Consider the following 57,671-nt stretch of genomic DNA (forward strand, 5'->3'; position numbering starts at 1 on the left):
GAGTAGATGGCGAAGGCGATGCCCCCGATGGCTACGATGCCTGCAGCCAGGCCGTCCAGGCCGTCCACAAAGTTGACCGCATTGATGGAGGCCACGATCAGGAAGGCTGTGATGGCCATGGACAGGCTGGGCGAGGCCGCCACCAGGGATCCCAGAGGCAGGGAGATGATCTGGATGCCACCCCAGGAGACGAAGACCGAAATCAGCAGCTGGCCGGCCAGCTTGAGCATCCAATCCAGGTCCCAAAGGTCGTCGGCTATGCCCAGCAGGCAGATGGCCACGGCCCCGGCCAGAATGACCCAGGCCTGATGTCCGGACTGGAAGAGGCCCGTGATGAAGGGAATGCGGGAGGCGAAGCACATGGCCACGGCAAAGCCTATCAGCATGCCCAAGCCGCCCATACGAGGAGTGGGCACCTTGTGCACGTCGCGAGCGCGGACCACGCCTACGGCACCGACCCGGATGGCGAGATGACGAACCATGGGCATGACCAGCCAGGTGGCTCCGCCAGCGATGGCAGCAATGAACAGGTATACCCTCACTGACCCTCCCCTCTGCTGGTCTGGCCGGACAGTATTGCACGGACCCGAGTCTCGCCTATGACGCCCTGCCGCAGCACGTGTATTCCGTCAGGATCATTCTTGTCGGCTTCCACCACCGTGCTGGCCACTGAGCCAGGGGTCGGCCCCCCGTCCAGGTAGAGATCGACGCTGTCACCCAGCTCGGATTCGGCCTGCTGGACGGTCTCCACGCTGGGATTGCCGGATCGGTTGGCGCTGGAAGCAGCCAGGGGGCCGGTCACCAGCAGGAGAGCCCGGCAAATGGACGAGTCAGGCACTCTGACGGCCTGGGTGGGACCCTCGGGCTCCCTTCGAGGGGTGCGCAGAGGGCAGGAACTCCCTACAAGGGCAATAGGCGAAAAGGGGCCCGGCAACAGGGCATCGGACAGGCGATCCAGAGGCGCAGGCAGGCTAAGATCCAGCCGGTCCATGGCCTGGACCCCATCCAACAGCACCTGGATGGACTTGGTCCTGGGACGGTGCTTGGCCTGGAAGAGCCTATCGATGGCCGCGTCATTGCATGGATCGCAGACGATGCCATAGACCGTGTCGGTAGGAATGACCGCCAGCCCCCCGGCGGCCACCACCTGGGCCAGTAACTGCGGCGACCGACTGTCATAGGTCATCACCCGGCTCATACCCTGCATCACGACCTTTCGGCTCGACATGTTCATGTGACCAGCTACCAATCTATCCCAGGACCCCGGCAGCCCGCCAGGACCTGAAGAACCGCGGATCTGCGTCCCGTCACCCTGGCCGTCGGGCTGTCAGGTAGCGGTCGCGGCCAGCCAGATCCCGGTGTGTGTGCGCATCCAGGTACCCTCGCTTCTGTGCAGCTGCAACCATGGCCGCCCCCTGGGAGGCGTCATGCTCCATGACCAGCAGACCGCCGGGTGCCAGCAAAACCATGGCCCTGTCCAGAATGCGGCAGGGCACAAGGCACCCGTCGGGTGAACCGCCATAGAGGGCCAGGTCCGGATCCCAGTCACGCACCTCGGGCTGGCTAGGAATCGCATCCATGGGGACGTAGGGAGGGTTGCTGATGACCAAATCCACATGGGCATCCAGATCAGACAGGGCGGCGGAATCCGTGGCATCAGCCAAGAGCAGCTGATAGTCGGATCCAGCCTCCCGAATGGCAGCCTCCTGAGCGGCGGCATTCAACGCACCCCACCGATATGCCTCCTTGTCCACCTCCACGGCCCGAACCCGCGCACCTGGAACCTCTGTGGCCAAGGACAGGCCGATGGCTCCACTGCCGGAACACAGATCCACCGCCAGTGGATGATCCATTCCAGTCAAGGCATCGATACCTGCCTGAACCACCGTTTCGGTCTCAGGACGGGGGATAAAGACCCCCGGACCCAGGCGGAGATCCAAATAACGAAAGCAGGCGTGGCCAAGAATGTACTGCAAGGGTTCGCGTCCGACCCGCCTTTGCAGATAGGACTGATAACGGTCCAGGGACGCCGACTGGGAGTCATCGGCCTGTCTGCGACCAACACCGTTCGTCAGCAGTTCCTCAGCAGTCCGATCCAAGAGCAGCGCCTGATCCAGCTGGTGCAGATCGCACCCAAGGGCATCGGCCAGCAGCAGCCTGGCATCATTGAGCGGAGTGGGCAGGCCAGCCTGGGCCAGCATGTGATGGCCCCTATCGACCAGCTCAGCCAGACTGGTCCCGCGCTCCTGCTGATTCACCCCTGCGAAGCCATTCTGCGGGCCTCATCAGCCTGAATGTCGGAGTCGATGACGGCCTGCAGATCGCCGTCCAGCACCTGTTCCAGGTTGTAGGCCTTGTAGCCGGTACGGTGATCCACGATCCGGCTCTCTGGGAAGTTGTAGGTCCTGATACGCTCGGACCGATCCAGGGAACGGACCTGGGAATGGCGCATGTCTGCGGCCTGGGCGGCCTCCTCCTCGTGCTTCATGGCCAGCAGACGGGACTTGAGCACCCGCAGGGCGGCCTGGCGATTCTGTATCTGGGATTTCTCATCCTGCATGGAGACTACGATGCCGGTGGGAATGTGGGTCATCCGCACAGCAGAGTAGGTGGTGTTGACGGACTGTCCTCCCGGACCGGAGCTCATGAAGATGTCTACCTTGAGGTCCTTGGGATCGATCTCGATCTCGTCGTCGTCCTCGTCAGCCTCTGGAAAGACGATGACCCCCGCAGCGGAGGTCTGAATACGGCCCTGGGACTCGGTGACGGGGATGCGCTGGACCCGATGCACGCCGCCCTCGTACTTGAGCGAAGCCCAGACGCCGTCGGCCGGAGCCACCTGGCCGCGAGCGCGAATGGCCAGCTGGGCATCCTTGACCCCGCCCAGCTGGGTACGGTTCTCGCTCATGATCTCGGTGGTCCAGCCGCGTTTTTCGGCATAACGCACATACATGCGCATCAGATCGCCAGCGAAGAGGGCCGCCTCCTCGCCGCCGCTGCCGGCCTTGATTTCCATGATCGTATCGCGGCCGTCATCGGGATCACGCGGAATAAGCGCGGTGCGCAGGGCCTGTTCCAGGTCCGGTATTCGGTCAGCCATGGCCTTGGCCTCTTGCGCGAAGTCAGGATCCTCCCGTGCCATCTGTTCGGCGGCCTGGCTGTCTTCCAAGGCGCTTTGATAGGCCTTGTAGGCTTCAACGATGGGTGCGAGCTCAGCATGCCTGCGGCCCAACTTGCGGATCTGCGCCGGATCTGAAGCCGTTTCGGGCTGACTCATCTGCTTTTCCAGGCGACCGTACTCCTCAACGGCAGCCACCGCCGCCGGAAACTGCTCCTCGCTCATCTACACCCTTCCCGTCCGCTCATCCGCATGGTTCAAGTCATAAAAAACGCCAGTCCCCACCGGGCATAGCAGAGCGACCCGGAAGGGACTGGCGTTGGAAGTGCTACTTGGTCCTCTTGCCGTAACGGGCTTCGAACCGAGCCACGCGACCACCGGTGTCCAGAATCTTCTGCTTGCCGGTGTAGAAGGGGTGGCAGTGCGAGCAGACATCAACCGTCATATGATCGCCGGGAGCGGTCGAACGGGTGATGAAGGTATTGCCGCACGAGCACGTGACCTCAACGGGATGATAATCGGGATGAATTCCCTGCTTCATGGTTACTCCTAGATTCAAGGGCCCCGGGTCGACCGCCCCTGTGGCGGACGTGAACCGGCAACCGCGTAATAGTCTAGCGCAACCCGGGGAGAATACGACTCCCTTGCGCCACACGCCGAATCAGCCAACCGGTGTGGCGGACCGCTCGCCCTTTAGAATCAAACAGTCGGACCGACCGGCCCGGCGAGGCGACAAAGGAGGGCAGCAATGCAGCAGGAAGTGGCGTTCGTTACAGGGGCGGCTCAGGGAATCGGCGAGGCCATTGCCCGCCGTCTGGCCAAGGACGGGTTCGCCGTGGCCGTGGCGGACATGAACACCGACAAGGCCCAGGCAGTGGCCGACTCCATCAATCAATCTGAGGGACGGGCCATGGCTGTCACCCTGGACGTGACCGATCGTGTCCAGGTGCGCTCGGCGGTAGAGAAGACGGCCACCAAACTGGGCGACTTCAATGTAATCGTCAACAACGCTGGCTTGGGACCGACCACCCCCATCGATTCCATCACCCCGGAGCTGTTCGACAAGGTCTACCACGTCAACGTGGCAGGAACCATCTGGGGCATGCAGGCCGCCGTCCAGGCCTTCCGTGATCGAGGCCACGGGGGCAAGATCATCAACGCCACCAGCCAGGCAGGGGTGGTGGGCAATCCCAATTTGATGCTCTATTCGTCCACCAAGTTCGCCATCCGGGGCCTGACCCAGGTGGCTGCACGCGATCTGGCCAAGGAGGGCATCACCGCCAACGCATACGCCCCCGGCATCGTCAAGACGCCCATGATGATGGACATCGCACATCAGGTCGGGGCCAACGCCGGCAAGGATGACGAGTGGGGCATGTCCACCTTCTCGGACGGCATCGCCCTGGGGCGGCTTTCCGAGCCCGAGGATGTGGCCAATGCCGTAGCCTTCCTGGCTGGGCACGACTCTGACTACATCACCGGCCAGACCCTGATTGTGGACGGCGGCATGCAGTTCCAGTGAGTCTTTAGCAAGGATTCGCTCGCATATGATGGACCCTCGCCGATCGGCTCTGTCCGACAGCGAGGGTCCACGATCGTTCAGGGATCGTTCAGGCGTTGAAGACGTACTTGTCCAGACGGTCCATGGCCTCCTGGACACGGCTCAAAGGCAGAGCCAGGTTCATGCGGATGGCGCAGGGAGCCTTGAACTGCCGCCCGTCCTGGACGGCCACACCCACATCCCAGGCACGCTTCAGCAGCTGGTCCAGGCCCAGATCATGGTCCTTGCACCATTGCGTGCAATCAAGGAAGAGCATGTAGGTGCCCTGGGGCTTGGAAAGCTCGACTCCCTCGAAATGCTGCCGGATGTAATCGTAGGCGTAGTCCACATTCCCGGTCAAAACCTGCCGGAGTTCATCCACCCACTCCTGGCCCTGGGGCTTGTAGGCCCCGATCAGGGCATGCATGGACAGCACGTTCATGTCGTTGTAGTGGGCCTTGGACCCCTTGGCCACAATCCTGTCGCGCAGATACTTGTTGTAGATGATGTGGTAGGAGCCGACCAGCCCGGCCAGGTTGAAGGTCTTGCTGGGTGCATAGAAGGCAGCCGTCCTGTTGCGGGCATCCTCGCTGACCGATTGGGTGGGGATGTGCCTGTGGCCCGACAGGATCAAGTCTGACCAGATCTCGTCGGAGATGACCACGCAGTCGTTCTCCTTATATACTTCCATGGCCTTCTCGATCTCCCACTTCTCCCAGACACGGCCGCAGGGGTTGTGCGGGCTGCAGAAGACCGCCACATGGATGTTGTTCTCCTTGAGCTTGCGATCCATGTCCTCGAAGTCCATGCGCCAAACGCCCTGCTCGTCCTTCTTCAAGGGGCTGTGCACGATGTGGTAGCCGTTGTTCTCGATGCAGGACGTGAAGCCGACATAGGTCGGGCTGTGGAGCAATACCGCATCGCCGGGCGCCGCAAAGGCGGTCAAAGTCGAGACGACACCGCCCAGGACCCCGTTCTCATAGCCGATATCCTCGGCCGTCAGGCCTTCCACACCATTGCGGTTGCGCTGCCAGTTGATGATGGCGTCGTAGTACTCGTCAGTGGGATTGAAATAGCCGAAAGCCGGGTGCTTGGCACGCTCGATGATGGCCTCGGGTATGGTCGGCACCGTGGGGAAGTTCATATCGGCAACCCACATGGGGATGACATCGAAGCCCTCCTTTGGAGGATCGGGGGCGAATCCAGGCTCGGCACCCAGGCCGTCAACCGCAATGGCGTCCTTGCCGTGCCTGTCCATGATACTGGTGAAATCGTATGTCATTAGTCAACCTCTCATCCCGTGCAGATGTGCTCGCAGCGACCTTCCGCCAGTCTACAGCCGCGGACTCCGTCCGAGTGTCTGCGTCTAATACCAGAGCAGCGATGGTACTATCTGGCTTTAGTCAGTGGATGGGGGTGACCAAATGAGTGCATCAAAGCCCGTTTCATCTTCTCTGCAGCTTTTCGTCCCGCTGGTGGACTTCCTGGGTAAGATCCTCGGCCCCAAGACGGAAGTTGTGCTTCAGAACGTCAGGGATTTCTCGCATTCGGTGGTTGCCATCGCCAACGGCAACTTGAGCGGACGCACCATAGGCAGTCCCGCCACCGACCTGGTCCTGCACATCTGGCGGAACCACGAATACGACCAGCACAACTATTTGACCCATTACGCTGGCTACACCATCCATGGGCATCCCGTGGTCTCGTCCACCCTGTTCGTGCGGAATTCCAGAGGACGGGTGATCGGCTTTCTCTGCATCAATTTCGACAGCTCCGCCTTCCGACAGGCCAGCAAAGAGCTCAGAAGAGCAAGCGCTTATCTGGACGCTCTGGGACTGGCCGATCCTGCTGCGGTACTGAACGACGATAGAGCCGCATCAGAAGAATCGGATGCTGAGACCGGGACCGGCCAATCGACCCGTGAAGTGCTCTCAGTCAACACAGACGAAGTAGTTACGCATAATATTGCCGAATTCGCCGCAGAGCTTGGTATTCCTCCGGCAAGAATGAACCGGCAGGAGCGACTGCAGCTGATCACGCGCCTGGATGGGTCAGGGGTCTTCCTGGTCAAGGGCTCGGTGGACGCAGTTGCCCGGGCTCTAGGGATCTCCTCACCCAGCGTCTACCGCTATTTACACACGATACGCAATGCGGCTGCGGACCCAGATCAGAGCACCCCGGCTCGCCCTGCTCAGCTTTGACACACCCCCTCCAAGGTGTATGATTAGTACAAGATATACGGGGGACGTATACACGATGGACCTACAGGGGCTGAACTATTTTCAGTTCCAGAGGAGATGTACATGCGTATAGTTTCCCGGCATAAGCCGACGGCTCCTACTCGAGCCCGTCCCGTATTCTTTTCCCTGATAAATTCTCATACTTAGCGGTTCTACGGAAGCGCTTCCGGATTATTGTGCCGTGCGCAGATCTGATGGCTGTCTACGTAAGCACGTTTGGGGCACCGAGAAGTGGATATACACCGAGGGTGCTCTATGATCCGACATAAAAAACGCGCCTAGCTCTTTTCCCCCGGCTTACATGTGAAGCCATACATATTTGCATCGGTGAATCATGGATGCTAGAGCTAGGCGGCGAGAGGACGGCCCCGACATTAGCCGGGGCTGGTCCTTCTACTAAGACTATCAAGAAAGTTCGGGGGACAAAACCTTAGTCATTCCACTGGCAGTCATCGAAGACGCGAACCAGTACTGGGCTGAGAAACCTGAACCTCTTAATTCGATCCATCAATAAAGCCCCCGAAACCTTCTAAAGGTTCCGGGGGCTTGTCTGTGTGGGGCCTCAGGGGCTTGAACCCTGGACCGAACGATTATGAGTCGTTTGCTCTAACCGACTGAGCTAAGGCCCCGCGCCGATTGTACCGGCCAGAGTCATGGTATCAAAACGACTCGTCATCAAGCAGATCCGGATTGTCGGACCTACTTGGTGACCTGGTTGTAGACAGGCAGGCCCATGTATCCGAAAGGAGCCTGGCGAACCTGCTTGCCGGCCACCGCCGATACCTTCCTGTACCAGAGCGGCAGCACCGGAAGATCCTTGAAGAGGACGGCCTCGGCCTGGCGATAGTCCTGCATGGCTTCGTCCTGATCGGTCTTGGAGGCGGCACGGGAAAGAATGGCATCGTATTCGGCGCTCTTGTAGTCCCCGTTGTTCAGACCCTTGCCATCAGCCTGGCTGGAGGCATATCCCTGAACCAAGTAGCCTTCGGGGTGGGGATAGTCCGAGGTGATGCCCGAATTGAAAATACTGTTGACCTGACGGTTATGAACTGCAGTATTGAATTCCTTGCCAGTCGGGAAGATATTCGGTGCCGTCTTGATTCCCAGAACCTGGGCATACTCATGCAGAACCGCATCAACCCAGTCCTTGTCTGCCCCGTCGGCACTGTACGCAATGCGAAGCGTGCCTTCCCAGGGAGATATGGCATCAGCCTGCTTCCACAGTTTACGGGCCTGGTCCGGATCGTGCTTCAGTACCTCTTTGCCTGTGATGTCGGAAGCATTCCCCTTGATGGTGGGTGCCAGGAAATCAGTGGTCGGCGTAACCGAACCAGCGAAGACCTTGTCGGCTATTTTCGCGCGATCCAGGGCATACGACAGGGCCGCCCGGCGAAGGGCGCCCTCCTGCCCCTGGAAATGCTGCAGGCCTTGCGGGATGGTCAGGGACCGGAAGGCCGGCCCTGGCTTGATCAAGGGCTGCAGGCCCGAATCGGTATGGAAGGTTTTCAGGCGGGAGACCGGAACCGTATCGAGCACATCCAGGTGACCGGCTTGGATATCGGCATAGGCGGCATCGAGGCTCTGGTAGTCCCTGAACTCCAGGCTTCCGTTCCGAGCCTTGCGCGGTCCCTTGTATGAGGGATCCTTCTCCAGCTTGATGCCCTGATTAGGCACCCATGATTTGAAGCGGTAGGGCCCGTTCCCGATCGGTTTCTTGCCGAAGGCCTTGATGTCCTTGTAGGCGGCTGCCGGCAGTGGCAGGAAGGCCACATCTCCCACCTTGTAGGGGAAGGAGGAATCCGGCTTGTCCATGGTCACCTCCAGGGTCAGGTCGTCGACCACCCGGAGACCGGACAGAGGAGCCTTGGGGTCGCCATGCTCATCCTGCACCTGCTCGTACCCGGCGATGGTCGAAAAAGCCGAGGCGCCCAGCTGCCCATTGGCTGCATTCGCCGCGAAGGACCAGGAATCCGCATAGGTCTTGGCTGTGATCTGTTCCCCGTCGCTGAAGGTGAGTCCTGGTTTGAGGACAATCGTGTACTGGCTTGCATCCTGATTGGGAGTAATCGATTTGGCCTCGACCAGGGTCATCCCGCCTTTGGCATCGAAGGTGACCAACCCGTCGAAGAGCTGGGTCATCACCTTCCAGCCCGCGGTGTCGTTGGTGCTGGAGGGAATCAGCGGAGCCGTAGGTTCGGCATTGTTGACGCTGATGGCGGCCTGAGGGTCAATCCTGTCTTCTTGGGAGGCCTGGGAGGGGCCGCAGGCGCCCGCTGCCAGGATGAGCGGAAGCACCGCTGCTGCAAGGTAGGAACGAAGTTTGGTCATAGTAGGACCCTTCCTGCCCGGTATGGGCTGTCACAGCTGCACGGGAAACACTGAGTCAATAAACATATGGTCAATACGGTCGGGTGGGCGAGGATGCCGATATTCAGACCTGCCTGACATCCTGCCCGGATGCCAGCCGATCCAGAGCACCGGTGCTGCCGATGGCCCGGAAGAGGAACCAGCTGACCAGTCCAGCCAGGACCACTCCACTGATCAGCTCGCAGATGGTGCCGATGATCCCCCTCGGGCTGAGGAGGGAGACCCCCTGATAATAGAAGGCCAGGAGAAAAGCGTTATAGACCAAGGCTATCAGGACACCCCCCAGAACGGTCGTTCCCAGGGTCCAGCGGCGGTAGCGGAATATTCCGAAGGCCAGTTCCGCGCACAGGGCCTCGATGATGGCCTCCACCAAAATCATCGGCACGTTATAGGCGTTGCCAGGCAGAATCTCGACCAGGACACTGATGATGCCAACGTAGACGGCTGCGCCTGGCTTGCGCAGTATCAGCAGGGAAAGGGTGCAGGGAAAGTAGAAGACCCCATGCAAAAGGGCCGCCATCCCCGGAAGCAGGGCCGTCATCAGCGGGAATATCCACGAGGCGAGCAGGCTGGCCAACCAGTAAATCAACCCCGACACCGCGCCCAGGCCTGCGCCGACCGCTATGTCAAGCGGCCTCCAACGCAACCGATGAGCTGTGGAAATCCGACCCTGCTGCTGTTTCTCCGTCATTGATACTCCCTTGCAACCGTCATAGAGCGGACGGCCCGTTCCTCATGCGCACAGCGATAGGAGGGAACCCGCCCAAGCCGGCAAAGATCCGTCCGGCGTTCCTTGACCTGCGCATGCCGGGCGGGAACGTCGACTCAAGGCTACCCCGACCACGGCGGCAGAACCAGGGTCTGGTCATAGGTCTTGTTTATAGGCGGCCATCCGCCTGACTGACCTTGCTTATCAGCCCGGCGCATAAGTCAGAAGTTCCCACTACCATGAATGCAGTTTCCACTGTCTTTTCTATGGTTCTGTGAGGTAGCTTCTTGGCCGAATTCATTTATCAGATGATCAAGGCGCGCAAGTCCTTCGGCGACCGCGTCATCCTGGACGATGTGACCCTGAGTTTCCTGCCCGGCGCCAAGATCGGCGTGGTGGGCCCCAACGGCATGGGCAAGTCCACCCTGCTGCGGATCATGGCTGGCCTGGACACGGTCAGCAACGGCGAGGCTCAGCTCACCCCCGGCTACACGGTAGGCATCCTCCAGCAGGAGCCGCCCCTGGACGAAGACAAGACCGTCGGCGAGAACATTCGCATGGCCTTCGGCGACATCATGAGCAAGGTGGACCGCTTCAACCAGATCGGCGAGCAGATGGCCGATCCCAATGCCGATTACGACGCCCTCATGACCGAGATGGGCCAGCTCCAGGAGCAAATTGATGCCGCCAACGGCTGGGATCTGGATTCCCAGCTGGATCAGGCCATGGATGCCCTGCAGTGCCCCGACCCGGACACCCCGGTCTCGGTCATCTCTGGAGGGGAGCGCCGCCGGGTGGCTCTATGCCGGCTGCTGCTGGAAGCCCCCGACCTGCTCCTGCTGGACGAGCCCACCAACCACTTGGATGCCGAGTCCATCCTCTGGCTGGAGCAGTACCTGCACACCTATAAGGGCGCTGTCCTGGCCGTGACCCACGACCGGTACTTCCTGGACAACGTGGCCGAATGGATCTGCGAGGTGGACCGCGGCCACCTCTACCCCTACCAGGGCAACTACTCCACCTACTTGGAGACCAAGGCCAAGCGTCTGGAGGTCCAGGGGCAGAAGGACGCCAAACTGGCCAAGCGTCTCAACAACGAACTGGAATGGGTCCGCTCCTCCCCCAAGGCCCGCCAGGCCAAGAACAAGGCCCGTCTGGAGCGCTATGAGCAGATGGAGAACGAGGCCCGGAACAACAAGAAGCTGGACTTCTCCGAGATTCAGATTCCGCCGGGTCCCCGTCTGGGCTCCAAGGTGCTGGAGGCCGAGCACATCCACAAGGCCTTCGGCGACCGCGTCCTGATCGACGATCTGAGCTTCACCCTGCCTCGAAACGGGATTGTGGGCGTCATCGGGCCCAATGGCGTGGGCAAGTCGACGCTCTTCAAGACCATTGTGGGCTTGGAGCCTCTGACATCGGGCTCCTTGGAGGTCGGCGACACGGTCAAGATCTCCTATGTGGATCAGAACCGCGAGGGCATCGACCCCAACAAGAACCTCTGGGAGGTGGTCTCCGGCGGGCTGGACTTCATCGAGGTCGGCGGCGTCGAGGTGCCCACCCGCGCCTATGTGGCCTCATTCGGCTTCAAGGGTTCGGATCAGCAGAAGCCGGCCGGCGTCCTATCCGGTGGCGAGCGCAACAGACTGAACCTGGCACTCACCCTCAAGCAGGGCGGCAACCTCCTCCTGCTGGACGAGCCGACCAACGACTTGGATGTGGAAACCCTGGAGAGCCTGGAGAACGCCCTGTTGGTCTTCCCCGGCTGCGCTGTGGTCATCTCCCACGACCGCTGGTTCCTGGACCGGATCGCCACTCATATTCTGGCCTGGGAGGGCACGGACGAGAATCCGGCCTCCTGGTACTGGTTCGAGGGCAACTTCCAGGCCTACCAGGAGAACAAGGTCAAGCGTCTGGGCGAGGAGGCCTCCAGGCCCCACCGCATCCACCGCAAGCTGACCCGCTGAACGAAGCACATCACGAGGGATTGAGGGCCCAGGAGAAGCATGAGCACCGAGGATGAAGCACTGGCCCAGGCCATCGCCGGGTTGAATTTGCAAAAACAGCAGCCTGCCGATGGCCGTTCCCGTTTTCTAGGCAAATCGCTGGACTTCCCCACAGGCCGCCTTTACGGGGGCCAGCTGCTGGGTCAGGCTATCATGGCCGGCGGGCGGACCGTGCCGAAAGGTCGATTGCCCCACTCGATGCACGCCTATTATCTGCGCACTGGACTCCTGGATCAGGACGTTCAAGCTGAAGTCGAGACCATTCGAGATGGGCACTCCTTCTCCTCCAGACGTGTTGATCTGCACCAGGGGGAACGGACCATCCTGAACGCCCTGCTCTCCTACCAGCAGGTCGGCCAGGAGGGCATCCGCTATGCCGACCCCATGCCGACGGGGCTGCCCGATCCGGAGGATCTGCCTGGCTCCCGAGAGCTGATGGAACCCTATGCCGACCAGTCCCCCTTCGCTGACTACTATGCCCATCAGAGCCCCTTCGACATGCGCCACGTCGGCGGCACGGTCCTGCTGGATGATGCAGATGAGGCAGACAAAAGGGATTCCGAGGATGACAGCAGGAGCCGCCAGGCCGTTTGGAGCCGCACCCAGGGAGGTGCCGACCTGGATCCGCTGATGCGCCGGGCCCTGCTGGCCATGGAATGCGATCAGATCATGATGGAGCCCGCCCTGCGCCGTGCCGGGCTGAGCATGACCACCCCGGGTATCTCCTTCGCCTCCATCGACCATGCCATGTGGTGGTATCAGGATCTGGATCCTTGCGATTGGCACTGCTTTATTCAGGAGTCCCCAGTGGCCGACCACGGCCGCAGCCTGTGCATGGCCAAGGTTTACAACCGTCAGGGTGATTTGGCAGCCTACATGGTTCAGGAGGCCATGATCAGGGTGCCTAAAAACTGAGCGGCCACAAGGTCATCGCGTATTTTTCCAAGGCGAAGAGTCAACAGCCTGGTCTGCAGCAGGTCGGCCATCTTCGGAAATGCCTTAGGCTACGGCCTTGAACCCTGTTCAGCCCGGCCTTTTACTTGAATTGGCCTTTATCTTCGCCCTGTCAGCGGTATCGGTCGCATCGGCCATGGGTCTACGCGAGGACTTGCGCCGATCGGGGTTCTCAGGCCCGTCATCCGGGGGCAACTGGCAGAGCCACTCCCCCACAGCTCCGGCCACCACATCGATCAGACAGACCAGGGAGGCGACCAGGCACTCCTGCATGACCCGTGTGTAATAGGGCGCGCCTGCATGCCCCATGCTGATCAGTGCCTGACTGCCATACCAGCCCAACAGGGCGGCACAGGCAACGCCCAAGGCCTTGCTCATGATCAGCACGTTGACCGCGAAGCGCAAATCCATCTCCTTGCGGTCTCCCTTGGCGTAGCGATGCACCTGGAAGGCCATGATCAGGATGGCCGCCCCCAGCAGGAAGAGCAAAACGCTGACCAGCCAGGGAACCCCCATGAGGTCCGTCCTGGTGGACATGCCCAGTTCCGAGATGCCGGCGCCTCCCATCAGCCCCAAGACCAGGGCGACCAGGTAGTGCACGAGCGGTGTGCGGCGGGCCCTCATGACAACCCGTCCAGAATCCAGTCCTCCGAGACCAGGCTGATGCGATCCCGGTCAGGAGCGCGGTTGGCCAGGCTTGCCAGACAGGATCCGTCAGCTCCAGGCAGACTGTGTTCAGGCTCCAAGTAAGCCCAGGGAATCAAAATGCGCGATGGAGCATGGGCAGCCAGCAGAGGCGGACGGTCCTGAGAGGACAGAACCGAACCATCCAAGCTCTCCACCTCGACCACGTCTGCATCCAATCCGCCCATCTGTCTGATAGGGGCGGCCACCATGTCCAGGGCCGACCGCAGTTCCTCCAGATTCAGCGGTGTCTGCAGAATAACCACGGCCGATAGACGCTGATCCCCCTGGTCGTCCCGATAGGCATATAGGGGCGAGATGCCGACCAACTGGCTGCCGGGGATCCCGTCCAAGGCTGCGAGAGCACGAAGCATGGTCAGCCGGTCGGTTCCCGATGCTCCCTCCAGCGCAATCACATCACGCATCAGAAGGCCCTTTGGCTTGGCCCCCTCAACAGTCGGCTGACTAGACGCTTCGTTATCATTCTCCAAATCTGAGGACAGGCCGTTCTGCGTGGAGGAGGTTACGGGGTGACGCAGCCGGGCCTGTGCCGCATGGCCAGAATCGGCCTGACCAGACAGCAGGAAGGAGGGATGCCCTAGAGCAGCATTCCCGCCGCCCCTGACTCGTCCAGATTCCATGCTGGCCGGGTTGCCTTCCACCTGATCGTCGGCCGCACGCTCCAGGGTGACGCCCACCTGGAAACCGACCCCTGTTCCCTGGTCAGCACCCAGACGGGTGACCGTGACCCGGGTGCGGCGGATCTGATGGGAGAGCAGGATGGCATCAGCCACCTTGGCGGTCAGGGACTCCAGAATCTCATCAGCCGGCTCGTTTTGGACCAGGTTGACGATCCGCCGGACAATCTGCACATAGTCCACGGTCTGAGTGCCGTCGTTGAGCCTGCCTGCCTCACTCAAATCCAGGTAGAGGACGGCATCGACCTGGTAGCCGAGCCCAGGCTTCTGCTGGCCATGCAGGGGTGCGACCTTGATGGAACTCAGACGGATGGAATCCATGATGTACGCTCCTCCCTCGCCTTGGAAGATTCACTGGCACCGGCCCCGGGACCATATGCAGGGCACCGAGCCGATTCAGAATTCAGTGCTGGTCCTCTGCGGACGGTCCGTTTACGCTGCGCCTGAGCTCCTCAGGAATCTCCACCGGAGGCTGCTCGGAGTCCGGCCGATCCGGCGCAGACAGCCAGAGCTGACGTTCGGGAGCCTTGCGCAGACCAGCGAAGACCGCAGCCAGCTCGTCCTTGTTCAGAGTCTCTTTGACCAGGAGCTGTCGAACGAGCTCATCCAGCACGTCACGGTTTTCAGTGATGATCCGCCAAGCCTCTTCGTGAGCCGTCTCGATGAGATTGTGGACCTCCTCATCGATGGCCTCGGCCGTCTTCTCTGAGTAGTTGTGGGGCTTCAGGGCATCGAGTCCGGCGTCCTGGTCATTTTCGTCAGCCCACTTGATGGCGCCCAACTTGGATGAGAACCCATACTGCAGGACCATCTGGCGGGCGATGCTGGTGGCCTTCTCGATGTCGTTGGAGGCGCCAGTGGTCGGGTCATGGAAGACCACCTCCTCCGCCACGCGGCCGCCCATGGCATAGGCCATCTGGTCCAGCAGCTCGTTGCGGGACTGCGAGTAGCGGTCCGTGGTGGGCATGACCGCGGTGTAGCCCAGGGCCCGCCCGCGAGGCAGAATGGTCACCTTGGTGACCGGGTCGGTGTGGTGCAGGGCCGCAGCAACCATGGCATGGCCGCCCTCATGGTAGGCGGTGTTGCGCATCTCGGCCAGAGCCATGCCCTTGGTCCGCCGCCGAGGTCCGCTCAGCACGCGGTCGATGGCCTCGTCGATGGCCCGGTTGTCGATCAGCTGGGCATCGGAACGTGCGGTCAGCAGAGCAGCCTCGTTGAGCACGTTGGCCAAGTCGGCGCCGGTGAAGCCAGGCGTCCGCACGGCCACAGTGTGCAGATCCACGTCAGGCACGAAGGGCTTGCCCTTGGCATGGACCTTGAGGATGGCCTCACGGCCCTCCAGATCAGGAGCTTCCACGGCTACCTGGCGGTCGAACCGGCCGGGCCTGAGCAGGGCCGGATCCAGAATGTCGGGACGGTTGGTGGCTGCGATGATAATCAGGTTGGTGTCGTTGTCGAAGCCGTCCATCTCCACCAGCAGCTGGTTCAGGGTCTGCTCGCGCTCGTCATGGCCACCGCTCATGCCGGAGCCGCGCTTGCCGCCCACAGCATCGATCTCATCAATGAAGATGATGGCCGGCGCGTTCTTCTTGGCCTCATCGAACAGGTCGCGCACTCGGGAGGCGCCCAGACCGACGAACATCTCGACGAAGTCAGAGCCTGCCATGGAGTAGAAGGGCACGCTGGCCTCGCCGGCGATGGCCCTGGCCAGCAGGGTCTTGCCGGTTCCAGGGGGACCATAGAGCAGGACGCCACGGGGTATGCGAGCGCCCAGGGCCTTGTACTTGGAGGGATCCTTGAGGAACTCCTTGATCTCCTCCACCTCCTGGACTGCGGCCTCCTCGCCGGCCACGTCCGAGAACTTGGTCTTGGGGGTCTGCCCGTCGCTGAGCTTGGCGGAGTTCTTCTTGCCCCCCATGCCGAACATGCCGCCGCCGGCCGCCGAGGACATGCGCGAGAGCAGGAACCAAAAGACTCCCAAAATGATCAGCATGGGCAGGATGGAGGATATCAGGTAGCTCATCATGCTGGTCTGCGGCACCACCGAGTTGTACCCCTCGGAGGGCTTGGCCTTCTCTACGGCCTTGACCACCTGCTGCCCCTGGGCCTCCACGTAGTAGAACTGTACGTCCTTGCCGAAGTTCTTGGAGGTGCGGTTGCCGCGGAAGCCGGGCACATCCTTAACGAAGTCACTATTGAGCTTGAGCTCGACGACCTGCATTTTCTCGGTGATCTCGGCCTTCTTGACCATGCTGCTGCGGTCGTTGAGCAGCTCCAGGCCGTCCTGGGTATCGATGGTCTGAGCGCCGTTCTGGCTGCTGAAGAAGCCGAAAATGGCCAGGATGATGACCACGGCCAGAATCCCCCAGAGCCAAGGGGAACGCCAGAATGAGCGGTTGCCCCCATTGGGGCCAGAACCGTTGTTGCCCAGGTTGAAGTTGAAGGGGTTGTTGCCCTTGTCTCCGTTGTCCTTGCCCCCATTGGGCGGACCCTGCTGCGGTCCCTGCGAGTAGCTCATGACTGCTCCCCCTGATCCTGATGATCCTGTTTCTGGGTCGGGTCCATGTATTCCTCGGACCTGAGTACGGCTATCGAGTCGAGATTACGGTACTGCTCGTCGTAATCCAGCCCAAAGCCCACAACGAATTCGTCGGGTATGGCGAACCCTGGATATTTGACATCCACCTCCACCTCGTGCCGCGAGGTCTTGTCCAGCAGAGTGAAGATCTCCACCGATGCAGCCCCTCGCTCCTTGAGATGCTCGACCAACCAGTGCAAGGTGTAGCCGGAATCGATAATATCCTCAACGATCAGAATATGCCGACCGCGCACATCGCAGTCCAGATCCATCCTGATGTCCAGGTCTCCCTCAGAAACGCTGGTCTTGCCTGCCGGATAGCTGGAGATGCTCATGAACTCGATCTGAACCGGAATGGTGACGGCCTGCGAGAGGGCGGCAAGCGTGTTGAAAGCCCCCTTGAGCACGGCCAGCATGATCGGGTTCTTGCCCCGGTAATCCCGGCTGACCTGCTTGGCCGTCCGGTTGATCAGCTCTTCTATCCGTTCCTTGGACACCAGTTCATGGTCGATATGGGATTGAATATCAGCGATGCGCATGGTCTCCATCATTGCATATGAGAATGACTTGACCCTTACGGATTGCTGTATGGGAGCTGGGAAAACGAGGGCCCTGCTGGCCGTGCCACCGGCAGACCAAATTATCCAGAGCCTGGACCTGCACGGCCGTGAACCTTATGCCCAGTTTGGTCAGTACCTGGGCCAGCAAGCGGGTGCGCAGAGCCGGATGGCAGTCGGCCAATCCGTGGGCATCCAAGCAGGCCAGCACCCCCTTGGCTATATGATCCGAATCGGGGCGGGAGACCAGCCGCTGGAACAAGCCATCCACCTGGGTGTCCAAATAATCCTGATCCAGACGGGCCATATCCGCGCCAAGGGCCAGGCGGCGGGCCATGTCCCGCCCAGCGAAGCGATTCAAGGCCGGCAGCAGGTCGTGGCGGATCCGCGAGCGCAGCGGCAGGGTCTCGGGAAGCGTGGAATCAGCCGGTCGATCATCGCCGTTAGTAGGGTCATCCCACCAGTCGATCCCCTGCTGGCGGCAAATAGCCGTGGTATCCTTCCGGTCCAGGTCCAGAAAGGGACGCAGGTAACGCATTCCCCCACGCTCCACACGCCGAGCCATGCCGGTGATGGCCTCCAGCCCCTGTGAGCGAATCAGTCCGATCAGCACCGTCTCAGCCTGATCGTCACGAGTGTGCGCCAGAAGGACGGCCTTGGCCCCCAGCTCAAGGGCCTGTTCGGAGAGCGCCTGGTAGCGGGCTGCACGTGCATCGGCCTCAGGGCCGGCCGAGGTGACCGGTACATCCACTCTGGTGACTCGGACCGGATTCAATCCCAGCTTTCGGCAGGTTCCAGCCGCGCGCTCTGCGACCTGATCCGAATCAGGCATCAGACCATGATCGATCAGCAGGGCACCGCACCGCAGCCCGGTCATGTCGGCCACCAGGTGGGCCGCACAGGCCAGGGCCAGGGAATCCCGGCCTCCAGAGCAGGCCACCAGAATCAATGGGGCATCCGGATCGGGCCGATGCACCCCGTGATGGGCGAACCGCTGATCCTGCAGGCCCAAGCCCTCCCCGTCAAGGGTCGAACGCAGGAGCCCCACCGCCTTTTTCATTGCCGCTGAATAGACCATGGTCCAGGCTTCTTCCTGCTCAAATCCGATCCAAAGATCCGACCAAGGTGTCCACAGCCTGTCGGGCAGCAGCCGCGTCCTCGGGATCGTTGACGACCACAGCAAAGACCAAAACACCGCCAGAGCGACGAATCACATTGCCCGTGAGCGAGGTCACCTGATCCAGAGTGCCGGTCTTGGCCCGAATCAGTCCATCAGCCTGGTCATCCACCTTTCGGCTGGCCGCTGTGCCGGTCAGGCCCACTACAGACAGGCCCTTGACCAGAGGAGTCAAACCCTTGTCAGCAAGAGCCAGTTGCTGGACGTCAGCCAAGGTGCCCACCCGCAGGACGGAGCCGGGGGTAAGCCCCGAGCAGTCGGCCATCTTGAGTCCCGCGGTGTCCACGCCCAGCTTGTTCAGCGTGCTGACAACGGCCTTCACAGCACCGGCTGGGCTGTTGGGCATGTTCAGGGCCAGAGCGGTCAGGCGGCCGAAAAGCTCGGCCAGACTGTTGTCGGAGTTGCGCAGCATCAGCGACATAACCTCACTGAGCCGCGCCGAGCTGATACGGGCCAGAACCCTGCCCTGGGCGTGGTCGGCCCGGTCGGGCCCCTGGGCATTGTCCACCTGGATCCCGGACTCCATCAGGCGGCTGGCGAAGACTGTTGCAGCGACTCCTGCCGGGTTTTCGACCCTGGGAAGGTAGATCTCGCCAGCATCCGGATAAGCAACAGGCTCAGTCCGGCCCTGCCTGGCCTCATCCACGGCCATGGAGACGGGCTCCTGGAAGTAGATTCCATCGGGATTGTTATCTTCGATTCCCTTCGGTGTCAGATCGTCGCCGAAAAGCGTGTCTTGGTAGGCGAGAGTCACTCGGTCTATCCCTCGCTTATGCAGGGCCTGTGCCGTCTTCTCGGCCAGAGTCCCTAGTCCGGCCCGGCCATTGACATGCAGGGGGTCGTCTTTGCCTACCCCTAGGAGCATATCGCCGTGACCGCGCAGGGTCAGCGTTGCCTGCGAGGGGGTAGAGGAATCCAGAACCGCCTCGGTATCCAGCTGTGAGGACATGTCCAGAACAGAGGCGGCTGCGGCTGCGGTCAGGGTCTTCATAGTGGAAGCTGGCTGGCGTGCCTGGTCCGCGTTTTTCTGGGCCAGCACCCGTCCGTCAGCCTGTCGCACGACCAGCGAGTAGCCATTGCCCAGGCCCGGTGTGTCGGCGAAAGCGTTGACCAGCTGCTGGACCTGGCCGGCATCCGCTGCGGACCCAGGCTTGTCGGCGGCAAGGGTCGGCGGCACGCCCATCATGACCGCAGGGGGGACCGAAGAATGACTGGTCTTGGCCAAGGTGAGCGGTCCAGGCACCAGGTCAGCCAAGTCCATGCATGCATAGCCGGCAACCAGTATGACAGCCACAAGCGTGGCCAGGGCCACCCGCCAGCGTCGCTTGATCCGACGACGGCGTGTCATGCGCAGCTGATGTCTGTCACCCAATTGCTCACTCCCGGACTTGTGCTCGCCAACCGAGTTCGGATCGGTAGGCATCATCCAACTAGCCTAGTACTGGTCCTGTCACTGCCTCAGGACTGCAGAGAAGCATAGCGATCCAGAGTCAGCAGAATGGCCGACTGTCGACGATCAAAGATCCGGGACCCTAAAGCTACACCTATGGCGAGGGTAATCAAACCGTTGGCCAGTGCTACCGGCATAGGCAGCCAGAGCGGAAGCATCCCGCCTTTGGTCATAGACAGCAGCGCCACTAATAAAGTGGGCAGCATGATCACCAGGCTAGCCAGCAACTGCAGCATTGGCAGGAAGCCTTGGGCAACAGCACGCCCCTGGGGCGAAGTGAAGGGCTGGTCCATAGAGGGGACCGGATAGATCAGCAGGGCCGAGAAAATCTGAGCAACTCCCAGACCAGACAGAAGCAATCCGACCGTCACAGCAAGCATATCCAAGGAGATGGCCAGGTCCCTTCCGCCCTTCATTGCCCCGGAGAGGATCAAAGTCACCAGCCCAAGCAGGAGCATGCAGGGCATAGCCACGATCAGATGGCTGCGGACACGGGACAGCCGGTCCTCACGACCCTTCACTCCCGCAGCTATCTCCATGCGCAGGGCGAGCCCATCGTAGGCCAAGGCGTTGCCCTCGGGAATCTCCAGTATCAGGGCGCCCAATACCGGTCCCAGCCATAGCATCATGGGCATCTGACGGAAGATTATTGCGTATAAAATCACCACGACCAGCAGAAGTGGATAGCTGACAAGCTTACGAGAGTCCTGACGAAGATAGATCAGCAATCGCGCAGCCATAGCATCCACAACGTTCTGGGACCGGCCCAGCATCCCCAGCCCCTTGGGAGCGGTCGGCCGCTCAGCACTCGCCCCAGTATGCAAACGGTCATGACGCAGGCACACCATGCCGATCATGAAGCAGAGAGCCAGGGTGGCCAGCTCCATAAACAGACGTCCGACCAGAGCCCACCATGATCCCGAAAGGAGATCCTCCGGCAGACGGACAGCGGCACCCAGTGGCGTCCAGGCCAGTATGTCGGCCACGGACTTGAGAGAATCAGTGTCGACGGCCATGCCATCCATAATCCCGCTGGTCAGCAGAGAGGGCAGCATGCACAAAACCATGATCACCACGGTGACCAGCAGGTAGAACCCGGATCGGGTGCGGTGGGAGACTACCAAGGTACCAACCAGGTCCAAAACAGCCCTAGATAGGGCCAGCATCACCATGACAGCCAGCAGTGCCGCTACCAAAGCCATGATCGAAGCTCCGACACCCATGCGGGCATAGATGGCCGTCAGAGCCAGAAAGCAGACAAGACCGGTCAATCCCGCAGGCCCGGCCAGCCCGGCCAGGTAGAGCCCCAATTGCAACTGACCGTCAGGAATCCCGTAAAGGACGAATCGCGAAGGGCCCAGGATCGACCCCTGGCCCAGAAAGGTCAGTTGAATCAGAATCACTCCCAGGGTCAGCCCGACCAGGAACAGGACCAAGATGGTTCCCATACGCTGGCGGTCGCCCGGATCGGCCTTGGGCAGCCATCCTCCCAGTACCAGCGCAGCCTGCCAGGAGGCCAGGCAGATGCCAATGGCCATGAGCAGACTGATGATGGCGCCGACCATCTGCCAGGAGGAGTGCTTGACCGTTCCCCAGGTAATGGACCAACGCATGGCGATGATGGTGGCTGCCGTTCTCATTCCGCCTCCTGGTCTTCCTCGGACCCGGAACCGTTCAGCCAAGCGATCCGGCGGGCCTGATGGCGGCCGCCGACGAGATCCAGGAAGCGATCCTCCAGATCCTCCCCTGCTGCGACCTGGGCCACCGTGCCATCAGCCCGAACCAGACCATGATTGATGATGGCTACATGCGTGCACATCCGCTCCACCAGGGCCATGACATGCGAGGAAATGACCACGGTTCCTCCAGTATCGACATACTCGACAAGGATGTCCTTGAGATTGGCGCTGGAGACCGGGTCGACCGATTCGAAGGGCTCATCCAGTACAAGGAGTCTGGGGGAATGAATCATGGCAGTAGCCAGGCAAATCTTCTTGGTTATTCCGGATGAATAATCGCAGACGCGCTTTCCTCCGGCATCGGTCAGGTCAAAAGCCTCCAGCAGGTCCCTGGCCCTGCTCAGCGCCTCCTCGCGCGGCATTCGACGCAGCATGCCCGAGTAGACCAGCAATTGCAGACCGGTCAGCCTGTCGAAGATCTGGTCGCCTTGGGGCATGACGCCTATGATCCGCTTGGCTGTATCCACGTCAGACCATACGTCCCTGCCCAGAATCATGACCTTTCCGGAGTCAGGCGCCAGGAGGCCGGTCACCATGTTCAGCGTGGTGGTCTTTCCCGCGCCGTTGGGGCCGACAATCCCATAGAAGGACCCCCTGGGAATATCCAGAGAGAGGGCATTGACAGCAGGCCGGCCCTGGTAGCACTTGACCAGGGCGCGAATAGAGACCGCTGCCTGTGGATCGGGCGGAGGAGCCACTGCCGTGTGGGCGGTCATGCTGGCTGATCGGGCTTCATCGGACATGGCCTTAAGTCTATCCCACCATTATCTCGCTCCTGGCCACCTCCATAATCTAGTTTGCATGTCGGCGGATGCCCGGTCTCAGTGCCCGGAGTGCTCGATGGGCTTCCATCCAGGATTGGCGAAGATGGCCTGGAATGAGATGGGCAGGTAGCTCAGCATGAAGATGGGGAAGCTCAGGCAGTAGGCGAAAAGCTCCTTGTTGGAAGCGCCTATCTTGTCCCGCTCGGCCAGGACCGTCAGTGCGGCCAGGCCCATCATGGCCAGGACACCCAGAACCCCGGCTGCGATGCCATTGATCAGTTCAGTCACCTGGCTGGTCCAGGTCACGAAGCCCAGAGCCGGGAAGAGCAGACCGAAGAAGCAGCGGACCAGAGCCAGGACGGTCAGCGGGCAGATGAGAATGGTCAGGTCCACGGCCGAGAAGTCGCGTTCACGGAAGGCTCTGGAGATCAGGGCGGGCCCGTAGTAGCGGAAGACCTGAAGGAAGCCCTTGCTCCAGCGCAGCCGCTGCCGCCAGCTCTGCTTGAAGGTGACCGGCTGCTCGTCATAGAGGATGGCGGTGCCGCAATAACCGATGCGCTCGCCGTGCAGAACCGAGTCCATGGTGAACTCCAGGTCCTCGGTCAGCAGGTGGAACTTCCAGCCGTTGTTGCGCTCCATAACCTCCCTGGAGAACATGAACCCGGTGCCGCCCACATGGCAGCTGGAGCCGATGACCATCCTTGAGGTGTTGAGGAACCGGGATTCACGGATGAACCATAGGGCTGAGCCGGAGGAGACCCAGTTGTCCGAAAAGTTGACCGAGTTGCGGTAGCTGGTCAGTATGCGGAAGCCGGACTGGAAGGCCTTGTTCATCTCTTCGATGTAATGGCGGTCCAGGAGGTTGTCCGCATCGAAGACGAAGTAGGCATCGTAGCGGGAGGCAAGGCCCCGCTCAAGTATCTGGTCCAGCAGAAAGGTCAGAGCGTAGCCCTTGCCCACCTGGTTCGGATCCCGCCGCTCTACCACATGACAGCCCAGGGACCTGGCCAGTCCGGCGGTGTCGTCAGTGCAGTTATCGGCCACCAGCCATATGTCGATCATGGAGGATGGATAGGTCTGTTCCTTGATGGAATTGATCAGATGACCGACCACCTGCTCCTCGTTGCGGGCCGAAATAAGGACGGCGAACCGCTTGTCGAAAGGGGCCTCGGGAAAAACCGTGGGCTTGGAGACAAAGGAGATGACGATGCAGATGGCCTGGTAGACGATGCCCACCCCGCCCAACAGCATCATCAGAACGTCCAGCACTTTGAGCAGAGCCATCAGCGCCACTCCTTGCGAGGGTTATCCTCTTCCTCGGAGGCCTCGTTGGTGGTCTCGGTGCCTTTGAGCGGCCTGTGCCTTACCGGAGCCGAGGCGGACTTGGGTATGGGAACCGTGGCTGACTCATCCAGATCCTTGGCCGTCGGGGAAGAGGTCGGGTAGAGCTCACGGGCAATCGTCATGACCGGATCGTCCACTCTGACCCTGGCGCTGGTCCCCTTGGCCGACCGGCTGCCCACATGGCTGGCCACCGGCTGAACCACGTGCTCGTTGAAGGCCTCTACACCCTCGACCACCTTGGACTTGCCGACCGGCTTGGGATCCTGCATGAGCGGGGAGTCGATCAGCTCATAGTGCTTGACTGAAGCCGAGAATATAGCCTGGAAGCTGGCCGCCAGAGGCAGGGCCAGGAAGGCACCCAGGGCGCCGAAGACCGCACCCAGGGCCAGTACGGAGAGGAAGGCGATGGCTGGGTTGAGGTCCATGGTCCGCTGGGAGATCTTGGGAGCCAGGATCATGTTTTCGATCTGCTGGTAAATGATGATGTAGACCAGCACGATCACGGCCACCAGCAGTCCGCGGCTTCCCCAGGCCACCACTACGGGAATAGCTCCGCCTATGTAGGTGCCGATGGTTGGCACGAACTGGGAAACCAGCCCGCAGAAGAGGGCCAGCGGCAGCCAGTAGGGCACCTTCAGAATGACCAGAAAGACCGACATGCAGGCCGCAGAGATGAGCGCCAGAATGGTTCTGCTGAACAGGAAGCTGGAGATCTGGTCCTGGGCGATGGTCCAGACAAAAAGGAAACGGCGCTGGCTCCTGGGGGCCAGCCACTGGCAGAGGCTGCGGCGCAGTTTGGGGCCTGCGGCGGAGATGTAGTAGATGACCAGCAGGACGGTCATGACATTAATGAAGGACCCGACCAGGCCCACGGTGGTGTTCAGGGCCTGTCCTGCGAAGTCCGTCACCCAGGAGGTCTGGATGTTCTTGACGATCTCACCGCCAAGATCCTGCATGGCCGGCAGGTGCCAGGGTGTGCGACTGGCGATGAATTCCGCCACCTGCTCATAGAGTGCCGGCGCCCCGTTGGCCATGCCGATGACCTGCTGAACCAGCAAATTGCCGAACATGCCCATAAGGACGATCACAATGATAATCAGACCTATCAACGTAACCGCAGAGGCTGCCCCCCGCCGCCAGCCATGCCTGACCAGTCTGAGCACCAGAGGCTCCATGGCAAGGGAGACAAAGATGGCGATCACCACATCCAGCACCAGGAATTCGATCTTCCACCAGGAGGCGTAAGCGAACCAGGCCAGAAAGACAGCTATCACTACATAGAGGAGGGCACGGCCGAACCATTCCGGAGGTCGGCGCGGATCCCCCTTGGGCGGGAAGACCGTCGCGAAATCGAAGCGCTGCTTTTGCTCGTTGGCCATATGTTCCATTATCCCAAGATGGCTGACATGACGGGCTATAGGGCACAGGTTGAGCCGACGGTGTATCCGGGCACACGTATCCTGAGGGGTATGTTGACCGTTTCCATAGTCATACCCGCCTGGAATGAGGAAGAACGCATTGAGGACTGCCTCCTGAACGCCACCAGGCAGAGCCTGGCACCCAAGGAGGTGCTGGTAGTCGACAACCACTCCACAGACGCAACGGCCTCCATCGTCCAGCACTTCATCGATCAGCACCCTGACCAGCATGTCAAGCTTCTCCATCAGGACAGTGAACAGGGGCTGATCCCCACCCGCAATTACGGACTTGACCGGGCAACCGGCGATGTGCTGGGCCGGATTGACGCCGACTGCATGCTCCGTCCCAATTGGGTGGAGGTGGTCTCCGGCATCTTCACCCGGGACCCCAAGGCCATGGGCGCCACTGGACCGGTGGCCTACTATGACATGCCAGGCAAGCGGATCGGGCTCAAGGGCGACAATACCATCCGCAAGGCCATCTACCGGGCCGACGACGGGCAATACCTGCTCTACGGTTCCAACATGGCCCTGCGCGCCACGGCCTGGCGGGCCATACGCAGCCACGTCTGCAGGGACAAAGAGGACATCATGCACGAGGATGTCGATATCTCCCTGCACCTGATCGATCAGGGGTTCAAGACGGTCTACTGCAAGGACATGAACGTGGGCATCAGCGCCCGCCGGATGGACACTTCCTTCACATCCTTCCGCCACTACATGCAGCGCTTCAAGAACACCTTCGACGCCCACCCGCAACACACCAGGGAACAGAAGCCCGAGCACACCCTTTACGCCATCTACCCCATTCTGCGAGCCTTCTACCCCGTCTACCAGAAGTACCTGGAATCCGCTGATATCAACCCTGCGGAACGTGTCTGGATCCGCGAACAGATGGAGCTCTTTCATCGCCGCGACCAGGAACTGGACCAGGAGGATCACTGACCGGCGGACGGCACACCAGGCTTGCCTGGTCCATAGGGGGCGGGTATCATGGCCACGTTCGCCCCCGTCGTCTAACGGTTAGGACACCAGACTTTCAATCTGACAGCGAGAGTTCGACTCTCTCCGGGGGTACAAGGCAAAGGGTTGGAAAACGGCGGTATTCCGCCGTTCAACAAATTCGCAAAAAATCAGCATAGAATCCGAACCAGGCTGTTTCGGTCTATCTTGAGCCAAGATAGTGCACACAACAGTACACACTTATAGATCACCGCCGACGAGAATCCACCAGCATGGTGAAGACACACCTATTCAAATTTCTACGGCTTTGCGTGGCGCAGTCTACGAGCATAGGAAAGCAGTCAGAATTGTTGCCACAATTAGGCCAGCCTGGATCATCCTCGCCGGCCATGAGGAACAACTGCATCCGATGGGCATTTACCGAAGCGAATCCAAAGCTGGATATAGACGCCGGAACCGGCTGTAACCGGCATCGTACACTTGACGGTTCGCACCGTCGGGAGAATAGACGCCTCCTGCAAGGTTCGCCTCCACCAACTCCTCCAAGGCTTGCAAATCAGGCTGTGAAGAAGAGCTGGTCTGCTTGCCAACAGAGACCAGTTGGGCCAGGGCCACGGCAGGCATGAGATGAGCATCATCAAGCACCTGAACGGGCGCGTCAAGGATATCCGCCAACATCTGGCACCATTGGGGTTCGCGGGTGCCGCCACCAATCAGGGTGACGCGTTCGATAGGCGTGCCCAGCAGGTCAAGCCCCTGACGAATCGAATAAGACACGCCTTCCAGCGCGGCTCTGGCAAGGTCGCAGGCCTCGGTCTCGGAAGAAATCCCGACATAGGCTCCGCGAATCGAAGGGTTCATCATAGGGAAGCGCTCCCCCACCAGATAGGGCATGCAAATCACGCCGCGTGCCCCTGCAGGGCTGGATTCCAACAAATACCCCATGCGCTGATAGAGGTCGCTGTCGCCCTTGGTCGGACTGCCCCCCGCAAAGACTCCTGTGGCCCAAGCATGCACGTTGCCGGCATTCAAGAAAGGCACTGTATTGACAATGCTGTCAGTGCCCAGATAGGCCAGATTGACCATTCCAGGGCGATCAGTCACAGCCCGGTCTGTCACCGTAGCGATCCACCCGGATGTGCCCAAGTTGATATTGAACTGACCGGGATGGAATACCCCGCCGCCCAAGGTAGATGCGCCAGCATCCCCCATTCCCGCATAGACCGTGGTTCCCGGAGCAAATCCCGTGGCAGCGGATGCACCCGGCGTGCTGATGCCGACGCTTTCCCATGGCCAATAGAGTTCCGGGAAGATTGCGGCATCCACGCCTGCTGCCTCCAGGATGTCCCTTCTCCACTTCTGCGAGTGCAGATCCATGGCGCCTGCCGTCGAGCAGGCCGTCATATCGCCGCAGTAGACACCGGTCAGCCACCAAATCAGATAATCCTTGGCATCGATGAGCACATGGCGAACCTGCGCATACCGGTCGGGCTGATGCCTCGACATCCACATCAGTTTGGCCACCGGCAGGGACCCGTCGCACGGGTTCCCCACTACGGCGCAGAAGGACTCAGCCCCATAGATTTCAGTCAGCTCCGCCGACTCTTCTTCGGCCCTGCCGTCCGCGTACAGGATCGCCGGCCCGACGGGCTGTCCCTGCGCGTCCAGAGCAATCAGGTCCTGCATCTGTCCGCTCATGATGATGCCGGTGACCTGGTCGCTCTTGAAGTGATCGATGCTCCGCCCGGCTTTGGACAAAAGGTCACGGGACACCTCGATGAAGGCCTGCAACCAATCCTCGGGATTCTGCTCGATACGCCCATCACCTGTGTCAATCGGCAGAAAGCCGCTGGACGCGCAGACCCTGGCGGAACCCTGGTCATCCACAAGAACGGCCTTGACCTGCGTGGTCCCCACGTCGAATGCGGCTGTATAGGTCATACCGGTCATCCTAGGACTTCCCAACCGCCCGGATGCCGACATGATTCCGTATGTGGACCGACGCACTTACCCCTGGGCCCCTGACCAGTCCACCACTGCTTCGACATTGTTCCCGTCCGGGTCCAAAACGAAAGCCGAATAGTAATGGGGGTGGTAATCGCGCAGTCCTGGAGCACCATTGTCACGGCCCCCGGCGGCGAGCGCCGCCCTGTAAAAGGCATCCACCGTTGCGGCATCGGCAGCCCTGAAAGCTATATGGGTCACCGGCGAAGCAGTCCCATCCTCACTCGGTGTCAGATAGAAGTCCGAGTGGGCCCCGTCGTCCTCTGGGCCTAACCCAATAGTGGGCTCATGGTGGGCCTTGGCCACGTACCCCAATGGCTCCAGGGCTTTGCTATAGAAATCGATGGAAGCCTGAATGTCCCGAACCTTCAGCGTCAGATGATCAATCATGTCCGTAATTCTAGGTGACTCATCAACCAACAATGGCAGACCGCCCAGAATGATCTTTTCCGCATGCCGCTCAGTGCTGGGGATAACCAAGCTCAATCATCAAGGCTGTGCTTCAGATGTATTGGCCGCCGGGCAGGTGCATGAAGTCCTCCACCTTGTTCCATTTGACCGGGTATCCTGCCCCGTGGGCGCAGAAGACCGAATCAGGGGTGTTCTCCAGGTCGGACTCGGGGTCATAGCCGATGGAATCCACAAGAGCATCCTGGTCCTGGCAGGGACGATACCCGTTGAAGAAACAGGTCAGATGTCCGCGGCCGTGGGTGTAGGTGCTGACTTCGATGGCATAATCACGCATCTGTGATACCGGGGCATCTCCCTCCAGTTCAACCGTGTCCCCGTCTGCCTGAGGTTCCGAGAAGCTGCCCTTCATCCGGTAGATGTCCGACATAGCCCTGCCCAGATTCTCCTGCGGAAGGGCGAGCCTGAAGTGGTACCAGGGCTCCAGCAGAATACTGCTTGCCTTCATCAGCCCCTGCCGGACGGCACGGTAGGTGGCCTGGCGGAAGTCTCCTCCCTCGGTGTGCTTGATATGCCCGCGGCCGTCCAGCAAGGTGATGCGCATGTCTGTGATGGGCGAACCTGTCAGGACGCCCAGATGCTCCTTCTCGGTCAGATGGGTCATGATGAGCCGCTGCCAATTGCCGTCCAAGCGGTCCAGGCTGCAGGTCGACGCGAAGCTGAGACCGCTGCCCGGCCCCGTAGGTTCCAGGAGCAGATGGACTTCGGCATAATGCCGGAGGGGCTCGAAATGTCCAACCCCTTCGACGGGGGCCGCGATGGTCTCCCTATAGAGGATTCCGCCCTGGCTGAAGGAGACCTGCATGCCGAACCGCCGCTCCAGCTCCTCCTGGATCACCTCTAACTGGACCTGGCCCATCAGCCGTAAGTGAATCTCTTGAAGCTGCTCCTGCCAGACCACATGCAGCAGAGGATCCTCATCCTCAAGGATGCGCAAGGCCTTCAACACCTGATGCGGATCCAGCCCCTCAGCCGTCACTGCGTAGGTCAGCACCGGCTCCAGCACAGGCTCCAGATCCTTCCGCTCGCAGCCAAGCCCCTGTCCTGGATGTGTCAGATCAAGCCCGGTTGCAGCCACGACGCTCCCGGCCTGAGCGCAATCCGTCAGCCTATAAGCCGCTCCCGAATAGAGCCGAAGCTGGTCAATCGTCTCGCTGATCTGTCTGTATCCTGTCTTCCCGGAACCTGATTGGCCTTCGGATCCATTGCACAAATCGGTAATCACGGACGACTTGACCGGCAGGTCGCCACCAGTCACCTTGAGCCAGGTCAGCCTGGCGCCTTTGTCATCATGCGATACCTTGAACACCCTTGCGCCGAACTCTCTGCCGTACCCAGGCGAAAAGGTGTACCGCTCCAGCCCTTCCATGAGGGCGTCTACCCCGTCCAGACGCAGGGCAGACCCAAGGAAGCAGGGAAAGAGACGACGCTCGGCAACCAGCCGTGCCAGGCTCTCATCAGATATGCCCTCGGTCTTGAGGTACTCATCCATGACGTCCTCATCGAGCAAGGCCACATCCTCCATATCGCCATGCTCAAGTCCACGGCTCAGATCGAAGCAGCCCGGAGACCAGCGCTGCTTGCAGCTTTGAAGAATGCGGGCAGCATCAGCTCCAGGGGCATCCAACTTGTTGACGAAAATGAAGGTGGGTACCTCGTAGCCTGCCAGAAGCCGCCAGAGCGTATCGACATACCCCTCTAATCCAGCGGTTGCATCGACGACCAGGAGGGCATAATCCAAGACTGACAGGACCCGCTCCATCTCGGCCGAGAAATCGACATGGCCGGGTGTATCGATAAGGGTCAGCTCGACATCACGATAGGCCAGCCGGGCCGGTTTGGAGAAGATGGTAATACCGCGTTGACGCTCCAAATCGTTGGTGTCCAGATAGGCGTCGCCATGATCCACCCTGCCCGGGCGGCGAATTTCCCCGCCTCGGTAGAGCATGGCTTCCGAGAGCGTGGTCTTGCCGGCATCCACATGGGCCAGCATCCCCACCACTATCCTCTTGACCACCGGGGGCCTCCCTCACTCTTCGCATCTACAAGGTTCACATCTACAAGAACCAGACGCATATCCTATCTATGCGCACTCTATGGTCTGTCTGCCGAAACCTGATAAGTCAGGTCGTGGATGACCCGGCCGGCCTCAATCCCCTTACGCTCGAAATTGGTCACGATTCTGCCCTCGAACCGCTCCGACTCCATGAACATGGCATGAGGTAGGGATTCGGCCTGATCAGCCGTCCCCTTGCCTACATGTTGGGTGGGCAGACTGACTGGCAGAGTGCCCAGGTTTCTGAACCTCGGATTCTCATCCATCACCTCATGCACATGCAGAGCGTAATCCTCGATGTCAGTTGCAATTCGCCAAAGGCCACCAGGCTCCAGACAATCCGCCAAGTCATCAGCCAGAGCCGGCTGGACCAGACGACGCTTGTGGTGCTTCATCTTGGGCCAGGGATCAGGAAAGAAGGTCCATACCTCCTTGATCAGTCCAGGATCCATTCGGGCCAGAAGGTCCGGGGCGTTGACCTGGGCAAGCCGCAGATTATCCAAGTCCGATTTACCGGCCATCAGCATGGTATGGGCCAACCCCGGCTGATAGACCTCCAGGGCCAGGTAGTTCCGATCAGGGTGTTCCCGGGCCGAGGCCACTACATTCTCTCCCTGGCCGGATCCGATCTCGACGATCAGCGGGGCCTGTCGCCCCCAGGCCGACCTGACCATTGCTGCATCACAACGCAGATCCTCGGCAACTGTCAACGAACCCTCAGCCTGGCCCAAATCGAGAAGGTATCTGGAGGAATACCGGGCCCAAGCCTTCGCCAGCCGTTCGCTGAGCTTCTCGGAGCGCCTCACATAGGAGACGATGGACCGCCTAGGGGCCTTGCTCTGTCTTTCTTCACTCATCACAGCTCATATATATCCTAGAAAATACAAACAAGCGGACATAGCGGGCACATGTTCTCGTGATATACTCAATCTAGAACAAAAAACAACAAAATGTTGCAAAACCGAACAGTCTCTTACGTACGATTTTCGACAGGAAAGGCATGCGGATGTCAGTTTTAGTTACAGGCGGCTGCGGGTATATCGGCGCCCATGTGGTCCACGCCCTGCATGAGGCCGGCAAGGAGGTCGTCGTGGTCGATGACCTCAGCTACGGAAAGCCCGACCGGATCGGCAATGCGAGGCTTTATGGCGCCGACGTGGCTGCACCTGGCGCCGATCAGCGCCTGGCTGAGATCATTGAGGAGAACAAGGTCGACTCGGTCATCCACTTCGCCGCCCGCAAGCAGGTGGGCGAGTCGGTGGAGAAGCCCATCTGGTACTACCGGCAGAATCTGAACGGCATGATCAACGTCCTGTCCGCCATGGCAAAGACCAACGCCAAGAAGCTGGTCTTCTCCAGCTCGGCCGCAACATACGGCGAGCCTCCGGTCGACGTGGTCCCTGAGGACGTGCAGCCCATGGTCCCCATCAACCCCTACGGCCAGACCAAGCTGGTCGGCGAGTGGATGGCCCGCGCCTGCGAGCAGCCTTACGGCATCCGCTTCTGCGCCCTGCGCTACTTCAACGTGGCCGGCTGCGGACCGGTCAGCCTGGAGGACCCGGCTGTCCTCAACCTGATCCCCATGCTCTTCGACAGGCTGCGGCAGGGCAAGGCACCCGCCATCTTCGGCGACGACTACCCCACCCCCGACGGCACCTGCGTGCGAGACTACATTCACGTCTCCGACCTGGCCGATGCCCACATCGCTGCCTTGGACTACCTGGACCGCGACCAGCGCCGCTACGATGCCTTCAATGTGGGCACCGGCCAGGGCACATCCGTCCGCCAGATCGTTGACGAGGTCAAGAAGGTGACGGGCCTGCCCTTCACTGAGGCCATCAAGCCCCGCCGCGCTGGCGATCCGCCGCACCTGATCGGCGACCCCACCCGAATCAACACCGAGATGGGCTGGCATGCCAAGTATGGCGTCGAGGAGATCGTCGAATCTGCATGGAAGGCCTGGCAGGCCAACCCTGCCCACCACATCGACACCGACGGCTGGCAGCAGCAAGACTAGGCAGCGACGCGCCGGGGCTTGCATTCCTCCGGCGCTCATGTAAACTTTCCTCTTGGCTGTTCAAGCAGCCTCGGCTCCGTAGCTCAGTTGGTTAGAGCGCCGCCCTGTCACGGCGGAGGTCACCGGTTCAAGTCCGGCCGGAGTCGCTGGGAATGGTCTGACCCGGTTTTTCCGGGTCTTTTCGACTGTTCATGGCTCTGTAGCTCAGTTGGTAGAGCGAGCGACTGAAAATCGCTAGGTCAACGGTTCGATCCCGCTCGGAGCCACCAGCCATTAAGCCCCTGAGATTCTTAAGGAATCCAGGGGCTTAATTGATATTTGCGTTCATCGATCGTTCACGACAGCTGACGCGTCACCCAATCGACGATGTAGGGCGCCGTGTGCTCGATTTGATCGATGGCCACCTCGAACTCATGGGGGCCGCCATACCAAGGGTCCACTAGGTCGATTTGGCTCTCCCGGCCCGGTGCCGGCTTGGGCAGATCCGGGTCAAAGCTACGGTACAGGTGAACAGCGGATCGCTTGCCTGAGGGCAACAGACGCAGCAGGGCTCGCATATGGTCGGCCGTCATGGGCAGCAGCAGGTCGGCGTCTTCGGCCTCCTCCCGGGTGATCCGGTGGGCGAAGTGGTCAGCCGGCACCTCATAGCCCCGCTCGCGCAGAACTTTCTGAGCACGTCGATCTATGGGGTTGCCGAACTCCTCGTCACTGACTCCGCTGGATTCCACCCTGACCTGATCCTCATCCAGTCCGCGATCTTGGAAGAACTTGCGCAGGATGACCTCAGCCATGGGCGACCGGCAGATGTTGCCGGTGCAGACGGTCATGACGTTGTAGGGACCCCGTGAGGCCTTTCCTTCAGAATCCTGGCCCATCAACGCACCTTCCCATAGGTGATGTACCGGAACCGCGGGATTGCAGCCGCCTGATCCGGTTTCGCAGGGGTCATCCATTGGCTCTCGTCGCGCACCTGCCAGAACCGCTTGCTGACCAGCTCCTCCATATCGGGCACAAAGACATCAGCTGGAGTCCGCAGATCCAGATCCGTCACGTAGGCGGCATCAGCCAGCGGGAAGAAGGTGCTGAAGACCCCTGCGCCGCCGATGACCCAGATTTCACTGCGATCCATCCCATCGTCGGGAATGGCTTCCTGCCTGGCCAGCTCAAGAGCATCGTCAGCCGCAGATACCACCGTGGCACCTGGTGCCCGAAACCCTGGATCACTGGACAGAATGATGTTGTCCCTCTTGGGCAGAGGCCGCTCCCCCATGGAGACCCAGGTTCGCCTCCCCATGATGACAGGATGGGAGACGGTCAGCTCCTTGAAGTGCCGCATGTCCTCGCTCAGATGCCAGGGCAATGCATTGTGGTAACCAATGGCGCCGCGCCTACCGTCAGTGGCCTGCGCCTGCGCCCAGATCATATTGACCGATGAGCGGCGACCTATCTCTTCTTCCTGATGCCGCCATTCCTCATCACCTAAAAGCCCGGCCTGACCGGGCTCGGGTTCGTGATAGCCGCTTCGACTATTGTCATGCTCCATCTGTTGCGTTCACTCCTCATAGCGAGTAGATATACGAGTACATTCTAATCTGCGGATCCGACGGTGCCCGTATTCCGCTCACCGCACCATCAGACTGCCACAGGGGCCTTGATGGCGGGGTGGCAGTGATAGTCCACCATCTCGAAGTCTTCGTACTGATAGGAGAAGATCGAGTCAGCCTTGCGGATGCGGATGGTCGGGTAAGGATAGGGCTTGCGCGACAGCTGCTCCAGAACCTGCTCCACATGGTTGTCGTAGACGTGGCAGTCGCCGCCGGTCCAGACGAACTCCCCAGGCTCAAGATCGGCCTGCTGGGCCATCATCAGAGTCAGCAAGGCGTAGGAGGCGATGTTGAAAGGCACCCCCAGGAACATGTCGCAGGAGCGCTGATAGAGCTGGCAGCTCAGCCTGCCGTCGGCCACATAGAACTGGAAGAGCGCATGGCAAGGAGGCAGGGCCATGCTGTCAACCTGGGCCGGATTCCAAGCAGTGACGATCATTCGACGGGAGTCCGGGTGGGTACGAATCAAATCCAGCACCTTGGCGATCTGGTCGATGGTGTGATGGGGGTCCTCCGGCGTCGGAGCGGGCCAGCTGCGCCACTGGACCCCATAGACCGGTCCCAGGTCCCCTGTTTCCGGATCGGCCCACTCGTCCCAGATATGCACGCGATTCTCCTGCAGCCAACGCACGTTCTGCGAGCCCTTGAGGAACCAAAGCAGCTCGTAGGCGATGCCACGGAAATAGACCTTCTTGGTGGTGATCAGCGGGAAGGAATGCGACAGATCGAAGCGCATCTGCCTCCCGAACAGAGAGATGGTCCCGGTACCCGTCCTGTCGGACTTCAGGGTGCCCTCGCGCAGGATGGTGCGCACCAGATCCTCATAGGGGGTGGGAATGTCCGAGTCGGGACGCTCGGGGATGCGTGTGCGGATACGTTGCAGTTCTTCGGAAGTCAAGGCCATGCGGCCATACTATCAAGTCCTCGGTCAGCTGAGCGCGCCCCGGTGACGAATCGCCAAGTCCGGGTTAGATTGGAGGAGCAGGTCCGGCCACAGGGTCGGATCCGGATGGCGCACCCGGGCGGGTGCCGGACAAGGAGGAACAGATGGGCAAGAGACTTTGGGTCGAACGCGACAAGGACGGTACCTGGAACGCCTATGGCGACAATGGAGCGCACATCACCTTCGGCAAGGGCGAGGATCAGTTTAACCCCGGTGATCTGATGAAGATCGCTCTGGCCGCCTGCGGAGCCCTCTCCAGCCAGTTCGCCGTGGAGAGCGCCCTAGGCAAGGGCAAGGGGGCGAAAATCGTGGTGGACGGCACCTATGACGCCGACGACGACGCCTACCTGAGCTTCGACGAGCAGGTGGACGTCGATGCCACTTCTGCCAGGTTGGCCCAGGATGATGCAGACAAGCTGGAGGAGCGGGTCCGCCGCCATATAGCCAAGTCCTGCACCGTGGCCCACACCTACCAGAGGGAGACACCGGTCAGGATCTCCGTCAAGGTTCGCCACTGATCTGACGACAATAAAGAAGCGGGAACCTCCAGGTTCTTTGAACTCGGGGGTTCCCGCTCTTCGTCGGGGCAGCCGCTGAATCGACTGCCTACTCCTTGTGCTCGGGATCGATGGTCGACTCCAGGTCAGCCAACTGCTCGGGCTTGGCCGAATCCACGGAGATACGCTCCACGCCGGTAATCTCAGCCACATCCGTGCCTTCAGCCGCCTCTGCTGCGGCCTTGAGCCCGGACTCCTCAGCCTCCACGTACTTGCGCGGCACCACGTAGACCGGGCTGACTGCATGCTGCAGGAGCCCCTGGCTGGTCGACCCCAGCAGAAGCCCTGTGAAGCCGCCGCGACCACGCGAGCCGACCACAACCACATCATGGGTCTTGCTGGCCTGGGTCAGAGCTTCCACAGCCGATCCCGGCACCACGGTCTTGTTGATGCGCAGATCCGGGTAGGTCTTCATAAGCGGTGCAATTCGGGTATTGAGGTCATCCAAGTAGGAATCCATGACGCTGCGCTCCTCGGCCGAACCCGTACCGGTCAGTCCGGAAATATTGGGCACTGCAGACATGACGTCCAGCTCGGCATCCCAGCTGTCGGCGAAGGAGGCGGCTATCTGAAGGGCCTTGAGGCCCCACTTGGACTCGTCGGAGCCCACAGCGACCCGCTTGATGTCATTGCTCAGATGCATCAGATTGCCGTCGTCGTCGGTGTAGGGAACAACCACGATAGGGCAGTAAGCATAAGCGGGCAGGCTGGAGCTGGTAGTTCCCAGCAGACGCTCGGCCAGGCCGCCCTTGCCCCTGTTCCCGATGACGATCAGCCGGTAATTACGGCTCAGCTCCACGAAGACCGAGGAGGGATCCCCCGTCACGATCAGCGTAGCCGCACTGACGCCTTGCTCATCGGCGATGGCCTTGGCCTTGGAGAGGATCTCCTGGGCGTCGTTGTGAGCGGCCACGTCGTCACCCATGGTAGTATACGTCGCATCGAAGGAGACTGCGGCATACGAGGGAAGGGAATAGGCGCAGACGATTTGCAGGGTCAACCCTGCATGCTTAGCGTAGTTGGCGGCCCACCACGCCGCCTTGTAGCTGGCGTCCGAGCCATCGACGCCTACCAGAACAGCCTTGTCGTTGCTCATCCGACGACCTCCTTTAAACTTGGCGATGACAAACCGACATCGCTCCTTCTGTCAGAATATCGCATGCAGGTCTGATCAATAAGTTTGCAGGGACCAACACGCGAGGAACCTCGACTCCGAATATGCAAAACGCCCCCATAGGGGGGCGTTAACGCTGCATAAAACCTATGCCTCAGACCAGACGACGGTAGTTGAAAGTCTGATAGACCGCCTGAACCTTGACGCTCTGGCCGGGAGCCGGAGCGTGGATCATGCGTCCACCGCCGACATAGATGCCGACATGGCTGCCATCGGGGGCTACCATCAGGTCGCCAGGAGCAGGATCCGTAACAGGCACGCCCATCGAACCCTGAGCATCGGCTGTGCGGGGCAGGCCAATGCCGAAGTGGGCAAACACGTACTGGGTAAATCCAGAGCAATCAAAGCCCGTGGCAGGATCTGTTCCTCCCCACACATAGGGAATCCCCTGGAACTGAAGGGCGTAGTTGACCACATCTGCACCCGTACCGGTGGCCGGCACGTCAGCGACTCTACTAGAGGCACCGCCACGAGCAGCCGAACGACTGACCTGCGCGGCCTGGCGCTGGCTGGCCGCCGCCTGGGCCTGCTGAGCTCTGGCCTCAGCATCCTTCTCAGCCTGTGACTTGGTAGCAGGGACGTTCAAGGACTCGATGCCACCCCAGCGGCTGTCCTTTTCGACGGTGGTCGCCGTCGATTCGGTCAGCAGGTCGGCACGCACCTTGCTGCCTGGGGTGAATGAACGCGACGAAGTGGCTACGGCCTCACTACCATCACTGGCCTGGGCCACGGCGGGTATACCGATGAAAAGCGTGCCACAGATTGTGGCCGCTGCCATCATGCTCACATACTTGCGTGTTTTTTTCATCGTGCACAATTCTATCACGTGTAGGGAACAGAAACTAACTTTGGGGAACACGATCCGCGCAACCAAGGATCAGTAATGGATATAGCGCAGAGCGTGCACATTCGTCAGAGTGCGGGAGTAGGTCTTCCCGTTCATCACGGCGCCACACTCGGAGGTGACGATGGAGCCATCAGGATTGATCTTCTCCACAATGGCCACATGGCCATAAGCGGAATCCGAACCCTCCTGGCCGGCCTGGAATACCACGATGTCGCCGACGTTGCGCGGCGTGTCATCCACCCAGTAGCCTAAAGTGCGGGCCGAGCCTGACCAGTCCTTGGCATTGCCCATATGGGAGCCCACCGGCAGACCCAGCTGGTGACGACGGACATAGGCCCACCAGGTGCACTGGCTGAATTCATAGGCGTTGCCCACATCTCCCGTGGCATGGTTGGGATTGAACCCTGCCGGCAGAACCGATCGGTTGGCATCCATCAGCGCCGCCACGGCCGGATTGTTTGCCGAGGATTTGGACATCTGCCCGGCATCGAGCTCAGACTCGCCCAGGTCCCAACTGCCCTCGTTGCGCTGTGAAGCCGTGGGCAAAGGCTGACGGTAGTCGGAGCGGGAGACCCTTGAACTGCCACTAGCGCCAGAGTAGCCGGTGGAGGATGAGGGGGTGACAAGGTTGATCGCGACGCTGCCGGCCATAGGCAGGGACCAGTCGCCCCGAGCCTGGTTAACGGCCATCGAGGAAGCTGCCGCACCGACAAGGACAGTCAGGGCCGAACCAGTCATGATATGGGAGCGACGGGCTGAGGCCTTCGCCGCCAAACGAATAGAACGTCGGGTTCGAGGGGCTACTTCGTTGAGTTTGGCCGCCAAGGCATCATCGGCGCCTTGAATGCCGACCTCCCGGGTTGCATCCGTCGATCGGCTGGTCGGCGAACTGCCGACACCTGCGCCCCGCGTGGCCGAAGCCCTGTGCGCAGCATGCTTCATGTAGAATCACTCCCGTTTATGTTCCGACGCGACTTTCGTGCCGTATCACGAACCATCACAAGGGAACACCATAACGCAAGCGAGAACCCAGGCCAAATGACCTGAATTGTCCATACTGGTGTACTCAAGCATGGCTTCGGTGGTCGCTCATCTTCGACAACCACGGAATACGCTAGGATTATACGGACATAAGGCGGACATGGGCAAACCCGCATGCGTGCCGCCTGCCACGGCGTGTCTCTCCGTTTTGAGCCCTGTGTGGTCCACCCTGAGCGAACCCTGATCAAACCGGGGTCGAGGCCAAGAGGAAGGATCCGCCGGCATTCTCGGAATCCTGAGGCATGGTGATGTCGACACGGCCGTCCTGGGAGGGAATGAAAAGGGCCCGGCCCTGGTCCAGCACACAGGACTGGTCAGCGGTTGCACAACGGATCCGACCATCAGTACAGACGATGATGCGCGGCCCGCGGCGCGGAATCATCAGGTGACGAGGTCCTAGGCGCTCTATCAGATCCCCGTAACGCTGCTGAAGTCTGTTGAGCAAGGGCCACGTGGCTCCGCCCTCCTCCACATGCCCGTAGACCAGCATGTATTCGTTGATCTTGGGCCGGTAGGTCACCATATTGTGCATGATCAGGGTGGCGATCATGGAGCTGGATGGGTCAATAGGGGCCGAAGGCTGGCAGTCCAAGCTATGCAGGAGGTTGGGAATGTCCCGATGCTTGGGGGTCATGCCTGCCCTGAGCACATTGTCGGAGTTGGTCATGATCTCTGCAGCAGTACCGTGGATGTATGCGTGAGGAGTCCCGGCAGGGATATAGACCGAATCGCCCTCCTCCAGGTCCACAGGGTTGAGCATGAGCAGACAGAGCACAGCCGGATCCTCCGGGAAAGCCCGCGCGGCACACAGGGCATGATTCAGTACGGCTCCCGCTCGTTTCGAACGCAGCCGCCCAGCGGCAGCCTCCAAGGCTTCTTCCATGCCTCGGGCCGCCTCTGGCTGGGCAGTCACGGCGGCGTGGAAGGCCCGGAAAATACGCCGACGGGAATCCGGCCAGATCAAGGAGGAGACCGGCATCATGGCATCAGCCGAAGCGAAGCGGGCCGGCGGAACTCCCAGGTGGAAGGTACGGGCGGTCAGCGCCTGAGTCATCAGCTCGGCCAGAGGGTGGTCCACAGCGCGCAAAAGGGTCAGCTGAGTGGAAATGGTTGCGAAGCCAACACAGGCCTGGAAGGGCTCCAAGGCTACCACCATTTCGTTCTTGGCCAGACTGTCATGAAAGGAGCGTCTCGGATCGTCGTCAGGCACCCCTTGGGCATTCTCACGGTTGAAACCGGCACGAGCCTCGAAATCCAGGGGATGCACCTGCAGGGAGAGAGGAATGCGGGCCGAAATGATCTTGAACAGGTAGGGCAGTGTAGGACCGAAGAGGCGAGAGTCGCGCTCTCCCAGCATGGTCATGGGATTGCGGCGAATGGCCTCGGTCAACGGCATGAGCGAACCGTCGGGCAGTGTCAGAGGCGAGGGGGATTCGGTATGCCCGCTGAACCACATCTCCGCCAGGGTGTCCCCCTGGCCTTCTGTTGACTCATGCAGATGGAACATGCGCTGCAGTCGGTCATGCGAGCCCCAGGCGTAGTGCTTCTCCACAGCTTGGATCGGATACACGCACTCCCCTTTCCACGGGAAATCCCTCCATGGGCCGGTGCATACGAACCCACCAATCCCCGTCATGATAGGACAAGGGCCAAGGCCTGGGCAAGGCGTGGGGGTCGCCGCATGTCATTGCGAACGGTACAGTGAGGGGTATGAAGCTGGCTCCCATTTTCGATCCGGACGCCCGCAGGCCATCGCCGCGTCCCGTGCAGGTGGACCTGCGGCGCATCTTCTTGCTCGGCACAGGAGCCTGGATTCTGGCGCTGGCCGTAGTCGGCATCCTAGCTCTGACTGGAATGACGGTCACTAAGCCCCTTATTGTCTGCCTTTCCGGGGTTGGCGTGGGCATCCTGCTGTTAATCTGGGAGCACTTCAATCGCTGGGATTATCGCCGTCTGGCCCAGCAACCGGACCCTGAGCCAGAGGAAGCATCAGCGTAAATGTGCTCCCCTCTCCCGGCGCACTCCAGACAGTGACCGATCCATGGTGGGTCAGGGCCACATGTTTGACGATGGCCAGCCCTAGGCCGATGCCCACTGCAGTCTGCTCATTCTGATTGTCTGCACGGTAGAAGCGTTCGAAGATCCTGCCCTGGTCCGCCTTGGATATGCCTCGGCCGTGGTCGACCACCCTGATGATCCCGTAATGCCCGTCCCTGGAAGCCTGTGCCACCAAGGAGACAGTCGAGCCCGAAGGTGAATAGGATATAGCGTTCTCCACCAGCTTGGCCAAAGCCGCTCTGATCTGCTGCCCGTCACCATGAATCGTCAGTGGTTGGTCACATCGCCACCGTAATGTCACATGGGCCTGATCAGCCCCATCCTGCTCATCATGCACCACTGTCCTTATCTGCTCAGCCACGTCAAGCACGTTCTCCCTGCTGGGCTTGATCCGCTCCTGAGCCCGGATCAGCAGAAGAAGATCCTTGAGCACATGCCCCAGATAGGCGCTGTAGCGCTGAACCGAGGAGGCATCCTTGGAGACGCTGCGCAGGTGGCTGCGTAGCAGATCCGGGTCATCCCCCTCCAGGTGCGAGGTGGTTTTCAGTTGCGCTGCAAGCTCCTCCAGGGCCTGGACCGGCTTGAGCATCTGCTCGGATACATTGGTCATGAATGCATCCCTGGTCCGAATGAACCTCACCGAATCGCTCATATCATCGACGAGCACGACGACCAGTGACTTGTCTATGCGTCCCAGGGTGACCTTGAGCCAGTTCCTTCTGGATACCGCCTGGGCCTGAACATGGGTCGCATCCACGCGATCTTCGACCTCGTCAATAGCCAAATCTTCGGATTCCGGGCTCTCGGTAGCGGCATCCAGAGCAAATTCCGTAGGCGTTCGCGTGGTCAGATTGAAGCTGCGTCGACCGCCTGAGCGGCGTACCTGCGCAATGGCTTCGGTGATCTTCGGATCCGCAATCTCATCGTTGCTGACGATTCCCAGCCTGTAGGCATCCGGGCTGGAGCGAACAACCTCGTCATCGCCATCGACCACTACCGTGACGGCAGGAATGAGCGCCAGCAGAGCCTGCGCCGAGCCTTCCAATGCCCCGCCATCGGCCTGTTCACCATCCTTGCCGCGGTTGCCCATAAAGCTGCGCAGGCGGTCCACAAACCGTCTCATAAGGACTTCCCTCCAGTCCGGCGCCGACCCCGGACGCTGCGACATCAACCAAGTCTCATCGGCAGTTCCGGCTTTATTCTCGCATATCCGACATTGATTGCCGCTCCCATGGCCCGACATTCTTCAGGACTGGCTTTTTCTTGCCATCCTGGTCACATAGACTGGAGTCATATCGTTGACCGAGGCCGAAAGGGAAGAACAATGCGCGTGATTTTCAACGAGGAACTGGGGCTGGTGGCCGACGATCTCGATCGTATGGCTGCCAAGGTTCGCGATGCCATCAAAAAGGCCGGGCGATCCCTGATGGACTGCGACGTGGAGACAGCCCAGGAGGTCATCGACGGAGATGCCGATATAGACAACCTCCAGGCCAGCATCATCGATCAATGCATCAGACTCCTGGCCAAGCAGAGCCCTGTGGCCACTGATCTGCGGGTGGTGGTCTCCACGCTGAGCCTGTCAGCCACCTTCGAGCGCATGGGAGACCTGGCCAGGCACATCGCCGAGACAGCGAGGCGCTCCTACCCTGAGCCCACTCTGCCTGACGAGGTCATTCCCCTGTTCAAACAGATGCAGGACTTTCTGGACGTCATGGCTGACCGTCTGGTCGACATGCTCTCCGACAGGGACACGACTATAGCCGAGCAGATCATCGTCAGCGATGACCAGATGGACAAGCTCCATCAGAAAACTTTCAGCTATGCCCTCTCGGACGACTGGAAGGGGAGCAGGCAGCAGCTGATCGACCTGGTCCTGGTGGCACGGTTCATGGAACGACTGGGAGACCACGGCGTCTCGGCGGCCCGGCGTGTGGTCTACATCGTTTCGGGCTTCGACCCCTCCAAGGATCCCAAGGATCTGGACATCGACCTGGACTGAACAGACAGCAACTGTGCGGTTCGTCACCTGACAGTTAATCAGGCGACGAACCGTTTTTTGACTTCGCCAACGGCCAGGAATAAATACGAAAGGCGGTGTCTTCCACAAAGGGAGAAGACACCGCCCAATTAGCTTGGATACTCTGCGTCCAAAGCCCGATTCACATCAACGGATAGATCTATCTGAAGGATCTCACTTCTGGCCCTGGGCCGCCACTGCAGCAGCACCGGCAGCGGCTGCCTCCGGATCCAGATACTCGCCGCGAGGCTTGATGGGCTTGAAGTTCTCGTCCAGCTCGTAGACCAGGGGGATGGCCGTGGGGATGTTGACCTTGGCGATCTCGTCCTCAGTCAGGTTGTCGAGCATCTTGACGATGGCCCTCAGCGAGTTGCCATGGGCGGCAATCAGGACGGTCTTGCCTGTCTTGAGTTCCGGGACAATGTCGCTCTCCCAGTAGGGGGTGACGCGCTTGACCACGTTGGCCAGTGCCTCGGCTCGGGGCACAGGGGCTCCGGCATACCGCGGATCATGGGACTGCGAGTATTCGTCGTCAGGGTCGATCTCGGGCGGCGGGGTGGCATAGGAACGACGCCAGAGCATGAACTTCTCATCACCGTACTTCTCGCGGATCTCGGTCTTGTTCTTGCCCTGCAGTGCTCCGTAGTGACGCTCGTTCAGCCTCCAGTCACGCTTGACGGGGATCCAAAGGCGGTCAGCCTCGTCCAAGGCGATGTTGGCGGTGTTGATGGCGCGGCGCAGCAAGGAGGTGAAAACAATGTCCGGCAGGACACCCTTATCCTTGAGCAGCTTGCCGCCCTTGCGGGCCTCCTGCTCGCCCTGCTCGGTCAGCGGGACGTCCACCCAGCCGGTGAACTGATTGGTGTTGTTCCATGCGCTCTGGCCGTGCCTGAGCAATACTAGTTTGTAGGTCATAGTGAAAATTCTAAGACCTAAGAGGGACTGTTTGGCGGACCTACAGCTCCCCCTGTAGAGCGGCCACTCAAAGCAGACAGACACCCAGCCAGCAGAACCCTGTCAGCAGATCGGTATAGCCCGACAGTGCAAAGGCCCTGCTGAAGCGGTTCCGACAACTGGCCACTGTGGTGGCAATGGCCAGCGCCAGGACAGGCAGCAGACAGACCAGGCGGGGCCAAGCAGCCGCAAGGGAGCCGTCAGACAGGGACCATGACTCAATCACGCCCAAGATCACAGCCAGGGCATAGCAGGATCCCATCAGAATCAGTGTGCCTTTGGCTCCGATGAAAGAAGACAGCGTGTACTTGCCAGCCAGAGGATCAGCATCAATGTCTCGATAATTGTTGATCTCCAGAACGGGAATGCAGATAAGACCGCCAACCAGAGCGCCGATGAACCCATGGCGGTCGACGATGCCGGTCTCCATGTACTGAGTGGCCAACACGCCCACCAGGCCGAAGAAGATCATGATGCTCAGCTCGCCCATGGCCCTATAGCCGTAAGGGTGTTTGCCTCCCGTGTAGAACCAGGCTCCCAGCAGGCAGAAGATGCCGACCAGGATCATCCACCAGTAGCCGGTCACCCAACAGAGGGTCAGTCCGGACAGGCAAGCCATAAGGATGTTGAGGTAGGCGGACAGCAGGACCTTGCGAGGCTCCACACCACCGGCCACCCCTCTTCTGGGCAAATCAGGCACCGAACCGTCGGCGCCAGCTCCCGAAAGGCTGCTCCGGCCTTCGTCAGTGCCCCTGATGCCGTCAAAGTAGTCGTTGGCCAGATTGCAGGTGCTGTGAATGAACACAGCCGTCAGACAGCACAAGAGAGCGATCAGCCAGAAGCGCATATCCGGACTCAGCCCTTGGCTGAACAGCTGCCGGAGGGCCACCGCCGTGCCGATCAGCACCGGCGTGGGCGAGCAAAGCAGGGCCGAGGGTCGCAGTGCGTCCTTGTATTCCCGAAGTGTGATGAACATGATTGCCTGATTATCCACCAAATCGCTTGAAAGTCGGACTGCTCTCTTATGAGAGTATCAAGATTTTCACAGCTGCAGGAGCAGGCCCGCCGACCAGCACAGGGCGGAGACCAGAGTACCCTTGCCTGCCATGCCAAAGGCCTTGGGCACCTGGCCGCGGGCAAAGGCTCGACAGATCAGCAGAAAGACAACAGCCACAGGCAGGAGGACCAGCACAAGGGGGAAGCCAGGCAGGCCACGCCGCATGACAGCCGGAACGAACTGAATCAGGCCCAGGACCAAGCTCAGGATGTAGACCAGGTAGATGGAGATAGCCGCAGCACGCGCCCCCACCAGAACAGCATATGTGTGCTTGCCGGCTTGACGGTCATCATCCAGGTCCCGGTAATTGTTGAGCATGAGCAGGCCCACGGCATTGAGCCCGCAGACGCAGGCGCCCAGGATGCCGGCGGCATCGACCCTATTAATGAGGAAGTACTCGGTGCCCAGGGTGGCCACCAGACCGAAGAAGATGAAGACGCTGACCTCGCCCAGCCCGTGGTAGCCGTATGGATGCGGGCCGCCTACGTAACACCAGCCGGCTATCAGACAGCAGACTCCGACCAGGATCATCCACCAATGACCGGTCAGAGCCATGACAATCAGGCCCATCAGGCAGGTGAAGGCCGCCGAGATCATGGTGGCGTACAGCACCTTCTTGGGCGGCACGCCGGCGGCCACCAGACGCCTCGGTCTGCCAGAGGCGGCCTCCTCGCCTCCACGGCCGGAGTCGGTGCCGCGAACACCATCGGCGTAGTCGTTGGCGAAGTTGGCTGCAATCTGCATAGACAGGGCGAGCAGGACCAACAAGACCACGATTAGAGCCAGCCTTCCCGGTGTGGCTGCCTTCAGGGCAGGGTCGACAGGAGAGGGCGAGCAGGAGCTGGTGCACTGTTCCAGGAGCCGTGACCGCTCCAGGAGTGCAGCCGAAGCGCCCACGCAGACAGGCGCCACCGAAGCAGGCAGCGTCCGGGGACGCATGCCATCCATCCACAGCCTGATATTCATGACCGTCCCTTCCCTGTCATCATCTCATATCGTCTCAGACCAGCGGCTTGACCAAGGGGAAGGTGATGGTCTCGCGGATGGATGCGCCGGTAAGGGCGATCAACAGCCGATCGATGCCCATGCCCATGCCACCAGCCGGAGGCATGCCTACGCCCAGGGCCTCCAGGAAGTCCTCGTCAATATCCATGGCCTCGACATCGCCGCGGCTGGCCATCTTGGCCTGCTCGACGAACCGCTGCCGCTGGACCACCGGATCGTTGAGCTCAGAATAGCCCGTGGCCAGCTCGAACCCGCGAACGTAGAGATCCCACTTCTCAACCACTCCCGGCTTGGTGCGGTGAGCCTTGACCAGTGGCGAGGTCTCAACCGGGAAATCCCGCACGAAGGTCGGCTCGTAGAGCTTGTCCTGCCAGAAATGCTCCCAGAGGTGTTCGACCAGCTTGCCATGGTTCTCGGCAGGCTCCTCCTCCAGGCCCAGTTTGTCAGCAATGGTCCGCAGATGGTCCACGCTGGTCTGTGGGGTGATCTTTTCGCCCAGGGACTCGGAAAGGGAATCGTACATGCTGATTTGGCGCCAATCGCCGCCGAAGTCGTACTGGCTGCCGTCCTGCAGGGTCACCTTCAGTGATCCCGACGTGGCCATGGCCGCCTTCTGGATCAGCTCCTTGGTCAGTTCCCCGATGGTGTCGTAGGTACCGTAAGCCTGATAGGCCTCCAGCATGGTGAACTCCGGGGCATGCGTGGCATCCACGCCCTCATTGCGGAAGTCGCGGTTGATCTCGAAGACGCGCTCAATGCCGCCGACCAGACAGCGCTTGAGGAAGAGCTCGGGAGCGATGCGCAGATAGAGATCAATGTCGAAGGCGTTCATATGCGTGGTGAATGGTCGGGCCGCGGCACCGCCATGCACGGTCTGGAGCATGGGGGTCTCGACCTCCATGAAGTCGTGATCCTCGAAGGTACGCCTCAGGGAGGAGACGGCCTTGGAACGACGGCGGACCATGGCCCGCACATCCTCATCGGCGATCATGGCCAGGTAGGGCTTGCGGGTGCGCTGTTCCTCGGTCAGTTCCTTGTGAAGGGCAGGCAGGGGCTGTAAAGCTTTGGCTGCGATGTTCCACTCGGTTGCGAAGACAGAGAGCTCACCGGTCTTGGAAGCGACCACGCGGCCGCGCAGGTAGAGGTGGTCGCCCAAGTCGACCAGCTGCTTGAAGCGCTTCAAAGAATCAGCGCCGATCTCACGCTTGGAGATCATGCCCTGGATGCGGGTGCCGTCGCCTGCCGCCAGCTGGACGAAGCAGAGGCCGCCACCGTTGCGCAGGAAGAGGACCCTGCCGGCAATGCCGACCACATCCTCGGTCTCCTGGCCTGGCTCAAGGCGGTCCTGATACTTGCGACGCACATCCTCGATGCGGTCGGTCACATCCAGATGGACCGGGTAGGGCTCAATACCCTCCTTAAGCATGAGCGCCCTCTTGGCCACGCGCATGCGCACCTGTTCGGGATGGCCTTCAGCGCTCTCCGCTAGGTTGCCGGGATCAATGGCGTCATCCAACTGGGCGCCCTGATCAATCTTCTCCGTGATGGCCATATCCTGGTCAAGCAGTGCCTGAGCACGCTCGACCGTCGTCAGACGAGGGGTTTCTTCCGATGAGTCATTCATAAATCGCTATTTTACGCATGAGCCGGTACTTGGTCCCGGTTGCCGCCTGACGGCAAGCGGTTGAATGGTCGCGCCGCGCAGACAATAGCGTTTGGCCGACCATACGTGTACTATATAGAACGTTGTCACGGGGTATAGCGCAGCTTGGTAGCGCGCTTCGTTCGGGACGAAGAGGCCGGGGGTTCAAATCCCCCTACCCCGACAAGCATTCCGGTCCTTACGGGCCGGAATTTCTGTATTCGTAACTTTTATAGATAGGCGTATACAAGATTACCAACTCTCCCTTTCCCTTCTTAAGCAGCAAAAAGCGATTCTCGTTTTTCTTGCACTTTTTACAAGTTCGGGATTATGGCCCCAATGATTCTGAAATTTTTTACCACATCAATATTTAGGTTCCTGAGTACCAACACCCAATCATCTGCATTCAGATGTAGTATATAAACAAATATTCTGTTCAAAGGAGCATAATGCGGATCTTAGCCTTTGACCTCAAAGGACTTCGCTTGTACGACAAGGGCGCACTACGCATGATCCTGTTCGCCGAGGATAGGATTACCGATGGCAGCTTCACCCATCGCCTTCAGGGCACCACCTCACCGCTTGGCATCGTCACAGCCATAGGCATCTCCGGCATCAATGCCTCCGGCAAAACCACTGATCTACGCCTGCTTTCGCTCATCATCAACATTGCCAGAGGCGCTTCATTGGGAACTCAACGCTCCACCATCGATCCGCTGATGGACATTCTTGATCCCACGATTACAGCACGCATCATCTTCGAGGAAAGCGGCGAAGCTTGGCTGCTCAATGCCACACTCCGGCGCGCCGATAAGGACGAGGCCACCGCCGACTCCCCCTTAGTTTTCGAAAAGGAACGGCTGTGCCAGTATGCAGGCAGAAGTCTGAGCAAGATTCGTTTGAAAAGAACCATAGATGGCGACGAAGAATCCTGGTGGACTGTAGCGACTCGAGGAATGAATAAGTCGGGCGACAAAAAGGAGCTGGCCGAGGATGTCAAGAGATTTTTGCCCCCCGATCGCTCTCTAACGACGGGGATTCTGCGCACCAAGGAGACCGTGGTCACCCTCTGTCTGCAAAATCCGCTGCAAATGTCCATTCCTGTCACTCCCCCATCGCAAGTGGTACGTCTATTCGATCCGACCATCGAACACTTGGAGGTAAGCGATCACCAGTTCCATATCAAGTTCCGCAATGAAAAGATTGAGCGTGATTGTGATCCCTCACAAGCTATGGCCATGATATCGGCGGGAACATTCCGTGGAACTTCCTTGGCGCAACATGCCATCGAAACACTTGCGCAAGGAGGCTACCTACTATTCGACGAAATCGAAAACAGCATAAACAAACAGCTGGTCTTCGCTATCATCGACTTGTTCTCCTCTCCTGCTACTAACCCGCATGGAGCAGTGCTCGTTTTTTCTACGCACTACCCTGAATTGCTGGATCATTTCACCAGGAAGGACAACATTTGGTTCGCTGTCAGACATGAGAACGCAGGATTCCAATTGGTCCGATACAACAAGCTGGTCACCCGAGGAGAGCTCAAGAAGAGCGTTCAGTTCATGTCAGGCGCCTTGCAAGGAACGGCACCTTCAGCCGCTTCCATCAGCGCCTTGCGGAGCTACGTCAAGGATACGGTTCATGGATAGTCGAGCGATATATGATGAACCTACCTTGGTTATCTGCGAAGGATCTGCCGAAAGCGTCATCTTCGAACTCCTGCTGGCAGAAGGAAAACTGATCATTCCTAAAGATTCCCTTATTGAAGATCCGCAGACTGGTCGGCTTTATACTCGTTGCCGCAAAGATAGGGAAATCGAGGAACGGTTCCTTTCCGTGACCTATGGTTCTTCGTGCGTGAATATCGTCCGTATTATTGACTCGCCAAATGAACGCTTTCACTTGTCGCCTCTGTACCAGTCTAAAGCCCGTGTATATACACTGACCACCCGTCCGGAGATCGAGATCCTGGCCATCATCAAAGAGGGGGCCTATAGGGACTGGACGCACGTCAATAACATGAAACCCAGCGAATTCTGCAAGGAGAAACTGGGGCTGCACAAGATCAAGCAGTATGCTTTCTTGCACCAATATTGGAATGACGCGGATGAGCTCTGTCGTGTCATCGAGTTGTATCGAAGAAACCATCACTTCCAAAATCATGAGCGATGTTTGGCCGAGCTCCTCGTTACCCATTCAGGAAGCTGCACCGGGCAGGTGTGACCTAGGCGACATAGCCGACTGAAGTCCATCAAAGAGCATCAGCCTACACTGATAGATAGAAGCGACCAGGGCGCTAGGGCTCCATGAGGGACCCGCACCTACAGATACCCTGACAGCAAGGGAGCCAAATGAGCCAGGACCAGACACCGATCACAGGCAGCAAGCAGGGAGAGCCTCAACAGGCCTATATGCAAGCGGACGGCGGCTTCGACACCCAAGCCTTCCTGGACGGTCTGGACGCCATCTTCAGCGCCGGCAAGGCCCGCGACGAAGCTGAACCCTACCTGCAACAGGCGCTGGTGGATGCGGAGAACGCTGGTGATGACGCCGGACTGCTGACGGTGCTTAACGAAACCATGGGATTCTATCGGTCCCAAGGCCGCCACCAGGAGAACATGTGGATGATCCAGCGCGCCATCGAGCTGGCCTCACGCATGCGCATCGAAGGGTCCGAGGCATGGACGACCACCCTGATCAATGCGGCCACAGGTCTGCGGGCAGCCAAGAAGTACGACCAGGCCGAAGACCTCTACCGGCAGGCGCTTGCCTCCGCAGCCAAGACCCTTGGGCCCAAGGATCGGCGCCTGGCGGCCCTGCACAACAACCTGTCCATGCTCTACAGCGAAACCGACCGACCCGACCAGGCCGAGCAGGAGCTGCGCCAAGCCATGGACATCCTTGAAGATTCCAGCACTGATCCTTCCCAGGACCTGGATCTGGCCACCACCCACACCAATCTGGCCCTTCTGCTCATGCAGCGCAGCGACAGTCCGCAGGCTTTGCAAGAGGCCTGGGACCAGGCTCGCACAGCCCTGGATATTTATCGAACCGGCCGCCTGGAGAATAGCGCACACTACGCCTCGGCCCTTGCAGGCTTTGCCCAGGTCTGCTACGTGACCGGTCGCTTCAGCCAGTCGGCAGACACCTATCGCAAGGCCCTGTCCATCATTGAGGACCGGTACGGCAAGGGCAGCGACTACTACCAGATCACCAAGGCCAATCTGGACCAGGTCCAGGCCGCCGCCGAAGAAGCCGGGGACAAGGATCAATCCAAGCAGGCCGACGAAGCAGCATCCAGCCAGCCGAAAGCCAGCTCAGATCGGACCCCGGCCAGAAATCACAGCAGTGACAACGATCGGCATGGCTCCCATCCGGATGTTCAAGGGCTGGACCTGGCCAAGGCCTATTGGGAGCATGTGGGTCGTCCCATGCTGGAGGAACGCTACCCCCAGTATCGCAGCCGAATCGCCGTAGGCCTGATGGGCCATGGCTCGGACTGCTACGGCTTTGACGATGCCATCTCCCGCGATCATGATTTCGGCCCCGGCTTCTGCTTGTGGCTGACCAGCGAGGATTATCAGGCCATCGGAGACCGGCTGCAGAAGGACTACGAGGCCCTGCCCACCGAATTCATGGGGTTCGGCTCGCGAACCGACAGCGTCAGAGCAAAGGGGGCCAACCGCCGCGTGGGCGTCTTCGAGATCGGCGCCTTCTTCGAGTCGCTGACCGGCTACCGGCAGGCACCCCCGGAAGATCACCCCCACGAGTGGCTGCTCCTGGACGAGGCCACGCTGGCTGCGGCCACCAACGGCCGAATCTTCGCAGATCCTCTGGGACAGATGCTGGCCACCCGGCAGGGGTTCAAGGCCATGCCCGACGATGTGCGCTTCTGCCTGATCTCCCGCCGGCTCGGCATGATCGCCCAGGCGGGCCAATACAATCTGCCGCGGAGTCTGCAGCGGGGCGACGGGGCTGCAGCCATGCTGTCAATCAACGAATTCATCAAAGCCTGCGCCTCCCTGATCTTCCTGATCAACAATCCGCTGATCGTCGGGTATCTGCCCTACTACAAGTGGACCTTCGCAGCCCTGCGGCGACTGAGCGGACGAATGGCCACCAGGCTGGCCGACCTGACCGAGCAACTGGAGGACATCCTGCGACTGGCTTCGGCTGCCTGTTACGGAGGGCAAGGCTTCGGCGAAGGCGGCAAGGGGGCCCGCCCGGCTGCCGAACGCGTCACCGAGCTTGTGGAGTCCATCTGCGCCAGAATCGTAGAAGAGTTGCAGGCGGAGGGCTTGACCAACAGCCCGGAAACCTTCCTGGAATGGCAGCGCCCCTACGTCGAGGCTCACATCTCCAGCGACGATCCGGTTCTGCACAGCATCTGAAAGGAGCCAAAGATGGCAAACGACGAGCAATGTCAGGATGAGGAATCCCTGCGCGAGCGGATCGTCCGCCACGAATGGGAACAGTTCCAGCAGGTCAACAACGAGGGTGGCCCGGCCAACTGTCAGGGCAACTGGCCCATGTTTCACCAGATGCGCCTAAGCCAATTTCTGACATGGCCACATCCCCTGCTGACCAGCTATGCGGACGACCTGGATCAGGCCGACAAAGCGGGACGCAACCTGTTGACCGAGAAGTATGGGCGGATGATGGAGTCCACAGCCCCGGATCTGTACCACAGCAACATCGCCCCCTACCTGCCCAAGCTGGGCCTGGACCGTCAGGAACAGCAGGAGCGCATCATCGACAGGCAAGTGGCCTGGGCCAAGGACTTTCGCGAGCGCTACCCCCGTCTAGGCCAGGAGATGCGGGTCCTACGCACCAGCGAGGACACGCCGGAAGCCACCTCCTTTGAGACTTATCTGCGTGGCGAACTGGGCACCTATTCGGCCCGGACCCTGGACCTTTACCAGTCCATGGTGGACCAGATCGAGGCCCGGGGCGGCAATCTGACCGAGGAAACCATCCTGGCCACAGTGCAGATGAATGGATTTGAGACCCTGGACGAAGCCGAGCAGGCCCAGGACTGACCTCCTGAACCACAATCAGGAGGTTCATCTTTCCAACCAGTCGCGCGGTCGGGTAGAGTTGACGGGTGCAAAAGCTGAAACGGGCGGGCTTTACCGCCGCCTCCTTCGTAGTCATCCTGCTGGTCATGCTCCTTTTAGGCCAAGCCATGACGCCGGACTGGCGAGTGGAACCCTACCGTGACCATCTGCAGGTCTCGACCCGATCCACCGCAGTCGCCTCGAGCCTTGGAACCACGACCCCTGAGGGCACCCACCAAGTCAGGGAACAGAAAATCAGCATAACTCTGGATGGCGGAGTCCACATCCAGGCCATTGTCAGAGAGCCAAGCGACCGAAAGGGCACTGGACCAGCCTGTCTGTTCATCCACGGCGCCGGAACAGGCAAATCCTCCGAAGTATACGGCGACCTGGCTTCAGCTATGGCCTCGGCCGGCATTACCACCCTGGTGCCTGACAAGCGTTTGGACACCTACACCACCTTTCACCGTGATTATCAGGCCATGGCCGCCGACTATGGACGATCCCTTGACCGTCTACGCTCCTGGCCGGGTGTGGATCCAACCAAAGTAGGCCTGTACGCCGAGTCCGAGGGCACCTGGATATCGTCCATCATGACTGCCAAGGACCCCAGCATTGCCTTCTCCATCCTGACATCTCCTCCGGTTTACCCGGGACGGCGGCAGATGGCCATGGCGGCTACCAACTACTTGGATCTGATTGGCGCGCCCAAGGGAATCCGCAACGTTATACCCCGGCTCATAGGCATGGACCTGTCCCTGCTGGGCCTGGAGTACGCCGACTTCCCCTCTCTGCCTTATCTGGACCAGCTGCGCATGCCGGTCATGATCAACTTCGGCACCATGGACTTCTCCATGCCAGTCGAACAGGGGGCGCAGGAGATCATCCGCAGAACTCATGCAAGCGGCAACGACAACGTGACCCTGCGCTACTACCCCACCAACCATCAGATACGCACCGGCAGCCGGCTGGCCAAGGACGGGTTGCCTCTGGAACCCCGCTATACCCATAATCTGGAAGACTGGATCAACGCTGTAGCCTTGGGCACCCAGGCCGATCAATGGTCCACTCCCATGATTGCCGGCAGCCAGCCCCACCAGCTCAATCAAGTACCTGATCGTACTGATTCCGGATTGGTTTCCTCGCTGACCGCCCTGCTGACCTTGATGGCCAGTGGCCCCGTTCTGCTGGTTGCTGCCCTCATAACTGCCCTGATAGGAGCCTTGAACTCACATCTGCGGGCTCGAGGCAATGTCAGACAACGGTCCGGCTTCAGCAAAGGTCTGGCCGGACGGCTTTGGGCACTGGGACTGTTGGCCGCAGGACTGATAACCGCTCTGCTGGCCTATGCCTTCACTGTGGTCCGCCAGGCCTTCGGCCTGGTCCATCTGTCCTCGATGATGACATTCTCCTGGTTCCTACTATCAGGTCTCTGCCTGATGCTCATCCTGCTCTTGGCGAGCACCCTGGCCTCCATCTTCAGCCGGCCTGACGGCAAACCAGCTGTAGTTGGCGCTGGCCACTGGCTGACCCTGACCCTAACCCTGTTGGGGTCACTGACCATCCTTGGCAGCCTGATCTTCTGGAATATCTTGGTCTTTTGAGTCGTGACGAACGCGCTTTGTTGATGCCAGCCAAGTTGATATAGCAGCGACAATCAGCACCAAGCCCAGGCCGGCGAAAATCAATGGAATAATCCGCTGCCAGGGTATGACTAGGGTCAGATCCGTACCGTAACGCAGAAAGACCAATCCTAAAGCCAACATGGTCAGGGCCAAAAGTCCAACCAAGATGCCAAAAATGATGGTAGGCATGCTGGGGCCGCTAGGACGGATCGGCTCCGGCGGCTGCATCCGAACCTGGTATATCGGGGGTGCCTGTGATTCAACGGGCATGACCTTGGTGGTGGGCTCCTGACGATCCAGCGGCTGGCCTCCTTCTGGTTGCTGCATATCAGTCATCTTCCTGATCCTCCCCAAACTGCCATGGATTGTAGCTATAATCCCAATATTCATTGATCGATCCGCTGTAGAGCTGCGCCCGCTTCGGCTGGGTGGCACTCCCCTGGGCTTGCACGGTGACCCGCGCACCGGCCATGAGGTTGGCTTCGACGATCAATTCGGGATCGTCGGGCATATGCCACTGATCCTCCTTGGACGCTCGCAGTGCCTCCTCCCAATTGCGTCGTTCAGCTGATGGCGATGTATCGCCCCACCACATCCGGTTTCCCTGTTCCGTTTCGGTTATCCAGTCAGCCGCGCCTGATCCCAAGACCCTGTAGAGGTCGGTGTGTTCCCTATAGGACAGACTGCATCCCTTAGGAATGAGCAGGCGAACGTCAGCATAGGCCACAGCCAGGCGGACGGTGCCCGTCGGACAGCCTGAGACTGTACTCTCCGCATCATCCATAATCTGAACACGATGGGTGCCGTGTTTCTGCTCATAACCAGTCAGGTCAATGACGGCACTTCCCTGATCCTGCGGGTCTCCGACCAGCGCGATTCCGCGGCGGTAACGCCTCATGTCTGCACTGTCCGCCCCCAACAAGCGCCCATGGTTGTTGCCGTTAACTTGAACTGTGGCGTATTCGGCCAGGATCCTGCGGTTCTGGGTTTGCTCAATGCCTGGTATGGCCGAACCAGAAGCCAGCATCAGGACAACCAGGCAGGCCATCAGGGCAATGGGGGTCAGTCCTCCAGACCTGCGGCCCATCAAGCCCAGGATCAGTATGACCACGCCAAGTATCAGCGTGACACCTCCAGCCCAGATCAGAGCGAAGGTCAAGGCCACATTCAATCCGCGATAGGGGTTCGTGGCCATCCACCAAACCCCTGCGCCGGAGACCAGGATCAGCCCTGACAGAAGACTGACCAGCGCAGGTCCGGCGGGACGACGCCGTATCCGGGGCGGAACCGACGGAGTCCTACGGGCTATTCCCGGCCCTGTCGAGAATGACCCGGCTGTGCCATAGCCCGGCCAGTCACTGAATCCATATGCCTGATTCATGTTCCCAGCAGGTTCTGCAGGGCCTTCTGCCCCCGTCCAACCTCCAGGAGCTGCACCAGCGACAGGATTCTCAAAGCCTTGCGTATTGTTCGAATCGCTGGCAGCGTTTGCCGAATCCGCTGTCTCAAAAATATGTCCGGAAGCAGTCGCATCCCCTTGTTGTTCCCGAGTTCCATACGAATCGGAATCCCCTGGCTGGTTCCTGTATCCTTCTGTGCTCGCATTGCCGTCTGTCTGCGTATTGCTTCGCGTCCCTGTGTAATCCTGGTACCCCTCATACCCCGAAAAGCTTGGGTACTCAGGCTGATTCGGATACCATTGCGAGCCTGCATCACTCGGCCGGTCCGAATACTGCGGTCCCATCACCCAGGGATCGCCCGAAACCGGTCTGCCAGCATCCGGCCCAGTCCAGTACCCTCTTTGGTACTCCAGGGCCTTGTTGCGGCTCCACCGGATGAACAGATACAGGACCAGGGCACCGAAGGCCAGTGAAAAGATTCCGACTCCAGGAATCAGGATGGCCAGCAGCCAGTAAATGATGATGCCCACCATGGAAGCATGCCAAATCCCGTGGATCAACTCCTGGGCGATAATGACCCCACGCCGATCCGGCAGGACGAACCAGGCAAAGCCGTAGAAGGCGGCACCGGCACCGAAGAAAAAGACCGCCAGAATCATCAAGGCTCTGACCAGGGTCACGCTCCAACCCAGGCGACGGGCCAAGGCTACGCAAACACCGCCTACCCATCCCTGGTCACGGATCAGATAGGACTCCCTGCAGGCGCGGAAGAACCTGTCGAACTTCCACTGCCAGCCGGTATCGGGGCCATTGCCGTTCATGTCGCTACTCATATCTTCATTACAACACCCTGCGAGCGCAAATCTCATGGGGGAACACCCTGATTCGACCCTGATTTCTTCCCCTTATTGCCCTATCGGTACGATCCGAAACCGATAATGGAGGCATGAACGCAGCCATGCAGGAAGAACAAACGTTGAGGGAACCACCTCCTCTGCACCCTGCGCGCATGCCCCTGATGAGGCCACACAAGGGCAGGATCCTGTGCGGAGTCTGCAAGGGCGTCAGCCTACACCTGGGCATTCCCGTCTTCTGGATCCGCCTGGTCATGGTGCTTATGGCCCCCAAATTGATCACCTGTGTAATCTACTGCTTTCTGTGGTTGGCGCTCCCCCAGGGCGACCCCACCCAGGCAGTCCAACCGAATGACCCGAAGTCAGCCCCGCTGGCGCCCAGCATCCTTACTGAACAGCCAGATCAGAAGGAGGATCACAGCATCAGTCCCGGGCGGATAACCAGACTGCTGGCAGGCCTGGGCATCATCCTCCTGCTGACTGCGGTCTTTCTGCTCAACAGCGGTATGCGCCCCGCCTTTGTCGTCCCCTGCCTGCTTTTCTGCGCAGGACTGGTTCTGGCCTGGCTGAGGCCGGAAAACCAAGGAACTGGCTACCACCTGCCGACCCTGATAGGCAGCCTGGCCCTGATCCTGTCTGCCGCGGTGATCTTCCTGCTGTCCACTCAGGAATTGCATTGGGCCCTGACCCTGATAGTCCTGGCCGGCCTGCTTCTTATAGGCGTAACCGCAGTGGTCGTGCCCTGGGTAGGCTCGATCCTCAGCCAGCTGGGCGATGAACGAGCCATGAAGGAACGCGAGGAGGAGCGGGCCGATATGGCGGCCCATCTGCATGATGGCGTCCTGCAGACCCTGGCCCTGATCCAGCTGCATGCCGACGACCCGCATACCGTCTTCACCCTGGCTCGCTCCCAGGAGCGCGATCTGCGCAACTGGCTCTACCAGGAACGCACTCCCTCAGACCGGTCCGTCAGCACTGGGCT

Annotated in this window: 51 protein-coding genes and 5 tRNA genes (2 of these 56 running past the window's edge); 19 read left to right on the plus strand and 37 right to left on the minus strand. The window is 60.2% G+C overall.

Annotation, left to right across the window (positions count from 1 at the left end; all coding sequences use genetic code 11):
• The 5 genes from RAM15_RS06250 to rpmE all read right to left on the minus strand — a co-directional run.
• Nucleotides 1–542, minus strand: partial view of an MraY family glycosyltransferase gene (locus RAM15_RS06250; RefSeq protein WP_306221222.1) — the 5' portion only. 649 nt of this gene lie to the left of the window's left edge; only the first 542 of its 1,191 coding nucleotides appear in the window; it begins with the start codon at nt 540–542; the stop codon falls past the left edge of the window.
• Nucleotides 539–1,186 carry an L-threonylcarbamoyladenylate synthase gene (locus tag RAM15_RS06255; protein WP_306221223.1) on the minus strand — a complete coding sequence of 216 codons (648 nt, stop codon included), beginning with the start codon at nt 1,184–1,186 and terminating at the stop codon, nt 539–541. The genes RAM15_RS06250 and RAM15_RS06255 overlap by 4 nt, the downstream gene beginning before the upstream one ends.
• Nucleotides 1,187–1,307: 121 nt before the next feature.
• Complete coding sequence (gene prmC / locus RAM15_RS06260; RefSeq protein WP_306221224.1) at nt 1,308–2,258, minus strand: peptide chain release factor N(5)-glutamine methyltransferase; 951 nt, start codon at nt 2,256–2,258, stop codon at nt 1,308–1,310.
• Complete coding sequence (gene prfA, locus RAM15_RS06265; protein ID WP_045924736.1) at nt 2,255–3,343, minus strand: peptide chain release factor 1; 1,089 nt, start codon at nt 3,341–3,343, stop codon at nt 2,255–2,257. Before prfA ends, prmC begins: the two co-directional genes overlap by 4 nt.
• Nucleotides 3,344–3,446: 103 nt before the next feature.
• Nucleotides 3,447–3,659, minus strand: a complete 213-nt coding sequence (gene rpmE / locus RAM15_RS06270) for a 50S ribosomal protein L31 (protein WP_015022244.1) — start codon at nt 3,657–3,659, stop codon at nt 3,447–3,449.
• Between the two features lie 207 nt (nt 3,660–3,866).
• Between rpmE and RAM15_RS06275 the strand changes: the two genes are divergently transcribed.
• Nucleotides 3,867–4,640, plus strand: coding sequence for a (S)-acetoin forming diacetyl reductase (locus RAM15_RS06275; protein ID WP_045924737.1), 774 nt, complete (start codon nt 3,867–3,869; stop codon nt 4,638–4,640).
• A gap of 88 nt (nt 4,641–4,728) precedes the next feature.
• On the opposite strand, the gene RAM15_RS06280 is transcribed toward RAM15_RS06275, so the two are convergent.
• Nucleotides 4,729–5,940: a MalY/PatB family protein gene (locus tag RAM15_RS06280; protein ID WP_306221225.1), complete on the minus strand. Its 1,212-nt coding sequence runs from the start codon at nt 5,938–5,940 to the stop codon at nt 4,729–4,731.
• Nucleotides 5,941–6,082: 142 nt separating this feature from the next.
• Here RAM15_RS06280 and RAM15_RS06285 point away from each other — a divergent pair, with 142 nt between their 5' ends.
• On the plus strand, nt 6,083–6,859 hold the full coding sequence (locus RAM15_RS06285; RefSeq protein ID WP_306221226.1) for a helix-turn-helix transcriptional regulator: 777 nt from the start codon (nt 6,083–6,085) through the stop codon (nt 6,857–6,859).
• A 594-nt stretch (nt 6,860–7,453) separates the two neighbouring features.
• Here RAM15_RS06285 and RAM15_RS06290 read toward each other — a convergent pair.
• The 3 genes from RAM15_RS06290 to RAM15_RS06300 all read right to left on the minus strand — a co-directional run bounded on the left by RAM15_RS06290 (nt 7,454) and on the right by RAM15_RS06300 (nt 9,956).
• Nucleotides 7,454–7,527, minus strand: a tRNA-Ile gene (locus RAM15_RS06290).
• A gap of 70 nt (nt 7,528–7,597) precedes the next feature.
• On the minus strand, nt 7,598–9,226 hold the full coding sequence (locus RAM15_RS06295) for a peptide ABC transporter substrate-binding protein (RefSeq protein WP_306221227.1): 1,629 nt from the start codon (nt 9,224–9,226) through the stop codon (nt 7,598–7,600).
• Nucleotides 9,227–9,329: 103 nt separating this feature from the next.
• Nucleotides 9,330–9,956: an ECF transporter S component gene (locus tag RAM15_RS06300; RefSeq protein WP_306221228.1), complete on the minus strand. Its 627-nt coding sequence runs from the start codon at nt 9,954–9,956 to the stop codon at nt 9,330–9,332.
• A 305-nt stretch (nt 9,957–10,261) separates the two neighbouring features.
• On the opposite strand from RAM15_RS06300, the gene ettA reads away from it, so the two are divergent.
• Both ettA and RAM15_RS06310 read left to right on the plus strand, forming a co-directional pair.
• The gene (gene ettA, locus RAM15_RS06305) at nt 10,262–11,938 is read left to right on the plus strand and encodes an energy-dependent translational throttle protein EttA (RefSeq protein ID WP_306221229.1); all 1,677 of its coding nucleotides are present in this window, start codon (nt 10,262–10,264) and stop codon (nt 11,936–11,938) included.
• A 39-nt stretch (nt 11,939–11,977) separates the two neighbouring features.
• Nucleotides 11,978–12,892, plus strand: a complete 915-nt coding sequence (locus RAM15_RS06310; RefSeq protein WP_306221230.1) for an acyl-CoA thioesterase — start codon at nt 11,978–11,980, stop codon at nt 12,890–12,892.
• 108 nt (nt 12,893–13,000) lie between these two features.
• On the opposite strand, the gene RAM15_RS06315 is transcribed toward RAM15_RS06310, so the two are convergent.
• The 10 genes from RAM15_RS06315 to RAM15_RS06360 form a co-directional block, all read right to left on the minus strand.
• The gene (locus RAM15_RS06315) at nt 13,001–13,555 is read right to left on the minus strand and encodes a DUF3180 domain-containing protein (protein ID WP_306221231.1); all 555 of its coding nucleotides are present in this window, start codon (nt 13,553–13,555) and stop codon (nt 13,001–13,003) included.
• Entirely contained in the window at nt 13,552–14,634 is a 1,083-nt protein-coding gene (locus RAM15_RS06320; RefSeq protein ID WP_306221232.1) for a dihydroneopterin aldolase, read from the minus strand. The genes RAM15_RS06315 and RAM15_RS06320 overlap by 4 nt, the downstream gene beginning before the upstream one ends.
• A gap of 82 nt (nt 14,635–14,716) precedes the next feature.
• Nucleotides 14,717–16,831, minus strand: a complete 2,115-nt coding sequence (gene ftsH, locus RAM15_RS06325; protein WP_045924746.1) for an ATP-dependent zinc metalloprotease FtsH — start codon at nt 16,829–16,831, stop codon at nt 14,717–14,719.
• Nucleotides 16,828–17,430: a hypoxanthine phosphoribosyltransferase gene (gene hpt, locus RAM15_RS06330; protein WP_101432715.1), complete on the minus strand. Its 603-nt coding sequence runs from the start codon at nt 17,428–17,430 to the stop codon at nt 16,828–16,830. Before hpt ends, ftsH begins: the two co-directional genes overlap by 4 nt.
• Nucleotides 17,417–18,526 carry a tRNA lysidine(34) synthetase TilS gene (gene tilS / locus RAM15_RS06335; protein WP_306221234.1) on the minus strand — a complete coding sequence of 370 codons (1,110 nt, stop codon included), beginning with the start codon at nt 18,524–18,526 and terminating at the stop codon, nt 17,417–17,419. The genes hpt and tilS overlap by 14 nt, the downstream gene beginning before the upstream one ends.
• A 19-nt stretch (nt 18,527–18,545) precedes the next feature.
• Complete coding sequence (locus RAM15_RS06340) at nt 18,546–19,997, minus strand: D-alanyl-D-alanine carboxypeptidase/D-alanyl-D-alanine-endopeptidase (protein WP_306221235.1); 1,452 nt, start codon at nt 19,995–19,997, stop codon at nt 18,546–18,548.
• Between the two features lie 86 nt (nt 19,998–20,083).
• Nucleotides 20,084–21,715 carry a hypothetical protein gene (locus RAM15_RS06345; RefSeq protein ID WP_306221236.1) on the minus strand — a complete coding sequence of 544 codons (1,632 nt, stop codon included), beginning with the start codon at nt 21,713–21,715 and terminating at the stop codon, nt 20,084–20,086.
• Nucleotides 21,712–22,557 (minus strand): ABC transporter ATP-binding protein, encoded by an 846-nt coding sequence (locus RAM15_RS06350; protein ID WP_306221237.1) that lies wholly within the window; start codon nt 22,555–22,557, stop codon nt 21,712–21,714. Before RAM15_RS06350 ends, RAM15_RS06345 begins: the two co-directional genes overlap by 4 nt.
• A 78-nt stretch (nt 22,558–22,635) precedes the next feature.
• Nucleotides 22,636–23,862 carry a glycosyltransferase family 2 protein gene (locus RAM15_RS06355; protein ID WP_306221238.1) on the minus strand — a complete coding sequence of 409 codons (1,227 nt, stop codon included), beginning with the start codon at nt 23,860–23,862 and terminating at the stop codon, nt 22,636–22,638.
• On the minus strand, nt 23,862–25,301 hold the full coding sequence (locus RAM15_RS06360; RefSeq protein ID WP_306221239.1) for an AI-2E family transporter: 1,440 nt from the start codon (nt 25,299–25,301) through the stop codon (nt 23,862–23,864). The genes RAM15_RS06355 and RAM15_RS06360 overlap by 1 nt, the downstream gene beginning before the upstream one ends.
• 90 nt (nt 25,302–25,391) lie before the next feature.
• Here RAM15_RS06360 and RAM15_RS06365 point away from each other — a divergent pair, with 90 nt between their 5' ends.
• Together RAM15_RS06365 and RAM15_RS06370 are read left to right on the plus strand one after the other, a co-directional pair.
• Complete coding sequence (locus RAM15_RS06365) at nt 25,392–26,285, plus strand: glycosyltransferase (RefSeq protein ID WP_306222262.1); 894 nt, start codon at nt 25,392–25,394, stop codon at nt 26,283–26,285.
• 60 nt (nt 26,286–26,345) lie between these two features.
• Nucleotides 26,346–26,417 (plus strand) — tRNA-Glu (locus RAM15_RS06370).
• Nucleotides 26,418–26,720: 303 nt separating this feature from the next.
• Here the strand turns inward: RAM15_RS06370 and RAM15_RS06375 are convergent.
• The 4 genes from RAM15_RS06375 to trmB form a co-directional block, all read right to left on the minus strand.
• Nucleotides 26,721–28,253: a xylulokinase gene (locus RAM15_RS06375; protein WP_306221240.1), complete on the minus strand. Its 1,533-nt coding sequence runs from the start codon at nt 28,251–28,253 to the stop codon at nt 26,721–26,723.
• Between the two features lie 57 nt (nt 28,254–28,310).
• Nucleotides 28,311–28,697: a VOC family protein gene (locus RAM15_RS06380; protein WP_306221241.1), complete on the minus strand. Its 387-nt coding sequence runs from the start codon at nt 28,695–28,697 to the stop codon at nt 28,311–28,313.
• Between the two features lie 112 nt (nt 28,698–28,809).
• Complete coding sequence (locus tag RAM15_RS06385; RefSeq protein ID WP_306221242.1) at nt 28,810–30,792, minus strand: elongation factor G; 1,983 nt, start codon at nt 30,790–30,792, stop codon at nt 28,810–28,812.
• Nucleotides 30,793–30,869: 77 nt separating this feature from the next.
• Nucleotides 30,870–31,688: a tRNA (guanosine(46)-N7)-methyltransferase TrmB gene (gene trmB, locus RAM15_RS06390; RefSeq protein ID WP_306221244.1), complete on the minus strand. Its 819-nt coding sequence runs from the start codon at nt 31,686–31,688 to the stop codon at nt 30,870–30,872.
• 149 nt (nt 31,689–31,837) lie between these two features.
• Between trmB and galE the strand changes: the two genes are divergently transcribed.
• The 3 genes from galE (at nt 31,838) to RAM15_RS06405 (ending at nt 33,117) form a co-directional block, all read left to right on the plus strand.
• Nucleotides 31,838–32,848 (plus strand): UDP-glucose 4-epimerase GalE, encoded by a 1,011-nt coding sequence (gene galE, locus RAM15_RS06395; RefSeq protein ID WP_045924759.1) that lies wholly within the window; start codon nt 31,838–31,840, stop codon nt 32,846–32,848.
• A 72-nt stretch (nt 32,849–32,920) separates the two neighbouring features.
• A tRNA-Asp gene (locus RAM15_RS06400) sits at nt 32,921–32,994 on the plus strand.
• Between the two features lie 47 nt (nt 32,995–33,041).
• Nucleotides 33,042–33,117, plus strand: a tRNA-Phe gene (locus tag RAM15_RS06405).
• A 66-nt stretch (nt 33,118–33,183) separates the two neighbouring features.
• Here the strand turns inward: RAM15_RS06405 and RAM15_RS06410 are convergent.
• From RAM15_RS06410 to RAM15_RS06420, 3 genes are all read right to left on the minus strand, one after another.
• The gene (locus RAM15_RS06410; RefSeq protein ID WP_306221245.1) at nt 33,184–33,723 is read right to left on the minus strand and encodes a low molecular weight protein-tyrosine-phosphatase; all 540 of its coding nucleotides are present in this window, start codon (nt 33,721–33,723) and stop codon (nt 33,184–33,186) included.
• Nucleotides 33,723–34,391, minus strand: a complete 669-nt coding sequence (locus RAM15_RS06415) for a dihydrofolate reductase (RefSeq protein ID WP_306221246.1) — start codon at nt 34,389–34,391, stop codon at nt 33,723–33,725. The genes RAM15_RS06410 and RAM15_RS06415 overlap by 1 nt, the downstream gene beginning before the upstream one ends.
• A gap of 89 nt (nt 34,392–34,480) precedes the next feature.
• Nucleotides 34,481–35,356, minus strand: coding sequence for a thymidylate synthase (locus tag RAM15_RS06420; RefSeq protein ID WP_306221247.1), 876 nt, complete (start codon nt 35,354–35,356; stop codon nt 34,481–34,483).
• A gap of 143 nt (nt 35,357–35,499) precedes the next feature.
• Here RAM15_RS06420 and RAM15_RS06425 point away from each other — a divergent pair, with 143 nt between their 5' ends.
• Nucleotides 35,500–35,913 carry an OsmC family protein gene (locus tag RAM15_RS06425; protein ID WP_024626723.1) on the plus strand — a complete coding sequence of 138 codons (414 nt, stop codon included), beginning with the start codon at nt 35,500–35,502 and terminating at the stop codon, nt 35,911–35,913.
• An 88-nt stretch (nt 35,914–36,001) separates the two neighbouring features.
• Here the strand turns inward: RAM15_RS06425 and RAM15_RS06430 are convergent, their stop codons facing one another.
• From RAM15_RS06430 to manA, 4 genes are all read right to left on the minus strand, one after another.
• A complete protein-coding gene (locus RAM15_RS06430; protein ID WP_306221248.1) occupies nt 36,002–37,048 on the minus strand; it encodes a universal stress protein in 1,047 nt (348 codons plus the stop codon).
• A gap of 172 nt (nt 37,049–37,220) precedes the next feature.
• Nucleotides 37,221–37,934, minus strand: a complete 714-nt coding sequence (locus RAM15_RS06435) for a C40 family peptidase (RefSeq protein ID WP_306221249.1) — start codon at nt 37,932–37,934, stop codon at nt 37,221–37,223.
• A 69-nt stretch (nt 37,935–38,003) separates the two neighbouring features.
• A complete protein-coding gene (locus RAM15_RS06440; protein ID WP_198199860.1) occupies nt 38,004–38,915 on the minus strand; it encodes a CHAP domain-containing protein in 912 nt (303 codons plus the stop codon).
• A 283-nt stretch (nt 38,916–39,198) separates the two neighbouring features.
• Nucleotides 39,199–40,584 (minus strand): mannose-6-phosphate isomerase, class I, encoded by a 1,386-nt coding sequence (gene manA / locus RAM15_RS06445; protein ID WP_306221250.1) that lies wholly within the window; start codon nt 40,582–40,584, stop codon nt 39,199–39,201.
• 140 nt (nt 40,585–40,724) lie between these two features.
• On the opposite strand from manA, the gene RAM15_RS06450 reads away from it, so the two are divergent.
• The gene (locus tag RAM15_RS06450) at nt 40,725–41,012 is read left to right on the plus strand and encodes a hypothetical protein (RefSeq protein ID WP_046323256.1); all 288 of its coding nucleotides are present in this window, start codon (nt 40,725–40,727) and stop codon (nt 41,010–41,012) included.
• Here RAM15_RS06450 and RAM15_RS06455 read toward each other — a convergent pair.
• On the minus strand, nt 40,945–42,195 hold the full coding sequence (locus tag RAM15_RS06455; RefSeq protein WP_306221251.1) for a sensor histidine kinase: 1,251 nt from the start codon (nt 42,193–42,195) through the stop codon (nt 40,945–40,947). The genes RAM15_RS06450 and RAM15_RS06455 overlap by 68 nt on opposite strands.
• A gap of 201 nt (nt 42,196–42,396) precedes the next feature.
• On the opposite strand from RAM15_RS06455, the gene phoU reads away from it, so the two are divergent.
• Entirely contained in the window at nt 42,397–43,074 is a 678-nt protein-coding gene (phoU, locus tag RAM15_RS06460; protein ID WP_045924768.1) for a phosphate signaling complex protein PhoU, read from the plus strand.
• Between the two features lie 192 nt (nt 43,075–43,266).
• Here the strand turns inward: phoU and RAM15_RS06465 are convergent, their stop codons facing one another.
• From RAM15_RS06465 to lysS, 4 genes are all read right to left on the minus strand, one after another.
• Complete coding sequence (locus RAM15_RS06465) at nt 43,267–44,007, minus strand: phosphoglyceromutase (RefSeq protein ID WP_024626731.1); 741 nt, start codon at nt 44,005–44,007, stop codon at nt 43,267–43,269.
• Nucleotides 44,008–44,074: 67 nt separating this feature from the next.
• Nucleotides 44,075–45,022 (minus strand): 1,4-dihydroxy-2-naphthoate octaprenyltransferase, encoded by a 948-nt coding sequence (menA, locus tag RAM15_RS06470; RefSeq protein WP_306221252.1) that lies wholly within the window; start codon nt 45,020–45,022, stop codon nt 44,075–44,077.
• Between the two features lie 66 nt (nt 45,023–45,088).
• Nucleotides 45,089–46,069, minus strand: a complete 981-nt coding sequence (gene menA, locus RAM15_RS06475) for a 1,4-dihydroxy-2-naphthoate octaprenyltransferase (RefSeq protein ID WP_306221253.1) — start codon at nt 46,067–46,069, stop codon at nt 45,089–45,091.
• Nucleotides 46,070–46,103: 34 nt separating this feature from the next.
• Nucleotides 46,104–47,732, minus strand: coding sequence for a lysine--tRNA ligase (gene lysS, locus RAM15_RS06480; RefSeq protein WP_306221254.1), 1,629 nt, complete (start codon nt 47,730–47,732; stop codon nt 46,104–46,106).
• A 128-nt stretch (nt 47,733–47,860) separates the two neighbouring features.
• Between lysS and RAM15_RS06485 the strand changes: the two genes are divergently transcribed.
• The 6 genes from RAM15_RS06485 (at nt 47,861) to RAM15_RS06510 (ending at nt 54,414) form a co-directional block, all read left to right on the plus strand.
• Nucleotides 47,861–47,934 (plus strand) — tRNA-Pro (locus tag RAM15_RS06485).
• A gap of 265 nt (nt 47,935–48,199) precedes the next feature.
• A complete protein-coding gene (locus tag RAM15_RS06490) occupies nt 48,200–49,402 on the plus strand; it encodes an ATP-binding protein (RefSeq protein WP_306221255.1) in 1,203 nt (400 codons plus the stop codon).
• Nucleotides 49,395–49,976, plus strand: a complete 582-nt coding sequence (locus tag RAM15_RS06495) for a hypothetical protein (RefSeq protein ID WP_306221256.1) — start codon at nt 49,395–49,397, stop codon at nt 49,974–49,976. Before RAM15_RS06490 ends, RAM15_RS06495 begins: the two co-directional genes overlap by 8 nt.
• A 188-nt stretch (nt 49,977–50,164) precedes the next feature.
• Entirely contained in the window at nt 50,165–52,144 is a 1,980-nt protein-coding gene (locus RAM15_RS06500; RefSeq protein ID WP_306222263.1) for a DUF4037 domain-containing protein, read from the plus strand.
• 12 nt (nt 52,145–52,156) lie between these two features.
• Nucleotides 52,157–52,792, plus strand: coding sequence for a DUF4125 family protein (locus RAM15_RS06505; protein ID WP_306221257.1), 636 nt, complete (start codon nt 52,157–52,159; stop codon nt 52,790–52,792).
• A gap of 65 nt (nt 52,793–52,857) precedes the next feature.
• On the plus strand, nt 52,858–54,414 hold the full coding sequence (locus tag RAM15_RS06510) for an alpha/beta hydrolase family protein (RefSeq protein WP_306221258.1): 1,557 nt from the start codon (nt 52,858–52,860) through the stop codon (nt 54,412–54,414).
• Here the strand turns inward: RAM15_RS06510 and RAM15_RS06515 are convergent.
• Together RAM15_RS06515 and RAM15_RS06520 are read right to left on the minus strand one after the other, a co-directional pair.
• A complete protein-coding gene (locus tag RAM15_RS06515) occupies nt 54,364–54,624 on the minus strand; it encodes a hypothetical protein (protein WP_306221259.1) in 261 nt (86 codons plus the stop codon). The two genes, RAM15_RS06510 and RAM15_RS06515, sit on opposite strands and share 51 nt — an antisense overlap.
• Before the next feature lie 139 nt (nt 54,625–54,763).
• Entirely contained in the window at nt 54,764–56,668 is a 1,905-nt protein-coding gene (locus RAM15_RS06520; RefSeq protein WP_306221261.1) for a PspC domain-containing protein, read from the minus strand.
• A gap of 113 nt (nt 56,669–56,781) precedes the next feature.
• Between RAM15_RS06520 and RAM15_RS06525 the strand changes: the two genes are divergently transcribed.
• Nucleotides 56,782–57,671: the 5' portion of an ATP-binding protein gene (locus RAM15_RS06525; RefSeq protein WP_306221262.1), read on the plus strand. Its footprint extends 424 nt past the window's final position; 890 of the gene's 1,314 nt are visible here — the first part of the coding sequence; it begins with the start codon at nt 56,782–56,784; its stop codon lies off the right edge, out of view.

This window comes from Bifidobacterium asteroides (genome assembly GCF_030758775.1).
GTDB classification, from domain to species: Bacteria; Actinomycetota; Actinomycetes; order Actinomycetales; family Bifidobacteriaceae; genus Bombiscardovia; species Bombiscardovia kimbladii.

Coding starts and splice junctions, on each gene's coding strand:
- RAM15_RS06255 (WP_306221223.1), bottom strand. CDS start 1,186: ATGACCTATGACAGTCGGTCGCCGCAGTTACTGGCCCAGGTGGTGGCC.
- prfA (WP_045924736.1), bottom strand. CDS start 3,343: ATGAGCGAGGAGCAGTTTCCGGCGGCGGTGGCTGCCGTTGAGGAGTAC.
- rpmE (WP_015022244.1), bottom strand. CDS start 3,659: ATGAAGCAGGGAATTCATCCCGATTATCATCCCGTTGAGGTCACGTGC.
- RAM15_RS06275 (WP_045924737.1), top strand. CDS start 3,867: ATGCAGCAGGAAGTGGCGTTCGTTACAGGGGCGGCTCAGGGAATCGGC.
- RAM15_RS06280 (WP_306221225.1), bottom strand. CDS start 5,940: ATGACATACGATTTCACCAGTATCATGGACAGGCACGGCAAGGACGCC.
- RAM15_RS06285 (WP_306221226.1), top strand. CDS start 6,083: ATGAGTGCATCAAAGCCCGTTTCATCTTCTCTGCAGCTTTTCGTCCCG.
- RAM15_RS06295 (WP_306221227.1), bottom strand. CDS start 9,226: ATGACCAAACTTCGTTCCTACCTTGCAGCAGCGGTGCTTCCGCTCATC.
- RAM15_RS06300 (WP_306221228.1), bottom strand. CDS start 9,956: ATGACGGAGAAACAGCAGCAGGGTCGGATTTCCACAGCTCATCGGTTG.
- RAM15_RS06310 (WP_306221230.1), top strand. CDS start 11,978: ATGAGCACCGAGGATGAAGCACTGGCCCAGGCCATCGCCGGGTTGAAT.
- RAM15_RS06315 (WP_306221231.1), bottom strand. CDS start 13,555: ATGAGGGCCCGCCGCACACCGCTCGTGCACTACCTGGTCGCCCTGGTC.
- RAM15_RS06320 (WP_306221232.1), bottom strand. CDS start 14,634: ATGGATTCCATCCGTCTGAGTTCCATCAAGGTCGCACCCCTGCATGGC.
- ftsH (WP_045924746.1), bottom strand. CDS start 16,831: ATGAGCTACTCGCAGGGACCGCAGCAGGGTCCGCCCAATGGGGGCAAG.
- hpt (WP_101432715.1), bottom strand. CDS start 17,430: ATGCGCATCGCTGATATTCAATCCCATATCGACCATGAACTGGTGTCC.
- tilS (WP_306221234.1), bottom strand. CDS start 18,526: ATGGTCTATTCAGCGGCAATGAAAAAGGCGGTGGGGCTCCTGCGTTCG.
- RAM15_RS06345 (WP_306221236.1), bottom strand. CDS start 21,715: ATGAGAACGGCAGCCACCATCATCGCCATGCGTTGGTCCATTACCTGG.
- RAM15_RS06350 (WP_306221237.1), bottom strand. CDS start 22,557: ATGTCCGATGAAGCCCGATCAGCCAGCATGACCGCCCACACGGCAGTG.
- RAM15_RS06355 (WP_306221238.1), bottom strand. CDS start 23,862: ATGGCTCTGCTCAAAGTGCTGGACGTTCTGATGATGCTGTTGGGCGGG.
- RAM15_RS06360 (WP_306221239.1), bottom strand. CDS start 25,301: ATGGCCAACGAGCAAAAGCAGCGCTTCGATTTCGCGACGGTCTTCCCG.
- RAM15_RS06365 (WP_306222262.1), top strand. CDS start 25,392: ATGTTGACCGTTTCCATAGTCATACCCGCCTGGAATGAGGAAGAACGC.
- RAM15_RS06375 (WP_306221240.1), bottom strand. CDS start 28,253: ATGACCGGTATGACCTATACAGCCGCATTCGACGTGGGGACCACGCAG.
- RAM15_RS06380 (WP_306221241.1), bottom strand. CDS start 28,697: ATGATTGATCATCTGACGCTGAAGGTTCGGGACATTCAGGCTTCCATC.
- trmB (WP_306221244.1), bottom strand. CDS start 31,688: ATGAGTGAAGAAAGACAGAGCAAGGCCCCTAGGCGGTCCATCGTCTCC.
- galE (WP_045924759.1), top strand. CDS start 31,838: ATGTCAGTTTTAGTTACAGGCGGCTGCGGGTATATCGGCGCCCATGTG.
- RAM15_RS06410 (WP_306221245.1), bottom strand. CDS start 33,723: ATGGGCCAGGATTCTGAAGGAAAGGCCTCACGGGGTCCCTACAACGTC.
- RAM15_RS06415 (WP_306221246.1), bottom strand. CDS start 34,391: ATGGAGCATGACAATAGTCGAAGCGGCTATCACGAACCCGAGCCCGGT.
- RAM15_RS06420 (WP_306221247.1), bottom strand. CDS start 35,356: ATGGCCTTGACTTCCGAAGAACTGCAACGTATCCGCACACGCATCCCC.
- RAM15_RS06425 (WP_024626723.1), top strand. CDS start 35,500: ATGGGCAAGAGACTTTGGGTCGAACGCGACAAGGACGGTACCTGGAAC.
- RAM15_RS06430 (WP_306221248.1), bottom strand. CDS start 37,048: ATGAGCAACGACAAGGCTGTTCTGGTAGGCGTCGATGGCTCGGACGCC.
- RAM15_RS06435 (WP_306221249.1), bottom strand. CDS start 37,934: ATGAAAAAAACACGCAAGTATGTGAGCATGATGGCAGCGGCCACAATC.
- RAM15_RS06440 (WP_198199860.1), bottom strand. CDS start 38,915: ATGAAGCATGCTGCGCACAGGGCTTCGGCCACGCGGGGCGCAGGTGTC.
- RAM15_RS06450 (WP_046323256.1), top strand. CDS start 40,725: ATGAAGCTGGCTCCCATTTTCGATCCGGACGCCCGCAGGCCATCGCCG.
- RAM15_RS06455 (WP_306221251.1), bottom strand. CDS start 42,195: ATGAGACGGTTTGTGGACCGCCTGCGCAGCTTTATGGGCAACCGCGGC.
- phoU (WP_045924768.1), top strand. CDS start 42,397: ATGCGCGTGATTTTCAACGAGGAACTGGGGCTGGTGGCCGACGATCTC.
- RAM15_RS06465 (WP_024626731.1), bottom strand. CDS start 44,007: ATGACCTACAAACTAGTATTGCTCAGGCACGGCCAGAGCGCATGGAAC.
- menA (WP_306221252.1), bottom strand. CDS start 45,022: ATGTTCATCACACTTCGGGAATACAAGGACGCACTGCGACCCTCGGCC.
- menA (WP_306221253.1), bottom strand. CDS start 46,069: ATGAATATCAGGCTGTGGATGGATGGCATGCGTCCCCGGACGCTGCCT.
- lysS (WP_306221254.1), bottom strand. CDS start 47,732: ATGAATGACTCATCGGAAGAAACCCCTCGTCTGACGACGGTCGAGCGT.
- RAM15_RS06490 (WP_306221255.1), top strand. CDS start 48,200: ATGCGGATCTTAGCCTTTGACCTCAAAGGACTTCGCTTGTACGACAAG.
- RAM15_RS06495 (WP_306221256.1), top strand. CDS start 49,395: ATGGATAGTCGAGCGATATATGATGAACCTACCTTGGTTATCTGCGAA.
- RAM15_RS06500 (WP_306222263.1), top strand. CDS start 50,165: ATGCAAGCGGACGGCGGCTTCGACACCCAAGCCTTCCTGGACGGTCTG.
- RAM15_RS06505 (WP_306221257.1), top strand. CDS start 52,157: ATGGCAAACGACGAGCAATGTCAGGATGAGGAATCCCTGCGCGAGCGG.
- RAM15_RS06515 (WP_306221259.1), bottom strand. CDS start 54,624: ATGCCTACCATCATTTTTGGCATCTTGGTTGGACTTTTGGCCCTGACC.
- RAM15_RS06520 (WP_306221261.1), bottom strand. CDS start 56,668: ATGAGTAGCGACATGAACGGCAATGGCCCCGATACCGGCTGGCAGTGG.